This is a genomic window from Chryseobacterium sp. TQ-BC-N36 (genome assembly GCF_058382295.1).
In genome coordinates this window covers 2,306,861-2,364,531 of sequence record NZ_CM178175.1, presented here as the reverse complement: position 1 = coordinate 2,364,531, position 57,671 = coordinate 2,306,861, and the positions used below count along the sequence as shown (strand labels likewise).

Sequence of the window (57,671 nt, the reverse complement as noted above, 5' to 3'; positions counted from 1 at the left end):
GGGACATACGCAAGGGCTGTCACATTGTCCTGAAAAAATGTGTTTTATGAGGGATGCGAAAGGCAAAAATCCTACGGATGAAGAAACGGATTTCTGCAAAAAATGCAAAACTTTTTTAATCAATAAAAATTGGAAATTTAATTCAATATGAAGACAGTATATATAGATTTTACAGACATCGGTGACTATGAAGATTTTTACACCCAGCTGAAAGAGAAGATCCAGCTTCCTGAACACTTTGGAGATAATCTTGATGCACTTTTTGATACCATCACCGGTGATCTTGAAATGCCACTCCATTTAGAATTCGTAAACATGACAGTAGATCAGCTTGAGATTTTTGAAGATCTGCTGACAACGCTGGAGGATGCCGAAGAAGAAGTGGAAGATTTTAGTTTCAGCTATTATCTGGAGCAATACGAAGACGATGATCTGGAATCCGAAGGATAATAAAAAAAAGCTGTTTCAAAGTATGAAACAGCTTTTTTTTATTATCCTTGTCAAGGTTTTAAACCTTGACAAGGATAAAGTCTTTTCTTACAAAAATGTTGAATCAAAATAAAAAGGAAGCAGGTCCTTCACCGCATGTACTTTTACAACTTCTTCATTCATACTTGAAAAATAAAGATCAATATTCTCGTTCTGCTTGGTTTCATACTCAATCAGACTCTGACGGCATGCTCCGCAAGGCGGAATCGGAGGATTCTTTTCATGGAACTCTTTAGGGCCGCCTACTACGAAGATCTTTTTTATTTTCATATTCGGGAAGTTGGCAGCTACCCAGAAAAGAGTCGTTCTTTCAGCACAGAGTCCTGATGGATAGGCTGCATTTTCCTGATTATTCCCGGAGTAGATTTCTCCGTTTTCCAATAATACAGAACATCCTACCAGAAACTGAGAGTAAGGCGCATACGCATTCTCACGGGCTTCTTTGGCTCTTTCAAATAATTTATTTTCTATATCGCTCAGTTCACCGCTATTTTTAAAATATTCGTAACTGATCTGTATGTCTTTTTTCATATATTTATTGTCAACTAAAAAAGGGGGGTAAAATTAGTTCTTTTTAATGAAGTGGGCAATATTTTATTCTTCCCCTGAAAAGTTCAATTTTTTTAAGATTAAAAATGCTATACACACCAATAAAATTCAGAAATGTAGAGTTGAAAAACAGATGGGTAATGTCACCTATGTGTATGTATTCATGCGAAAACGGAGAAGCTAACGACTTCCATTTTGTACATTATGGAAGCAGGTCACAAGGCGGTACAGGCCTGCTGATCGTAGAAGCTACCGGAGTAGAGCCCAGAGGAAGAATCACCAATCACTGTATGGGAATCTGGAATGATGAACAGGCGGAGAAGCTGCAGAGAATTGTAGAATTTGTTCATAAAAACTCCGAAAGTAAAATAGGAATTCAGCTGGCCCATGCCGGAAGAAAAGGATCTACATGGAATAACATACAGATTTCTGTGGAAGAAGGCTGGGAAACTGTAGCACCAAGCCCTATTCCTTACCATCCGACGGAAAGAATTCCGCATGCACTGACTACAGATGAGGTGAAGGAACAGATTCAGAACTTTAAAAAAGCTGCAAAAAGAGCTGTAGAAGCCGGTTTTGATATTATTGAACTTCATGGAGCACACGGATATCTGATCCACCAGTTTTTATCACCACTTTCCAATATCAGGACAGATGAATATGGAGGGAGCTTTGAAAACAGAATCAGGTTTCTGATCGAAATTGTAGATGCCGTTAACGAAGAACTGAACGAAAATACGGCCCTTTTTGTAAGAATTTCAGGAACAGAATATGCTGAAAACGGCTGGGATATCCAAAGCAGTGTGGAACTGGCAAAAATTTTAAAAGAACACGCAGTAGACCTTGTTGATGTATCCAGCGGCGGAAATATCCATGGGGCAAAAATTCCTGTTTTTGACGGCTATCAGGTTCCTTTTTCATCACAGGTGAGAAATGAAGCAGGAGTGAACACCGGAGCAGTAGGTTTAATTACCAGAATAGAACAGGCTGAAGAAATCCTTCAGAAAGGAGATGCTGATCTGATTTTTGTGGCAAGAGAAATTTTGAGGAATCCTTATATTGCTGTTCAGGGATCTTTTGAAATGAAGGAAGACTGTTTCTTTCCTCATCAGTACACCAGAGCCAAAATCTCTTCTTAGTTCCCGGATAACTTTCAAAGCAACAGAAATGGATATCAACGACTTCATGCTTACCTGTCCCAGTAAAAAATTCCTGGGAGTAGAATGCCTGGGATGTGGTGCACAGAGAGCAGTCGTATTGGTATTTGAAGGAAAATTTGCTGAAGCTTTTCAAATGTATCCTGCGGTATATACCTTATTGTTGTTTTTTCTTACGCTGGGTTTGAGCTTTATCGATAAAAAAAGAAAATACAGTAATATTTTAATGATTTTGGTGGGAGTTAATCTTATTATTATGATCATTGGCTACCTATATAAACATTATTAATTAAAGATAAGAATAGTGTAAGTGTTTGATTTTAAACAGAAAATATAGAATGTATCTTATTTTGTATTTTGATTTAAAGAGAATTATTTAGAAAAATTTCAATAAAAAATAAAATTTGTTAGATTAAAATTCTTGCTTTGTTTTGTTGTGCTGAATTTTGGAAATGTCGTAGAACTACTACAATTTATGAAACAGTGCCACAAAAACTTTTTAAATTAGAACATGAAGTCTATCTTTGTTATAAAGATTTAAATTTAAGAATATGGCAGGAAATTCAAGAGGAATCTTAAAATTCAATGGAGGTGAAGGTCAGAAGCTATTAAAGCTTAACTACAGTGTATCAAGAGCTACAGATGTTTCCGGACGTGTAGCATCTGATCCGTCAAATGCATTGATCAAAGTAACAATTGAAGCAACAGAAAAATCTGATATTTTAGAAAGCTTATTGAACAGCAAATATAAACCTACAAGCGGGGAGATCAATTTCAACAAATCTCACGAAGAGGGTACCCTGATTTCTCTGAAATGGGAAAACGGATATGTTATCCAGCATGAAGTGGACTTTGATGCAATTGACAGTAATAATATGCTGATTAGCTTCGTAGTGAGCGCTGAAAGTATCATATATGGAAATTCATTTTATGACGGACTTTGGCCGATGAGCTAAGTCTTTCATGAATAAAAAATAAAAGACTGTCCTTATAAGACGGTCTTTTTTACCTTAGACTATATTCTGCGGGATCTTTTGTTTATGTTTTTAAACTCCCGTTCTGTTGAATAACCGTTTAGAAAATTAATCAAATCACTAAAAAATATGTCAAATACACCTGGAAAATTACAAGCGGCGTCTTTTCGTCCAACGCAGAATGCAGATGGTATTTCCGAAAACCATCATACAGGTATTAACCGTTTGGTAAAGCTTTCCCTTGTTATAGAAGGTAAAATTATCAAATATTACAAACATTTCAGGCTTAAGCAAAGTACAAGACGACATCATGAATTCACACTGACACTGGCACATGATACCCTGGGAGACCGACAAACCCACTCACTGGAAGAAGCCAATAAGTTTCTTGGAAAAAGGCTTACAGCAGTGATTTCCTATAAAGATATAGACAACAGCCCTGAAAGAACATTTGTAGGAGTGATTACCGGAGTAGGGTTCAGTCAGGAGCAAATGAGCCTGGGAAATATTGTGCTTACAGGATACAGCCCTACCATTCTTCTTGACGGGGCACCTCATATTCAGAGTTTTGGAGGCTCCCAGCCTGTTAACATCGGAATTATTGCTGAAGAAGTCATCAAACAGGGGATTGATAAAAGCCGTTTTGATATCAGGATAGATGCCAATAACTATTCTCAGATCATCTACAGCAGCCAGTACGATGAAACCCATTATAATTATCTGGCCAGAATGGCTGAAGCATATGGTGAACAGTTCTTTTATGACGGAGAAGTTTTACATTTCGGAAAACTTCCGGCTCAGAATAAACCCATTACCCTTACTTACGGAAGCAGTGCCAATGATATTAAAGTTGAGCTGAAAGCTGTACACACCAAGCCGCAGTTCTACGGTTATAACAGCAATAAAAATGAAAAGCTGACTTCAGGGTCAACGCCGATCAAACATGTAAGTGACCTTGCAAAAACAGCATACAGCCATAATGAAACTATTTATAAAACACCTGCTTTGCAAATAGCTCCTATTAAAGCAACCACACACCTTGATGTTGAGTACTCTCAGAAAAGTGCTTCGGGAAGTGAAGCAGTAAATGTTTTTTCCGTTTCAGGAAATACAACGGTTCCGTTTCTGCATCCAGGCTGTGTAGCAGATGTACAGATGCGTAAACAGGATTCCAATGAAACCTCTTATTTCACCAGAATCATGATTACGGAATCAGAGCATGAAATCGACACCAGAGGGCATTACAGTGGAAGCTTCGTAGGTATCGCAGCGGATACTGGATTTCTTCCAAAGCCGGAATTTACCATTCCCAAAGCTGAGCCACAGACAGCAACTGTTATTTCCAATACGGACCCGGAAGGACAGGGAAGAATACAGGTAAGATTTGACTGGCAGACGAATGACACCACTCACTTTATCCGTATGATGAGCCCTGATGCAGGAGGAACAGACCAGATTACCCAAAACCGTGGCTATGTGGCTATTCCCGAGGTGGGAGATCAGGTGATGGTCAATTTTGTGCACAGTCATCCGGACAGACCTTTTGTAATGGGAGGAATGTTCCATGGAGGAATAGCCTTGGGAGGAGGTGTCAACAATCACCTGAAGTCTATTCAAACCAGAAGCGGGATCAGAATTCTAATGAATGATGAAGAGGGAAGCGTGACGATTCTTGATCCGAGCGGCAACACTTATTTCATGGACGGACAGGGAAATATCAGCATGAAAGCTCCTAAAAATTTCACCTTGAATGCAGGTGACAATATCAATATCACAGCAGGAAAAGAAATTTCTATAGGGGCAGGAGCAAGCATTACCAGTACCGCAAACGATAATATTGTTTCCATTGCAGGAAAAGATATGAAACTTACGGCTTCGGGAGACATTACAGAAACTTCCGATACCAGAACAGAAATGATTGAAAAAGAATTCAAGAGACAGTCTGAAACTTCCAATGAAATTGCAGGGGAAATTTCCATGTTCAGCGAGCTGGAAAATATGACCATGCAGAGTGGAAAGATCGTAGAATTCAACAGTGCTGAAAAATCAAAACTTTTCTGATATGGCAATTATAAAGACAGCAACCAATCTGCGCATCACAGTGAAAGATACTTATCATCTGAGCGTTGGAAAAAAGGTTGAAAAAATAGCAAAGAAAATCAATGTGGAAGCACATAAGGAAAATCTGGTTTTAGCAAGTAACAAGAAGATTATGTCCCATGGCCATAAGTAAATATAACATACTGATTCTTTTTATTATATGCTGTTTCTCATTAACGAATTGTCAGAATAAAAAAATGGAAGAAAAATACACATGGCTGGGAACCGTTTCTGCTCCGCAGGAATATCCCATGGAAGTATATGAAGGAGCTATTATTGCCAATGATTTCACTTATGCCTTTGATGCCATCTGGGGAACACAGAATACCGGATGGGGTAAAGAAGGAGGTACCATGAACGTAACCACCGAAAGAATGAATGCTCCTCATAAGCTGGAATTCACATGGTATTCCTTAGTGGAGAAAAAATTTTACACCGGAAAATGGGAACTGGATAAAGAAAAGATCAAAAAACTTTTGGATGAGGGATTCGTAGACCAGGACACAAAAAAGAAAGCTACTTACCATTCTTTTGTGGTAGGATTGGCTCCGAAGGGAAGAGTAGTGCTGTGGATGAAAGGTGCTGGAAATCAGAAGGAAGTGGGCGCTTTCCAGGCACATGATACTGTCATTACCAAAGAAAAAGCATATGACAATGCCCAATACATGCTGAAAGAAGGCTTTGCAGACAGAATGCTGAAAGATCCGTCCTACAAAACATTCAAGCCGGAAGTTCGTGAGAAAATTGAAAAAGAAGGATATCCTGATGCAGACATTTATAATGTATACAGAGAAAGATACAACTGGAAACCTTCCGTAATTCTCCCGGAAGGAGCCACCTGGATCGATTTCGGGTTTACCAGCTATAACGGAGAACAGGAAAATCTTTTTGATCAGAGTTTAAAAGATAATACATACAAAAGCAGAGCTATACCAAAATTCTGCGGTTTTTACTGGAAAGATAAAAACAACAACAGGTATGCGGTATGGATAGACGCTTTTGATGACAAAGAAATATTTGATTTGTTTCAGAAAACAGGAAAAGACAAAAATATTGATCTGACCATTAAAGTCAATGAAGACAATACAAAGGTTTTGATATCCATTGACTCTGAAAAAGACAAACTTCCGGTAACCAAAGCAAAAATAAGAGTATCTCAAAAGATAGAAGAATAGGTTTCATTCAGTCAATTTAAAAACAAGAACTATGCACAATAATCAATTTGGAAGCTATACACCAACTGTATCCAAAGAGGAGGTACTGGATATTACCATTGGGATTTTTTTTGACGGAACCCTGAACAATAAAACCAATACAGACGAAAGAAAAAATAACACGGATGCCCATAAAAAACATGGTGGAAAATCATCAGACAATACAAGCTACAACAATGACTGGAGCAATGTAGCCCGTATGTGGGACAATTATGATAAAAACTTCGGTATTTATATAGAAGGTATCGGTACACAGGATAAAGAAGGAGATGCTACGCTGGGATACGCTTTCGGAACCGGAGAAACCGGGATCAGATCAAAAGTGAGAAAAGGCTGCGAGGAAATCGTAAAAAAGGTGAAAACCATTAAAGCAGAAAAAAAAGCTGATAAAATCGCAGTTCTTACCTTTGATGTGTTCGGATTCAGCCGCGGAGCTGCCGCTGCCCGTAATTTTGTATATGAAATAGGAAAAGCAAAATATAAAGCTACCGCACGTACCATTTCCAATGAAGCTGCTACAGTGACCACTTATTCAGATGGTGACGGTAAAAGTGTAGAAGGGGAAGAGCTTCCAAAATGGGGACATCTTGGCCTTAAGCTCGAAGAAGCAGGATTAAAGGTAGATGTCTTAAAAGTAAGATTTCTTGGAATTTATGATACCGTTTCTTCTTATTCAAAATACCTGTCACCAATGCCCAATTTCAGCAATGACGTAGAAGAATTGAGCCTGAATGACATCGGAAAAGCCCAGACTGTCGTTCACTTCATTGCAGAAAATGAACACAGAGAAAACTTTGATCTCACAAGAGTACATATCGGAACTGAAAAAACATTCCCCGGTGTTCACTGCGATGTAGGAGGTGCCTATGAAAACGGACAGGAAACATGGGAAGAAGTTGAAACATCGTGGACAACCAGTACGAAATTGCAGGCATTAAAGACAGAACTTGAAAACGAAGGATGGTACCAAAAAGGTGAACTCACCATTACTCCGGGATTTTACCTGTCATTGAAAGGCTCACGCTATCTGCTGAAAACATTCAGTTACATTCCTTTACATTTTATGGCAGAATATGGTATAGGTAAGAATCTTCCCATAACCATGAAGAAGCTGACAGATGAAAAATATTCCATTTCGGATGATCAATTTTTAATAGGAATAAAGGAACGTCTCAGATCTTACGTCATGGGAGACGGAAAGCCATACTCTTTCAGACATTATAAAGAACTGCGTGACGCCTATGGAGGAAACCAAATCCCGGAAAACCGCCAGGAGGCTTATCAGAAAGAAGTAAAAGAACAGGATGATTTAAGAACGCTTCGCCATAAATATCTTCATTGGTCAGCCAGAAGAGAAGGAATTGGTATGGATCCGAGACCAAACAGAACAAGAGTTATCCATTAGAATTAAATTTTAAAAAGATACCATACAAAGAAAGAAATTGAAGCAGGAACATTTTTATGCAGGAATATAACATACATACCGTTCAGAAAGATGAAACTTTAAAAAGTATAGCCTCGCTGTACGGATTGGATAAAGACGCATTAAAACTCTTCCACAACAACCATTGCGCTGTTAAGGATATGATCCTGATCAACCTGAACGGGCAGAAAGAGCTTTTTATTCCGAGAACTGCAGTTGCAGATAAAAACCTTTTGGTGAAATTCGGAAAAGGAAACAGCCTTGTCCTTCAGCCGGAAGCTTCAGTGCGAAGATACAGTGTCGTCATTACCATTGAAAAAGGAGAAGATAAAAGCGAATTAAAATATGAAACATCTGTTCGCTGGCTGAAAACAGAAAAAGGAAATCATTTTTTTGAGATAGACAGAACATCAAACCTTTATCTCAATGAAGAAGAAGTAAATGAAATTGCCGATTTGCTGGCTTACAGAACATCTAAGGTTTTATACCCGTTACAGATCAGCACCAATGAACATGGGAAATTTGAAGCCATAGAAAATGCTGAGGTGTTTTTGAAAAGATGGTCCGCTGTAAAGGAAGAACTGTATAAAGAATTTGATGGCGAAACCGTAGACGAATACTGCGGAAAGATTGAAAAAGTAATCAGCCGGCCTGAAGCCATCGATCTTTACCTGAAAAATGATTATTTCATCCGTACTTTGTTTTTTGGAATATACCAAAGCTATGGTCCAGAATATAAAACTGAGATGATAACAACCTTTCCTGTAGTAGATAATGCTATTGAACCTGGATATAAAATCACGCTGGAAACAGATCCGCTGAAAGGAGAAACCGGCCTGATTACGGTAGAAGGATCAGGAAAGTTATATGAAGAAAGAGACATTGATGACTTTATAAGAAGATCGCCCTTTTCATTGATTATAAATGATGCACCTGTAATGAATGAAGACGGAACCTTCAGAATAATAAACTATATGAAAGAAGAAACTTCACTTCCGAAATCTCTTTATCTGGAATGCAGCATTATGCTGCAGGAAGAAAAAAAGATTTCAGTATCCGTTTCAGGAATTGATGAAAACTAAATTACCATTTCACTAAAGATAAAATTAATATGGCAGAAAAACATATTGTAGTACAGGGAGCTCTATGCAAATGCCAGTTCGGACAGGTTCCGGACAAGCTGAAAGTACTTACACACCAAAAAGAATATGCCAATGATAAAAGCGCTTCCAAAAAACTGATCGTTACCACGAAAGAAATAGGAGGAGCCACATTTGAAAAAAATACATTCGGAAACTGTACCAAAATGGGTAGCCCGCCGCCGCCATGCAAAATTATGGTCACAGAATGGCAGAACTTTTATGATAAAGTACAGCTCAGCAATGGCGGATATATCATTGTGGAAGACAGCAAGGCAGTATGTGCTGTTGCCGGTACTCCATGCATTGAGATTATAGACCATGGACAGCGCGCTGAAGCCAGCCAGCAAAATTTTAAAAATGCCGACAAAGATGTTCAGCAGCAGATTAATCCGCTGGTAGATTCCGAAGAAATGTATAATGAGCAGCCTTCAGGAGGAGGGCAGGATGGTGCAATCTAAATGATCATACAATGGCAAAAGGCATAAAAAAAATAAAGGTTACAAGTGGATTGTATTATCCCAAAATGTCTGTATTAGGACAAAGGATTACCATAAAACCGGACCAGTGGGTGTACTTTGGCGTTGAAGAGTGGCTGCCGGGCACTACAGATGCAGATAAAAAGAAACCTCTGACCTGGATGAGACAGGACAGCAACAGGCAAAATATTGTCAATCAGGTAACCTCTGCTACCGGGTATAAGTTTTTAATAGACAAACAGTATTGCGGAAGCTATCACTTTTATATTGAAGCCAGCCTTTCAGGCGTCAGAGATAAAAAAAATAATACAGGAATATTTGTAAGAGGCTGGTGTGAGCCTAAAATTGTGAGCAGCAAATGGTCTACACAGAAAAACAGCAAAAGCATTAAAAACAATAAAAAAGTTGATTATATTTCCTATGGACATATTGTTCATCTGAACCTCATGACGGAAGGCCTGAATGGAAATACAGTCATTATTGAATTGTGGAATCAGCAGTATGCCAAAAAAGATAAGCTGGTACATGTATACAACAATGTAAAGGTCATAGATGGTGAGGTAAATCTGAAAATAGAAAATACCTTTGCCTGGATGGCATATGTGGACAACATCCAGAATGTAGAGGAATTCTATGTTAAAGTGAAAGATGTAGCATCCAAACAATACATTAAAGATAAGCTTGGCGATGATCTTCATGCCATCTATCTGAATGTAAAAAATAAAATTGCCACTACCAATACCAACGGAGCCCAGAACCAGACACCGACTAAAGTTTATAAGCCGGATGTCAACTCTGTAAGACTCGAACCCTGTAAATTTGAAGTGATCAAGATTACTGAAAATGAAACAAAGGACGGCAAAGCCAGCAACACAACCGTTAAAGTCTTTGATAACGGGAATGGGGTCAAACTGATAAAATCCGCCGCTTTACAGGAACATATTCAGAGAACCATCTATTATAAGTTTGACTCTACAGTTATTGATAAAGACGGGGAAGCCGTCCTGAATAATGTGCTCAAATTTCTTCTTGAACACAAAGATTCCACAATGAATCTCAGTGGCTATGCCTGCGTTATAGGAAAAGAAAATTATAACAAAGGGCTTTCGCAAAGAAGAGCTGATGTTGTCAAAAAATTCTTTGCAGACGGAGGGTTAGATCCAAGAAGAATTATCTCAGTAGGAAAAGGGGAAGCAGATCCCACCGATGATAAAATGGGAAGAGATAATATCAAATACAAAAACGAGAAAGACTACGAAAATAACCGTAGAGTAGATATTTCATTTATATTCAATGCCCATGATGCACAGACTATCAATTATGAAGTAACCGCACCAAGTGTTTCTACAAAGAAAAATCTGACTATTGACGTTACTGGCTTTGAAACAAAGGAATGTTTCAGAGACAGTAAAGGAAAGCACAAAAAACAGATACAGATTGTAGATGTAGGGCAGGCAATAGATAAAGGAGACACGGTAAAGACATTTACTACGCCATCATTTAATTATGGAGTATACTCAGATTTATCACAATTTGATGCTTTTCCTATACAATATATCTGGCCGATGTGGGCCACTCCCAACCAGTTCCATCTTCACGCACATACCTGCAGGTATTTTAGCAATGAAAAGAGAACAACCGTATTAATCAAAGCCTACCCGGACATTAAATGGACACTCACTTTCTTCGTTAATCTTACCAATGAACTGAGTGTGAAATGGCAGAATCAGCCAGCGGCAAAACATAAAGACCTACAGGCTAAAGCCGGTAAAATAGGTGCTGAAAGAAGATGGAAACAAAAGGATGCTTCCTTCGGATTCAGTCTGAAAAGTGAATGGGAAAAGAACAGAAGCGGTAGTTTTCAGAAAAGTAAAGAAGTTAAAGGAGAATACGAGACAAAATTCAAAAAGCTTTATGATCTTTTCGGCTCAATGGGAGCAATGTCTGACGGTATTACGAACAAAACTAAAGGACAGGTTAGAAATATAGGTTTTAAAGGTCTTCCGGTAACTTTTGCCATTAAACCACCTAATATCAATCTTAAAGGTGAATGGTGTTTAGAAAGAGCCAAACAGAAAAATACAGAAATTGAAAGATTAGGAACAAAGGTTGATATATCTTTTAATGCAGAACCCCTGATAGGATTAGAAGTTACAATAGACCTCCTTTGTACAGCTGTAGGACTGGTGGCAGGAGCTGTGAGTGGTGGAACCGCAGCACCAGGTGCTGTAAGGTTGTATGGAGTGATCAAAGACCGGATGAATACAGGAGTAGAGTTTGGAAATGATGATTTCGGAGCTAAACTGAGTTCAGATGTTTACATTGATCTTGTTATTTCAAGTGAAATCAAAACATCAATTGGTTTTTCATTCAACACTGTAAGCGAAAAAAATGATAAGCAAGGAAAAATAGAAGCCAAAAATACCCTTAAAATTGAATTAAAAGCAGGGGTTTGGGCAAAAGCAGAAGCCAATCTTGTTATTGTGAAAGTAGAAGGATATTTTGAAATGAGCGGAAAGGGATCAGCTTCCATTACATTCGGGCATGGTGTGAAATTTGATGATAAAGGATTAAATTACCGCCCGGAATTAGGATTTGATGGACTCAACGCTGAATATGTGATCAAAGGAAAAGTAGGAATGTCTGCAAAAAAGAAAATACCTAGAGGGGGCAATAAAAAACCGGCAGAACTTAAAGGAAGTTCAGAAGACGAAGGTATTATCGCAGAAGGGAAATTTAACGAAATTGTACCTAAATTTGATGTCATCAAAAGTCTTGAAGAACTTTTCGGGTTCAGTGCCGATATTCCGTTAATAAGAAATTAGATCATATGAAAAAGATAGTTTTAATAATTTTGTGTTTTATCATGTTTGTATCATGCCAGTCACAACAAAAGACAGATCTGGAAAAAGTAGATTTTTCCAAAGGATATAAAGAAGTTCTGAAAGATACCAAATATCAGACAGAAGCGAGGGAAATTGTAACTACATTGCCTGTAGCTTATACCAAAGATGTTTCCGGATATAAATTCGGAAATATATCGTTTCCGGAACACAAAGAAAATAATGTAAAAAGCTCCACCGTAGGATTACTCATTAACAATACTACAGAAAGGCTTACCAAAGGAGTGAAAATAGAACTGGAAGATACTGCCGCAGGTAACGATCTTCTAGCCTATCTCAAATCACAATACAAAAATCCTAAAGTTCTTGCAGGAGTTCCGGCAAAGAACAGTGAAGGTAAAATATTGGGAAATGCAGCCTATGCCTGGGATCTGAAAGGTAGAACAATGGTATTGGTACAATATTATGAATATACCAATAATAAACCCAATACTTCCTCTGTTCTCTATATTGTAGACAATCAGGTGAAGACAGCAGACGGGCAGGAAACAGCAGCAGCACACCTTCTGAAAACGTATACTTCATAGCAGATTATTATTGATGGATAATTATGATTATTATGCAGAAAAAGTAATTACGTATTTACCGTTAGTTATACTTTCTGTCATTGCAGTTATTTTACTACTTCCTAATTCTAGAAAAAGATTTTTAAGAATTCAGGCATCATTACCCACATCCAAAATAAAATCTGTGGCCATGGGGCTGGTAGAAATTCAGGGAAAACTTATTATGAAAGAACCTTTGATTTCACCCGTTGCGAGAGAAGAATGCATAGGATATTATTATACAATTGAAGATGTAACCAGAGATAAAGAAGGGAAAAATTCTTATACAACAATTCATAGAGAAACCCAGTGCAATCTCTTTCTGATGCAGGATGATTCAGGAACCATTGAAATACATCCCGAAGGCATAGAATTGATATTAATCGAAGAAACCAATGTAAGTTATAACGGACAGAAAAGATATAAGGAAACATTGCTTAAATCCGGCCAGGAAATGCTTCTTGTGGGAGCTGCCGACTCAAGAAACGGAGAAGCTTTCATCAGAAAAGATACAGGGCATAAGCTTTTAGGAATTACCACTGTTGCAGGAATTTCAGTCTGGAATAAATACCAGCCCCTGTTGAGGTCATTTATTGTCACCTGTATCGTTATACTTATCGTAATGATTTTAATCTTATCACAATAATGAATCAAATTGTAGCAATTGTTATCGCCGTATTTCTTATCGTGGCCATCGTGGCTTTTTTCATTAGTTTGTACAACAAGCTTGTCATGCTGAAATTCAATGTAGAAAAAGCGTATGGGAATATAGATGTTATTTTGAAGCAAAGAGCAGACGAAATTCCTAACCTTGTCAATGTTGCCAAACAGTTTATGGCACATGAAAAAGATCTGCTTACCAAACTGACAGAACTTAGAACTTCCTATAACAGCACCAATGATTCCGACAGAAAAACAGAGCTTGCCAATGAGACATCAAAAGCACTTTCATCATTTTTTGCTGTTTCAGAAAACTATCCCAGCCTGCTATCAAACAATAACTTTCTGGAACTGCAGAAAAGAGTTTCCGGACTGGAAGATAAAATAGCAGACAGAAGAGAATTTTTCAATGACAGTGTAAACCTTTACAATATAGGAATTCATGAATTTCCCAATGTTATATTGGCAAAAATACTTGGGTATAAGGACAAAACCCTATTAGACATTTCAAATCAGGAAAAACATTATGAAGGCGTTCAGTTTTAATACATTTTTCGGATATGAAAATATACTGATGGAAAAACCCGAAATTGTTTTGTTCGGGGCGATGCTTCTTCCTATAGGACTGATTATGGTGGTGAGTATCATAGGATGGATGTTCAGGAAACTGAAATTCAATATGTATATCATTCAGGCAATACTCTATACCTTGCTTTTCACCTTCTTTTTTGGAACGGTTACCATGCTCATTCTTTTTTTCATAACAGATAAAAACGGAGTTAAACTTGCGTGGTGCTGGAGCTCTATTTTCCTTGGAATGTTCTGTTTTAGCATCATCAATACCAATACCATCAGTAAAATGTTTACAGACTGGTCTAAAATCATTAAAAACTAAAATTATGATACAACAACCCTATTATATGATCGATTTCAGTGCATCAGCCTGTTTGTTTGAAATAAGGATTAATGATTATCCTGTGATTCATATGAATGTTGAGGGACAGGTTGCCACCAATATTCCGATCAATTTTGCCATATTGAAAAGTGGTGTTCAGACGATATCAGCAAACATTTTACCTAATGTTGGCGATGTACAGCTGCATCCTAAATCAGAACTGAAATTTAATGTCAAACTTTTTGATGTGGCTAATGATTTTGTTTTTGATAAACAGTTTGGAGACTATCATTCAGAGGCTATTGAAGACAAAAAGAAACAGGTTATCAAACATGTTGGCTCCTTTAAAGCAGAAGTTCCTTATCAGCTTTCGGCATGGCAGAACGGGAGAAACCTGCAGGACATTAAAGACGGCAGAAAAAAACTGGAGAAGGCTTATGATCATATATCAAGATTAATAAGGGAAAATAAATTTGAAGATTATAAGAAATCAATTTCCAGAAGGGAAGAAAATATGGCTGCTTCTATGTATCTGTCAAAAGCAGAATCGGAAGAACGCTTTACTGATCTTGTAAAAGATTTCAAGTCCGGATTTAAAATACAGCCTGTTTCTAAAGATGCCGTTATGTTTGTATGTGCAGAAAATAAAGTCGCTTTTTTAAAAAAGGCAAACGGAGAATCTGCTTTATATCTGGAAAATCCTGAAACAGAAGAAGAACTGATGCTTGATATTTCATTTTATATACCTGAAGGAAAGGAAGAATTTGAAATAATATAAGCGTTTTATATTCATACAAACAAATAGGAATTTGAGGTTAAAAATGAATAAAAAAACGTTTTCCGGATACTTGAATCCTGTTTTTTCTGTTTATTATTGATAACCGGACACTAACACTAACATTATGAAAAAACTGAAATATGTATTAATACCAGTAATCTGCCTGAGTCTTGCATCATGCGGCCAGCAGAAAAATAAAGAAAGTGAGTCTTTGGTTGAAACAGCGGGAAGTACCCAGACTGAACCATTCAATCTTGCCAAGCTGAAAGCAGGACAAAATATTAATGAAATTTTAAAATCTGCCGGAGCAACAGAAAAAGAAGCTGTACGTACCAATGAAGTTACCCTGATCGGAAATGAAAAACTGGCTTTTTCATCAAAAGAATTATTACACTTTAATGGGATAGATCTGGAAGGAAAGAATCATAAAAATACGAATAAAGTCATTTTACATTTCGGAAAAGTAGATCAGGAAATAGGTCCGCTTGCCAATGAGAAAGAAGACGAATTAGGAATGTATCAGCTTGATATCTATACTGAACAGGAAAAGACAGCACTCTTTGCCAACTTAAACAAAACACTTCAGAAACCCACTTTTGATACTATTCATGAAGGTTTTGAATCAGAGGTGAAAGATGATGTGATCATCCAGACTCATAATAAGCTCATCCAGGAAGTGGCGATCTGGAGAAATAAAGATATGCTTTACTACTACTGTGAAACCAAAATAGATAACAGACCTGATGAGTACCGCTGTAACCTCTTTGTGTTCAAAAATAAAGAATGGAAAGACCTTCTGAAAGGATCAGGATATCCATATCTTGATAAAATTCATTGAATTAATTTAAAACAAAAAATAACACATCCGTTTAGTCAAATCAGCCTCCTGATTCCGCTTCGCCTTCTAAAATAAAACATTAAAAAAAACTTCTGTTCAATCAGGAAAATCTGTGGGAGTTTAAAATAGAAATGCCGGTCTTCTTTAGACCGGCATTATTTATAGAAATTAATATTTGAATTATTTTACGAGAAACTGCATTGTAACCTGATCCAGTTTCAGAATATAAATTCCCTGGCCGAGATTTCTGGTTTTAATAGAATTTCCATTTTTGAAAGGCTGATCGATCGTCTGAAGAACTTTCCCCTGAAGATTATAAATTTCAGCTTTCTTTACTTTCTGAAGATCTCCTTTTACAAAAATTTCCTGATTGGTAATTGGATTTGGAGAGATTTTAAAACTGCCGGAAGTCGTTTCTGTAGCCGTATTTTGAACCATCCTCGCACTTGATCCGGAATAGCATGTCCATGAAAGGTCATCAATAGCCACTCTGTTACTTGTTGAATTGTTAACCAGACTCACTGTTACGTTTCCGGAAATGTTGATATTACTGATGGTTGTAGTGGCAACGGAAGCACTGTAAGGAATAGTTCCCACGGTTGTTCCGTTTACTTTTACATCAAAAGTGCCGTTAGTTCCTGTAAATTTAAGCTGTGTAGTGACTGTTAAAGAGCCAATACCATTGGCAGAACTGCCGGAAGTTAAAGAGCCGTTTCTTACTGTAATAGCCTTATTATTAAGAGTCTGATCCGTTCTTGCATCTGTTGCTGTCCAGGAGATACCTCCATTGCTCCATGACCTGGTCGAATAAGTGGCACTTGCTGCAGGAATTGTCTCAAAGCTTTCATTGGCACAGCTGGTCGGAGTAGTGCTTCCTGCATTGGTTGTACCAGAAACCGTTGAACTGTTTGATGATGAATTGCCAGCCGCATCTTTTGCTACAACATAAAAACTGTAAGTTGTAGAAGGTGCAAGCCCTGAAATTGTTGTTGAAGTGGAGTTTACTGTGGTTTGCAGGTTTCCGTTCATATACACATTATAGGCAGTTACCCCTACGTTATCTGTAGAAGCACTCCATGCCAGAGAAATGCTGGTGGAAGTCTTTCCTGAAATATTTACACCTGTTACTGTAGTGGGCGCCTGTGTGTCACCTGAAGGCTGTTGGGATCCCCAGATAAGATTTACATAATTAGGATTATCAATAAATGGATTTCTGTTTCCCTGGTAAGTATAAGAAGCGTTGTTTCTTTTGATCTCAGCCTGTGAAACAGGATCCTGATTGTGCCACGCTAAGAGAACATTAAGTTCCCAGGTCTGCAGTCCGGGGAATGCAGAACTGCCCAGCATGTCTCCTGACGAAAAACCGGAAAGCTTGCTTTGATAACGGGTTACAAAATAGAAAATCATACGTGCGACATCGCCTTTAAACTCATCAATCGGCTCAAAAACCGTCCCTGAATATCCCGACGAAGCGGATGTTCCAAGCTTTGATCCGTTCATTGAGGTAAAAGAAGCACTCCCAACTTTTCCATAAGGATAATTGCTTCTCATGCCATTTACTTTTCCATCTGTAGCTCTGATGAAATGAATGTCCGCAACCATTGGAGATGCCTGGTTAAAAAGACTTTGAGGAATTACATGCTCTCTGTTGTAACAGTTACCTTCTGTAGAATAAGTACCGCATTGGTCAGTTCCCGGAGTATATTTATAAGGATCAGTTCCTGAAGGTTTTTCAGAATAGATATCAAGAATGGACCCATCGTTTTCGTAGTCCTTGTCAATATCAGTGGTTTTATAGGCTGTCCATAAACCGTTATAGCCTTTGTCCTGGTGTCCGTTAGTGATAATACTGCTTAATGCAGTTTTTAAGGCAGCCCCACTCAGTCCGTTGGCAGAATTGTAGTATCCGGCAGGGGCCTGAGCCTGTGCAAGTCCCGCAAATACAGAAAATAAGATGATTTTTTTCATATCAATATAAGTTTCAGCAAGAATACCACATTTTTGTGAATAAAAAATTACAGAATCGTTAATTTTAAATGTATTGCATGTAATGTCGTGAGAGTTCCTGGATCCGGAATTTTGAGATCGGAGACTCGGATTTTAGAGTTAGATTGTATATTTCAATATCTTACAAATTCAACAGACCCGGACTTTAGCCTGATTTATAATAAAGCTTGTTTCACTGGCCTTAGCCAAAATTTAATATTTCACTCATAAAAAATCAAAAAACATCCGTTCAAATCAGCATGATCTATGATGAAAGGATCATCAAATGCATTATTTAAATAAGTATAATTTTATAAGACATAAAAAAACCGGCACAAAATGTACCGGCAGATATAATGGATGACTTATTTTATTTTCTTTGCGGCGGATAATTTTTCATAATCTCAGCCATGATTTCAGGAATCTGTCTCTGTTTTGCTTTTGGAGAATCTACAGAAATTCCGCTTCCGATACCCTGCCAAACCAATTTGTTGGTTTTTGCATCAATTAAATCGACAATCAGTGCCCCTTCGTTATAGTTTGTTGTCCACGTTCTGTTCATGCCAACACCCCATCCGAATGGTCCGCCCCATCCCCACATTCCGTAAGGTGAAGAAGAATTGATATCAGTAATCTTTTTATGATTTGCCTTTACGTTGATAATAAGATCAGGGTTTTCTCCGGACTGGAGCCCTCTGCTCTGAAGCTGTCTCGATAGCTCATTCAGCACTCTGTCTTTATCAATATCATTCAGTTTTAGATCATCAATTCTTATCTTATAGGTTTTGTAAGAATTGAAATTGGCTGTTTCAGCATAGTCTGAGCGTACCTGAAAAGGGCTACAAGAAGTCAAGCCTAAAGTAGCAGATGCCAACAAAATAAAAATATATTTTTTCATTTTATTTATTTTTTTTATCACTTTTAATGAATGTATCAGTCTTTTTATCGTACCCGTAAGGACAGTGTCTGCAGCCGCTTTTACAGCAATAACCTCTTTTCAGATGGAATTTTTCTGTAAAAACCTTGTACCCCTGTTCATTATAGTAGAAGTCTTCACCCTCTTTGATGTCATAATGGGCCATAAGTTAAATGCTAGTCAAAAAACTTTTTATATTTGTTACTATGATAATTGTATGCCAAAAGCCTTTAAAAAGATTAAAAATTAATGGCATTGCTCTCTTTCCCTTTATCTTTATTAGGAAACCCGAAGATAAGGAAAATAATGTATTGATCAATCACGAAAAAATCCATTTGCGGCAACAATTGGAAATGCTCATCATTTTCTTTTACATCTTTTATGTTATCGAATACTATTATTGGTTCTTCAAACTCAAAGATGGTTACCTGGCTTACAGAAGAATCTCTTTTGAAAGAGAAGCTTACGCGAATGAAAACAACCTGAATTATCTCAGAAAAAGAAAATTCTGGAACTTCAGGAAATACCTTTGAAATTATAAATTATAAATGATGAGTTGTGTGTTTTCGGGATTCAAGGTTTGGATCAAGGTTTGGGAATCTGGGCTGGGATTTCGGTTAACGATCACAATATTCAATAGGAGCTGGCTTTAGCCCGTTTATCAAAACAATCTAAATTCATCCGGCTTTAGCCAAAACTTAAATTAAATAATCCCTATCTTAATTATACAAAATTCGTACATATTTAACACGATCATCTGTGTCAATCTGCGTTATCTGTAGGAAAAAAAGAAAACTCACACAACAATAAATCTTTTCCTACTTTTGTAAAGAATAAACCTTGAGTTGTAAAACTGAAATGCTATTAAAACTTCCCATAGAGCCTGTTCCCATTCAGGAGATTCCCATTGAGAAAAATATCAAACTTTTTATTAAAAGGGAAGATCAGATTCATCCGCTGATTTCAGGTAACAAATACTGGAAGCTGTTTTACAATGTTAATAACTATCTCGAAAAAAATCACGGAAACCCTTATATTATTACTTTTGGAGGAGCTTTTTCCAATCATATCGCTGCGGTTTCAGCAGTAGGAAGCCTGGCAGGTATTCCAACATTGGGGATTATCAGGGGAGAAGAACTGCAGCATAAATGGCGTGATAATCCAACCTTGCTTTTTGCAAAAAGAAATGGGATGAACCTGAAATTTGTCACCCGTGAAGAATACCGTCACAAAGAAAAACTGACAGAATTCCTTCAGCAGGAGTTCCCTGAAGCTTTGATAGTTCCTGAAGGAGGAACCAATAAAGAGGCTGTAGAAGGAGTGAAAATGATGCTCAACGAACAAACAAAAGATTTTGACTATCTTTGCACCGCAGTCGGAACCGGAGGAACCATTGCAGGAATTTCAAAATTTTGTGAAGATAATCAGAAAGTTATAGGATTTAAAGCAGTTGACGATGCTTCACTGGAGAATAAAATTTTTGAATTAACTTTAAAGCATAATTTTGATCTAATAGATTCATGTTTTGGAGGTTATGGTAAAATAAATGACGGAAACGTCCGTTTTATCAATGATTTCAAAGAAAGGTACGGTATTCCTTTGGAACCGGTTTATACAGGAAAGATGATGGAGAAGATTTTTGATTTGATCGAAGAAGGGTATTTTCCTGAAAACAGTAAAATCTTGTGCTTTCACACTGGCGGATTGCAGGGAATTGAGGGTGCTAATTTACTGTTGGAAAAACAGAATAGAAATTTAATTATATAAGTAAAATTGAAAAACGTGAAACACTTAGTGTTCCATCTTTCATTTTAAAACAATAAAAAATATAAGATGAAAAGACTTTTCCTATCCATAAGCCTTTTAGTTTTATCAAAATTTTCAGCCCAGACTTGGGCAACCGAAGATCAGTATATTCAGAAGTTTGCTAAATATGCCGTAGAAGAAATGGAAAAATATAAAATTCCGGCTTCTATTACCCTTGCCCAGGGATTACTGGAAACAGGGGGCGGGCAGAGCAGGCTGGCACTGGAAGGTAAAAATCACTTCGGTATAAAATGTAAAGAAGACTGGACCGGTAAAACGATGAAACATACCGATGATGCCCCCAACGAATGCTTCCGTGTGTATGAAGATCCAAGACAGTCTTATGAGGACCATTCCATATTTTTATCCACCAGAAAATATTATGCTAATCTTTTCAAACTGGATATGAAAGATTACAGAGCATGGGCTTACGGTTTGAAAAAAGCAGGTTATGCTACCAATCCCCGCTATGCTTCCATTCTTATCACAAAAATTGAAAAGTATAAATTATACGAATACGACAATACCAATTCCAATGAAGTATTGTACGCTGTGTTGAAAATGTATCCTGATCTTAAAGATGACAGAACATTCATGGCTCAGCTGGAGCCCTCAAAAGCAACCAGAAAAGTTAAAGATCCGGTTACTGTAGAAGTTCCTTATAAACAGACTTCTTATGCACAACAGCAGAAAAGAGTGGAAAGAATCAAAACAAAAGCGGAAATTCTGAATTCCATTCTGATCAAAAGTCATCCCAATGACGGCCTGAAATATATCATTATTCCTGAAGATACCGATGTGAAATTCATTGCTAACAAATTCAAGGTCAGCGAAAGCAGACTGATGAAATGGAATGAACTGGAAAGTGAAACCTTGAAGAAAAATGACATCATTTTCCTTGAATCTAAAAATTCTACAGGAAATACAGCTACTTATAAAGCCGAATACGGAGAAGATATGCATGATATCGCCCAGAAATTCGGAATCAAATTAAATAAATTGTATGCTAAAAACAGAATGGATGAAGGACAGCAGCCATCCGCAGGACAGCTTATTTATTTAATAGATAAAAAACCACGAAACTAATAATAACCCCAAAACAATGAGAATCTTAAATATCAAAACTAAATATTTGTTGATATTTCTGATATTTATGTCGTGTACAATGTTTTCTCAGGAGCAAAATTATATTCCTTACAGAAAAGGAAAATTATGGGGACTTTGCGATATTAATAAATTTATAGTTATACAACCACAATATAGCAGCATAAGCAGTTATGACGAATCTATAGGAGGGTTTCATGCGGAACAAAATGGACGATTTGGAATCGTGGATCGAAATGCTGTTATGATCATGCCATTTATTTCCAATATACCTATATCTGTAGAAGGAGGTAAATATCTGGTGTTTGATGGATTGGATTATTATTACTATTCCATTAAAACAAAAATGCGTCTTGACAGATATATTAAGCAAGAAAGTTATCCTGTAAGAGACAGTGGCTGGGAAAATTATAATCCGCTTGACAGAAATAATGCAAAATTGACATTAAGCAGGGATGATCTTGATGATGACGATCTGAATGTATTGGGTCCGTATGATCATGACGGGTATCAGCTGAATTACAAGAGCGATTTTATTGAAATAACAGAAGGGGATACTTATATTGGGATTTATATTCCTAAACTTAAAAAGATATTTATCAATACACGCGAAATAGCATATGTTGGATGGCAGTTTTATAAGGGAAAACCTTATATTCTTACTACCAACCATTCAGAATTGTTTGGATTGGTAGACGAATACTTTCGTGAGATTTATCCAATACGATATACAACGATCAATCTGATTGATGACAGCCATTTAGTTGTTCTTTCAGAACCAGATCCGAATAATAAAAATAATGTGATTTTTAAAACGCTTCTTCCCAATAATAAGGTTTTGTATGGAAAATTTGAACCGGCCGTTACACTCTGGAAGAATGGCGGTCCTTTTCAGATATATTACACAGTGATTGATGGGCAGAAGAACTATGCAGGAGAAGATGGAACCCTTTATTTTGAGGGTTAAATAAAAAAATAAAAGAAAATGAAGTATCAAAGAAGTTCGGCTTTGTTTGATGAAGCCTACAAATACATTCCGGGAGGAGTCAACTCTCCGGTAAGAGCATTCAAATCCGTAGGAGGAGTGCCAGTTTTTATGAAATCAGCAAAGGGAGCTTACCTTACTGATGCAGATGACAATACATATATTGATTATATCAACTCATGGGGGCCGGCTATTTTAGGACATACCCATCCTGAAGTACTGGAAGAACTGAAGATACAGGCAGAGAAAGGATTTTCTTTTGGTGCGCCTACCGAACTGGAAACAGAAATTGCAAAATTCATCATTGAAAATGTCCCGAATATCGATCAGATCAGAATGGTTTCTTCAGGAACAGAAGCATGTATGAGTGCCATCAGACTGGCAAGAGGATATACGGGAAGGGATAAGATTGTAAAATTTGAAGGCTGTTATCACGGACATTCAGACTCATTCCTGATCAAAGCAGGAAGTGGAGCCGCTACATTTGGAAATCCGAATTCTCCTGGAGTAACAGCAGGAACCGCTAAAGATACATTACTGGCCCGTTATAATGATTTTGAACAGGTTGAGGATTTATTCCGTCACAATCAGGGAGAAATTGCAGCGGTAATTATAGAACCAGTTGCAGGAAATATGGGCTGCGTATTGCCAGAAAATGATTTCTTACAAAAGTTGAGAAAGATCTGTGATGAAAACGGAGCTTTATTAATCTTTGACGAAGTAATGACCGGTTTCAGATTAGCATTCGGAGGAGCTCAGGAGCTTTTCAATGTAAAAGCAGACCTGGTAACGTATGGAAAGGTAATCGGTGGGGGACTTCCGGTAGGTGCTTTTGCAGGAAGAAACGAAATTATGGATCACCTGGCACCCAAAGGTGGTGTTTACCAGGCTGGGACATTAAGTGGAAACCCTTTGGCCATGAGAGCCGGATTAAAAACGCTGCAGCTCATTAAAAATGATCCTGAATTTTTCAACAGATTAGAAAAGACAACCGAAACACTGGATTTCGAGATCGGAAAAATTCTGAATGAAAAAGGGATTGCTCACAGAATCAACAGAAAAGGTTCTATGATGTCTGTTTTCTTCCATATTAAAAGTGTTTCCAACTTTGATGAGGCTCAGGAAGCCAATCATTCATTGTTCAATAACTTCTTTCACCAAATGCTTCAGAATGGAGTATATCTTCCGCCAAGCGGCTATGAAACATACTTCATCAGTGATGCCATCAAGGATAAAGAAATTGATATGACCCTTGAAGCTGTAAGAAAATTTGAATATTCCAATAAGTAAATATACATGAAACCGGATTTTACATCCGGTTTTTTTATGCAGAATGATTTGAATTGGAAAGTCTGCAGTATAATCTGGATTCCTACGGAATGACAAGGGTGCTGGTAATATTTCCGTTTATCATAAGTAATAGTATTACATCTAAAAAATACCCACATAGTTTGTCACTCCGCAGGAGTCTCAGCAGCGTAAAGCAGTATAACCTGGATTCCTACGGAATGATAAGGTGCCGGTAATACTTTCCGTTCATCATAAGTGATAGTATTACATCTAAAAATACACAGATAGTTTGTTCACTCCGCAGGAGTCTCATCAACGTAAACAGTATAACCTGGATTCTTACGGAATGACAAGCGTTGCGGGATACACTTTGTTGTAGTGCAGAAAGATAAACTTAACATTTAGCAAGTAATCATCACAAAGCATAAATCATACAGATTTTGTAATAAACCATACACTTTGTTAAGAGTTCTTCTTTTTAATTTTGTCATAAACAGATTGGAAATGAAGACCTCGGACCATACGATCTCCCGTAAAGATTTTATTCGGAATTCAGCATTGGCTGCAGCGGGATTGACTTTAATGCCTAATATCATGGCTGCATCACCTTTTTTTGATGAAAATAGTATTTCAGCAAAAGGAAAAATGAGCATTAAAAATGTCCGTCTGGAAACAGGTTTTGAGTACCAGGATGAGGAAGTGGTTTCTACCAGGACAGATCTGTTTTATATAGAAGTTGACAACGGGAAAATTATAAAGATCTCCCCGAATCAGCCTCATGCTAAAGCTATAGATGCAAAAGGATTGTTAATGCTTCCTGCATTTAAGGATATGCATATTCACCTTGATAAAACTTTTTACGGAGATCAGTGGCAGGCCGTTAGAAAAAGGAATGGTGGAGTGAAAGGAATGATCGAACTGGAGCAGAAAATGCTTCCGGAGATGCTTAAAAATTCCACTTTCAAGGCTGAAAAACTAATTGAATTGTTGCAGTCGAAAGGAACTTCCTTCGCAAGAAGCCATGTAAATATTGAGCCTACTTCCAAACTTCAGTCATTAAAAAATCTGCAGAAAGCTTTAGACAATAAAAAGAAAAGTTTTGGAGCAGAGCTGGTAGCATTTCCACAGCATGGTGTTTTCTATACAGATTCAGCGCCTTATCTGACAGAAGCAGCAAAAATGGATATCGATTTTATCGGTGGGGTAGATCCGTTCAACATTGATGGAGATATTGAAAAAGTCGTTGATTTTACCGTTCAGCTTGCTACAGATCATAAAAAAGGAATTGATATTCACCTGCATGAAACCGGAGATTCCGGATTGAAAACGGTAGAATATCTGATTAAAAAAGTAAATGAAAATCCTTCTCTGAAAGGGAAAACCTATTTAAGCCATTGTTTTGTTCTTGGGAAATTAGAAACCGTAAAACAGGAAGAAATTGCTGAAAAATTAGCCGATGCCCAAATCGGAATTGTCTCTACAATTCCCTTCGGAAGACTGATCATGCCAATACCAACACTTTACAAACATAATGTCACTGTTCTTACAGGGAATGACAGCATTGTGGATCACTGGAATACTTTCGGAACAGGAAGTGTCCTTCAGAAAGCCAACTTAATGGCCCAATTGTATGGATATTCAACAGAATTCTTATTATCAAGAAGTTTAAAGCTGGCAACAGGAAATATCCTTCCGCTGGATGATAAAGGAAACCAACAGTGGCCTAAAGCCGGAGATAAAGCAGATTTTGTACTGATCAATGCCAGCTGTTCAGCAGAAGCGGTATCAAGAATTTCAGAGGTGGAATCATTGGTACATGATGGAAATGTTGTTTTTTAATTCAAATAAGAATTGATTAAATAAAGATATAAATATAATCTAGTTGTGTTTTTTTTGACCACAAAAGGTATAGAAGTGAATGCGGACTGAAACTAATGTAAGAGTGAAGGTAATGCTTTTATCCTTTTGTGGTTATTTTTAGTTTTCTCTCACAATTTTTAGTAATTTTAGGAGAAAATCAGGCAGAGTGGGTTACCATACAGATCATTTTCCGGTTTTAGGAATTCAGGAATTCAGCGAGAATCAGCTGAAGGGCTGTAATCTGTTATTTAATGAACTTTATGGGGCGCGTTCTATTGATGAACCCCACAAGCATGACTTTTTTATTATTAACCTTTTTGAGCACGGAGTAGGCTCACATACCATAGATTTTGCGGAATATCAAATTGAAAATCACCAGATCCATCTTGTTTTTCCTGACCAGGTGCATCAGTGGGTGATTGAAAAAGAAACCATAGGATATCAGTTAATGATCAGCAGAGATTGGTTTGAAAGCTTTCTGCCATCGTTACGGTTTTCAGCATCTTATTATCAGAATCACCCGGTAATCAATCTTTCCAAAGAAGTTTTTACTACATTTTTGTATGAGTTTCAGGAAATCCAGAAAGAGTTGGGCGGGGAGAAAATTTTTTGGGAACTCATTCAAAAAAGAAGCGAAATTATCGGTTTGCTGGTCAGTAAATCTGTGGAAGGAGCCTTTAAAGATTTTGAAGTTTATCATTCCAATCCTATTATTTCAAAGTTTCTGCATCTTATTGACAAACATTTCAAAACAGAAAGATCCGTTTCCTTTTATGCAGACAAGCTGAATATTTCTGCCAACTATCTGAATATTGTCTGTAAAAAAAGCCTTAATGTTTCGGCCTCATCTCTTATCCAGGACCGTATTTTACTGGAAGCAAAAAGACTTTTAAAAGTTTCCGAAATGTCAGTAAAAGACATTGTATATGATCTGGGATTTTATGATCACGCCAGTTTTTCTAAATTCTTTAAAGCTCAGACGGGAATGACTCCCTCCAAGTTTAAGGAATAATCTGTACAAAACAAGACATAATTGATACACCGGTTTTACCCTCAGACCGGGTTAACTTTGTATTGTTAAAATTTTAAATCATGCAATTTCCCTATCAATTAACTGCGAAAGGAAAATATACCCTGAAAAATGTCCGCCTGGAAACAGGTTTTGAATATGAAAATGAAGAGGTAATTGGAACAAAAACCGATCTTTTCAGTATTGAAATTGAGGCTGGAAAAATAAAAACGGTAAAAGCCAATGATCCGCGTTCTGAAGGGATCGATGCTAAAGGATATCTGATGCTTCCTGCTTTCAGGGATATGCACATCCATTTGGATAAAACATTATATGGGCTTCCATGGCAGGCTCTTTCTCCAAAAAGAAAAACGGTAAAAGATATGATTGCCTATGAGCAGGAAATTATTCCCGAACTGTTGAAAACTTCGGTAAGCAGGGCAGAACAGCTGATCAGCCTCTTGCAGCATTACGGGACTCATTTTGTGAGAACTCATTTCAATATTGATCCTACTTCAGGATTAAAATCCCTTGAACATCTTGAGCAGGCTCTTGAAAATAAAAAAGATTCCTTCAAAGCTGAACTGGTTGCCTTCCCGCAGCATGGTGTTTATTATACTGAATCTGCGCCTTTGATGAAAGAAGCAGCACAACTTAAGAGTATAGAATTTATTGGAGGACTGGATCCATTAAGTATTGACGGCAGCATTGAAAAAGTGATGGATTTTACTGTTCAACTGGCTTTGGATTACCATAAAGGAATTGATATCCATTTGCACGAAACAGAAGAGTCCGGAATGAAAACGATCAATTACCTTATTGATAAAGCGATAGAAAATCCTGAGCTTCAAGGGAAAACATTTATAAGTCATGCATTTGCTTTAGCTCATCTTTCGCCTAAAGAAACGGAGCAGATAGCAGAAAGACTGGCTGAAGGAAAGGTGGGAATTGCTTCTTCTGTACCTTTTAAAGGAAAAGTAATGCCCATTCCAATCTTGAAAAAATATGGGGTCAATGTACTGATCGGAAATGACAATGTACAGGATTACTGGAGTACGTTTGGATCCGGAAGTATGCTGCAGAAAGCCAATCTGATTGCTGAACTGTATGGTTATGCTACAGAATATGCCTTGTCAAGAACTTTACAGTTTGCTGTTCAAAATATTATTCCTCTAGATGAAAAAGGAAATCAGCAGTGGCCAAAAGCGGGGGATGAAGCGGCCATTATACTGACAGATACTTCATGTTCTGCAGAGGCTGTTTCCAGAATGTCTGAAATAAAGGCTCTCATGAATGATGGGAATCTGTTTTGGAGAAATTAACTGAAGTATATATATTTTTTATACACTTGTTTTTTGTGAATGCCGCCGGGAGTCTTTCTGGTGGCGTTTTTTTAATTATGAGTTATGAGTTTCGGGATCCGGGTTTTGGGGTTCTTCTTTATCAATAGGAACGGGCTTTAGCCCGTTTATTAAATAGAAGAATACATACGTCCGGCTTTAGCCAAAACCTAGCAATAAAACCCCATGATCAATTTAAAAAATTACTGTTCATATTCCCTTTTTCTGTTTTTACAATATGAACATCTCTTAATATTGATTTCAGAAGATCGTCAACATGTTGGATAATTATCATAAAAAAAGCCCTCGGAAATTTTCCGAAGACTTTCTTATTTGAAATTAAATCTAGGTACTTATATCTACATGTTATAAGTTGAAGTTAGTCCATCCTGCATACCATGTATCGCTGGCATCCTTCACAGCACCTCTGTAAGTTACCTGTGTAAACCAGTTTGCCAATTTAGGGTTGGTAAATGATCCGCCCGTTAATAATGGAGACCCGGCAGTAGGAGTAAAGTTTGGAGTAGTTCCTGCAGGAGCCCAGGCTCCGGCAAGTTTTACATCAGCTGTAGAAGCAAGAATTGTGTTTCCTTTAGCATTAAACCATGTTGTAAGATCTGCTAATGTATACGTTGTTGGGGTAGATGTAGATGGTCCGAATTTTAAAGGAGTTGTATTTCCTGCCAATACGTTGTTTTCGAAGAATAATTTGTTACCTACAATATTGTTATCTGTTGGAGCACCTTTTGTAGCATCAATGAATAATCCAACAGGGAATCCTGTAAATACAGAGTTGAATACTGAGATCGAAGAGTTTCTTCTGATCTGTAGGGCATTCTGGAATAAAGCGTTGATTGATCCGGAAGTTGTAGAGTTGATTGGCCCGATAATCGTCATGTTAGAGAATGTAGCCGAAGTCTGAGGCGTTAATGTAGAACCGTTGGCATCATTATCAGATTCAAATGCGTTAGAACCGGAAACGTCTGCTACCTGAGAATCTCTTACTGCAATACCAAACTGTACATTTCCTGAGAAACCGTTATCCGTATCGAAATCATCATCAAGACCTTTGTAAGAAATAAGGTGAGAACAGTTTACCGTTCCTCCAAACCACTCAAAACTGTCATCATTGGCATAAGCAACTTCTACATAGTCTACTGTAGTTCCGTTACCTACACCACCGAATGTAAGACCGTTGATCTCTTTGTCCGGTAAGAATGCATATCCTGCGTACTCGATTCTTACATATTTTAATACGCCACTGTTGTCAGCAGCATTGTTTCCACCGTAAAGTCCAAGACCTTCAGAGTTGTTGATTCCTCCTTCAATTTCTCCAACTCCGTTTGCACCACCGAAAGAAGCATTGGTAGGAGCATTTCCTAAAATAACTACTCCAGCCCAGTCTCCTCTTTTCGGACTAGGTTTTTCAGAAGTAAAGATAATAGGGTTGGCAGCAGTACCTTCTGCCATGATTTTACTTCCTCTTGTAATGATCAAAGCTCCGTTTTTATCTGCTTCACCTACAATCTTTGTACCTGGTTCGATTGTTAAAGTAGCTCCGTTAGTTACATATACTAGTCCTCTCAGCTTATAGATTTTATTGGCTTTAAGCGTAGTATTGGAAGTGATTTTTCCTGAAAGAATAAGGTTTTCAGTGTCTCCGTTTCCGTTACCTCCATTTTGAATAATGGTAGGTCCATCTTCTTCTATATTTCTACAAGCGGTAGTGGATACTAGAGCGCCAAGCATTAAAGAATATAAAACGAACTTTTTCATGTTATAAAGAATTAAATTATTTTTATTAGATATTTGTTGAGTGTATTAAAAATTGTATCCCAGTGTTAAACTGATATTGGTTCCTGTAAGCCTTTCAATAGCAAGAGCATCTTTACTGTCATACTTACCGTTGTCGTTCAGGTCATGGTAGAATTTGGCACGGCGGTTCAGGATATCTGAAACATTCAGCTTGATCTCTCCTTTGTTGCTCCACAGTTTTTTAGCAAGCTGGAAATCAAGAAGAGGTCTTGGTGCTTCCCAGATTGGCGGAACCTGATCGTTTCCTACATAAAGGATTCTTCTTCCGATCATGTTGAATAATACAGTAGAAGACCATCCTGATTTCTCAGTATCGTACTGAAGGCTTACGTTTACCGTATATGGAGACTGTCCCTGCATTGGTCTGTCAATCTTAGTGGTCTCATCTGTTACCCTGTTCCAGATTCTGGCAACATTTCCACCTACTGTAAAGTTTCTAAGCGCAGAAACGAAATCAAGTTTTTTTCTGAATTCCGCTTCAACTCCGTAAGCGTCAGCTTTATCTACGTTCAGGTAATTGAAAGTGTTACTTGTTCCTACCCCGGATTGGTTGAAATATAATTCGATAGGTTTTTTGAAATTTTTATAGAAACCTGCCACAGAGAAGATCTCTCCGTTTCTTGGGTAGTATTCCCAGCGAAGATCAACATTGGTTATTTTGGTTCTTTCAATAGATTTGTTACCTATTACTGTAGCTCCTAAATCAAAATCATAATAGGCTAAAGGAGAAACCTCTCTGAACTCCGGTCTTACAACGGTTTGTGAACCTGCAAGACGGATATTCATTTTAGGATTTACCTTGAATGTTAAGTTAACAGCAGGCAAAAAGTCGGTAACTTTTGTATTTACAAAACGGTCGTCACTTCTTTTTGTACTCCCTACCAACTGGTCAAAGTTTTCAACTCTTAATCCCCAAACTGCTCTTAACCATGGTGTGAAATTGTTGTCAAACTGTAAATACCCTGCGTTAAGGATTGTATTGGCAATATATCTGTACTGATTTCCAGCAATCTCATCAAACGTGAATCCACCGTTAGTTCCGAAATTACCCGGATTGAAGATGGTTTCGAAAGGCTGGGAAAGTAATCCCTGGTTGAAGTTTTCAAGTCTTACGGAGAACGGTCGTGAGTTATATATTCTGTCTTTTACCTGAAATAAATACCCTCCTTTGATCGTTTGTTTCTGTCCAAACATTGTAAATGACTTGGAAACATCACCTCCTGCATTATAGAGATAGTCGCTCAGAGTAGAGTAGAATACACTTCCTGATTTTTGGGAAAGACCATTAGAAATCAATGCTAAATAAGGGCTTCCCGGCATGTTGGTATATTGATTATACTGTAAACGCTGCAGCAAAGGAATATATTGATCAAGGATCCCGAAGCTTCCGTACCAGTTTATGGCCAATCCTCCAAGAGCATCAATTTTGTGGTTACCGCTAAGGGTTGAGTTGTAAAAAGTAGTTTCTTTAAAACCGATCTCCCTTGCCATGATGTTTGTTCCGTTGATCGGATCAAATTCAAAGTCCTTTCCTGTTCTGAAGGACATGTGGTTTACCGTATTGTTGGTAATGATATTCTTCAGGGAGATTTTATTGTTGTTGTTCAGCTTTAAAGCAAGGTTCAACATTCCTCCTAAAATAATATCATTGCTGTATTTTTCTGTAAAATAATCGAAATTGGTATCAGCAAGCTGGTCGTTGATGGTAAAGAAACGGTTGGTAGATTCGGTTCTTCTTTTATTGTTGCTGTAGTTTAAAACCGCGATTACCCCTAAATCTTTTCCGAAAACTTTTGTGTTGAAACCTCCGTCAAGCTGTAAGCTCAAATTTTCCGGGTAACCAATGCTGTTATACCCTAAGTTCTTTGTATATCCTTTACCGATCTCCGTTTTTTGTGCCTCAGTAAGAATGCTGAACGCATTTTTTGCAGGCATATTAGCCGGAAGTTTTCTGTAACCGTCATCAATTCCCAGGAAGTCCCATTTTCCGCCTTTCTGCATATGGAATTCCTGTCCCATAGTAGCTGTGTTTCCTCCTACACCTACCTGTACATTGAAGAAGTTTTTATTAGGAATATCTTTCGTATTAACCTGAATCAGAGCACCTCCCCATTCTCCTGTATATTCTGGAATGAAAGTTTTGTTGATGACAAGTGTTTCGATAACATTAGCTGGGAAAAGGTCAAAAGAGAAAGTCTTTCTGTCCGGTTCTGTACTGGATAGCTGAATGCCATTCAGCATCGCCTGATTATAACGGTCAGACAAACCTCTTACTACAATATATTTTCCTTCAAATAAACTCACCCCTGAAACTCTTTTCAGAACTTCACCAGTGTTTCTGTCCGGACTTCTTTTGATCGCTTCAACACCGATAACCTGAGAAACTACACCGGCATTTTTTTGTAAACCGATGGTAGAGGCTATAGTCTCCTTTCTTGCGTTTGATTTTATGACAACTCCCTCGATTTCCTTTTCTTTGGTAGATGGCTTTTCCAGAACGATATCAAGGTGAGTGTTGCCTTCATTTTTGATAACGACCTCACTGATCTCTTTTCCGTTGTACCCATTGGAGCTTACCGTTACAATGTAATTGGTACCAGGGGAAAGGTTGATAGAGTAGTATCCGGAAATGTCAGTTGTTACTTCCTGCCCATTTACTTTTACTTTTACCCCTTGTATAGGGGTGTTGTCTTTCTCGTCCAATACCCTACCTTCCAAAATCTGACTTTGTGCAAAAGCATAGCCAGCAGAAAACAAGGCAAGTAGCATTATGCTCTTGTGGAGTTGTTTTTTCATTTTACTTCTTTTACTTCTTTTTCAAGGGCAAAATAAAGGCTAAGTTTTTAGGAAAACTTTAGGATAATCTTAATTAATTATGAAGTTTGCATTAACGGATAAGCTGAATTTACATTTGTCAAAGTTTCATTTATATAATTATAATATTTATTTTAATTTTAAAAAATATTGCCTATATTTGATTTGTGTGTATTTATTTATTTGTTTTTTTATTGATTTTATAATTTAAGTGTAAAATGTAATTTTTTAATAATTAGTTAACATTTGCCGAATAGATGGAATCAATGGAAATAATTAATTTTGTGGGAATTCTTAAACTAGAAGATGAGCAAAAAAATTCTTTTAATAGACGATGAACTGGACATTTTAGAGATTCTGTCTTACAATTTGGAAAAAGAAGGGTATGATATCTATACTGCTACCAATGGTAATGAAGGTATAGAAAAAGCAAAGGAAATTGTTCCGGACCTTATCTTATTAGATGTCATGATGCCTGAGAAAGATGGTATAGAAACCTGTCAGGAACTTCGTAAAGTGAAAGAACTTCAAAAAACACTTATTGTGTTCCTTTCTGCAAGAAGCGAAGAATTTTCCCAGTTAGCAGGTTTTCAGGCGGGTGCCAATGATTACATTGTAAAACTGATCAAACCGAAAATCCTTATCTCTAAAGTAAATGCATTATTGCAGTTAACCTCTCAGGTTTCTGACAATGCTAAACTCATCGAAATCGGAGATCTTGTCATTGATAAAGATAACTTCAGAGTTTCCAAAAGCGGACAGCAATTTCTTCTTCCTAAAAAAGAATTTGATTTGCTTTACCTTTTGGCTTCCAATACTGAAAAGGTTTTCAAAAGAGAGGAGATTCTGGAAAAAGTTTGGGGAAATGATGTGATTGTAGGAGAGAGAACAATCGATGTTCATATCAGAAGGCTGAGAGAAAAGTTAGGAATCAATACGATTCAGACATTAAAAGGGATTGGATATAAACTGATCGTTTAATGATTTAAAAATCTTAACTTTACGTTCAATCATTAAAACGTTGTAAAATTGAAATTTTACAGACTTACCCTCGTTGCCTCCTGTCTGCTGACATTGGTAATGTTCCTTTTGGTAATCATATTTGATTCACTGAAAGATATCTATTATGAGACCCCTTTATTCAAAACGGGTCTTTTTATCTGTATTGTTCTGATCTTCCTGATCAACTGTGTAGTGCTTGAACTTCTTTTCAATTATTATGGGAGAAAACAGGTAAAAGGTCTTTCCGGGTTTCTCCCGCAGGAAATAGTACAGAATCATGACGAAAATATCACCATCAAAGAATTAGGGGAAAGGTTCTCGGATCTTAACCAACAGCAGGTATCAGAAATTGATATGATGAAAGAGATGGAGAGCTACCGTAAAGAATATATCGGAAATGTTTCCCATGAACTCAAGACTCCCTTGTTTTCTATCCAGGGATATGTAGAAACTTTAAGAGACGGTGGCGTAGACAACCTTACCATCAGAGACAAGTATCTGGAAAGAATTGATAAATCGGTAGAAAGACTGATTGCCATTGTAACAGATCTGGATATGATCAACAGGCTGGAAGCGGGTGAAATCAACCTTACCGTTTCTAAGTTTGATGTCAATCTTCTGATTAAGGAAATTTTCGACCTTCTTGATCTTGAAGCCGAAAAGCGGAATACAACCCTGCAGATCCAGACCCTTCACCCGCAGATTTTTGTAGAAGCTGACAAACAGAAAATTTCCCAGGTTTTTATTAATCTGATCTCCAATGCCATCCATTATGCCAACAGACAGGAAGCAAAAGTGATTGTAAAAACCAGCATCCTGAAAAATAAGGTATTGATAGAAGTGATTGATAACGGAATGGGAATCAAATCTGAAATTCTTCCCAGAATCTTTGAAAGATTTTACCGTGTAGAAACCAGCAGAAGCAGGAGAGAAGGCGGTTCAGGGCTTGGTCTTGCTATTGTAAAGCATATTCTTGAAGCGCACAACGAAAATATTACCGTAGAAAGCGTTTACCTTGAAGGTACAAAATTCAGTTTTATGTTGGAAAAAAGTAAATAATTCCGGCAAAATGTAAGAAAAAAAAATATTTTAAAAAATCCTGAAATATTTTTTTGTCACATGTCATTTATTATATATTTGCAACAGAGATTTATCATAATTATAAAGGCAAAAAGTAATTTAAGAAACTGATATGGTTTACAAAATCCGCGTAATATTAGATGCGAAAGAGGATATTTTCCGTGATGTCGAAGTTAAGGGAAAACAAACGTTATGGAACTTACATTTAGGAATTAAAAGTGCATTCAGTCTGCAGGGAGATGAGCTTTCTACTTTTAATCTGTTGGAAGATGACGGAACGATCGTAAAAAGTGTCCCATTGGAAGATATGAGTGATGATGGTGATGGTGAAATCATGTCAGATGTTTACATTGATGAAGCTTTTGAAAATGTAGGTGACAAAGCGCAATTCCAGTATGGACTTCTTGATCTTTGGGAATTTTTCTGCGAGCTTGTGGAAGTGATTGAGGAAACAAAAGGAGTCAACTACCCGATCACAGTGTACAGATTTGGAAATGTTCCATTGAAAGCTCCTAGCAAAAACGGAAATTCAGGAGGCAAAAAGAAATCAGCAATGCCATTGGTAGATGATGAATTCGGTTTTGATGAGGATTTCGGAGCCGGGGGTAATTTTGCAGATGAAGATGACAGCTTCGATGATGAGGAAGAAGAAGACTACAATGACGATGTCTTTGATGATGAGGATGATAATGATGACGAAAGATAGTCATACAATATACTTACTGGCCCTGGATTTCGATCCGGGGCTTTTTTATGCTGGGTCAACAAATTGCCATTCTGCTTTTAACGATTTTGCCTTTTTGCCCTTTTACCCCAAAAACAATCCTTAATTTTGTTAAAAATAGTTTAATGAAAAAATTAATTTTGTTAGCTGTAATTGGTCTGGGAATTGTTTCCTGTACCACTCAAAAAAATACCAGAAGGATGACAGAACTGCCAAAAGATTGGAAACATAACACAAATATCTACGAAGTAAATGTAAGACAATATACTCAGGAAGGAACTTTCAGAGCATTTGCAAAAGAAATGCCCCGCCTGAAATCTATGGGGGTAAAAACACTTTGGTTTATGCCCATTACCCCCATTGCCCAACAGAATAAAAAAGGGAGCCTGGGAAGCCCTTATGCAGCGGCAGATTATACCTCTGTCAATCCGGAATTCGGGACATTACAGGATTTTAAAGATATGGTGAACGAAGCACACAGGTTAGGATTTAAGGTAATTCTTGACTGGGTAGCCAATCACACAGGGTGGGATCATGTATGGACAAAAACTCACCCTGAATTTTATCTGAAAGATGCGGATGGTAAATTTCATATTGCTTCCGGAATGGATGATATCATTGAGCTGGATTATAAAAATCAGGCGATGCGTAAGGCAATGATTGATGCTATGAAATTCTGGGTGCAGGAGACCAATATTGACGGTTTCCGATGTGACCTTGCATCGTGGGTTGAAGTGGACTTCTGGGAACAGGCCCGTCCGGAAGTGGAAAAAATAAAACCTCTTTTCTGGCTGGGAGAATTCGATGAATTGGAAAGTCCGGAATACGGAAAATTTTTCGATGCCAGCTATTCCTGGAAATGGATGCACAAATCTGCTGACTATTATAAAAACAATGAACCTCTTCAGGAATTAAAGGACCTGTTGAGACGATATTCCAATATTGGAGACGCTTCAATGAGAGCATGGTTTACCACCAATCATGATGAAAATTCATGGAATGGTACCGAATATGAAAAATATGGAGTAATCACAAAACCTATGGCCGTATTTTCAGCAACATGGAATGGTGTTCCGTTATTATATTCCGGTCAGGAACTTCCGAATATGAAAAGACTGGAATTCTTCGAAAAAGATGCCATCAAATGGACAAACACTTATCAGGTTGCTGATTTCTATAAAACATTATTAGATTTAAAAGCATCAAATCCGGCGTTAAGGGGAGGAGATACCAATGTGACAACCTATCTTCTTAATACGACAGCAAATGATAAAATTCTGGCCTATGTAAGGAAAAATGGTCAAGATGAAGTTCTGGTCGTTCTGAACCTGTCAAAAGAACCTGTTAATTTTTCCATTGAAGATGAACATGTATCAGGAACATTCAGAAATGTTTTTGATAAAACAAAAAGAGATTTCAATCATGGAAAAGATTTCAGCTTCAAAGTTTCTGATTATGCCGTATTTGAAAAATAAATTTTCCAACCTTAAAGTCCCGTCTGAAAATGTAAATCTTAACAACCAGTCTTCCAGTGCACTCAATTCCCATCCTCTGGAGGGGTGTCAAAATCACAGATTTTGACGGGGTGGTTTATCTGCCGCCTGTCCGCAATAAAAAAGATCATCTAATGAACAAACAGGAAATACTTAATATCATTAAAGCGAAAGCTGCGGAGAAAATCCGGTATTTTGAAAACCTTATTACAGAAACACGCGCGTCCAATAATGACACAAAAAGTTCTATGGGCGACAAATATGAAACCGGAAGAGAAATGCTTCAGCAGGAAATCAATAATCTTCAGCGGCAGCTAAATGAAGTTTTGAACCAGCAGGTTGTATTGCAAAAGATAACTTCAGAGCCCTCTGAGAAAGTTCAGAATGGTGCTTTGGTGAAAACCAATAAAGGCTTATTCTATATTTCTGCTTCCATGGGAGAAATTTTTTCTGAAAATCAGAAGATCATGACGGTTTCTGCAGAATCTCCCTTAGTAAAAGCCATGTTTGGCAAGAAAATGGGAGATCGTTTTACCATCAACAGTATCAATCAGGATATTGAACATATTTGGTAAATCAATATTTAATGATATGAAAATTAAAAATTTACTTCTCTTTGTCTTTTTATTGGGCAGTCTGACCATCAATGCACAGGTTCGTGCTACAGTTTCTGCAAAAACATATGATTTGGAAACGGTAAAACTGACAGTAGATGGTTTTGTAATTACACTGAATGCTGACGGATCAATTTCTGATTTTAATGCTCCTGATCTGAATGGGAAATTTGAGTATTATGATAATCAGGTTTTTGATAAAGCCAAATATGGTAAGCTGAAAAGTATTGGGGATGTCAAAATAGACTACTGGGATGATTCCGCATTTACAGGTGAAAAAGCAGGGAAGCTGAAAAGTATAGGAAATATTTCTATAGACTATTGGGAAGAATCTGCATTTACCACAGAAAAAGCAGGTAAGGTAAAGAAAATAGGTGGTCTCAATATAGATTACTGGCCAAATGATGTGATAGATAACAGCAGGCTGGGTAAACTGAAGACAATAGGAAATATCTCTATTGACTATGGAACAAAAGATATTATTGATGAAAGTAAATTTCAGAAGCTTATAAAATTTGGCCCGGTTAGACTGGATTATTCAAATGATAAATTTATTGATAAAAACAGATATGGCCAGTTAAAATCAATCAATGGAAACAATGAAGAAATCAGCGTTTCTGTATTATAATATTTCAGCTGTTTTAATCGCTTGAAAATATAATGTTTATACTCATTTAATAGAAAAGAGATATGCACCTTATAAAAAGCATCCATAGGTTGGGTGCTTTTTTTTTACTAAATTTGGAACTTAAAATCTCATTCAAAAATGCAAAACTACCTGGACCTTTTACAGCATATTTTAGACAACGGAACTGATAAAACCGATAGAACCGGCACCGGTACAAGGAGCGTGTTCGGGTATCAGTTAAGATATGATCTGTCAAAAGGATTTCCCTTGGTAACTACTAAAAAAGTGCATTTAAAATCTATTATCTATGAATTGCTCTGGTTTCTGAAAGGGGATACCAATATCAAATACCTTAAAGACAATGGAGTAAGTATCTGGGATGAATGGGCGGATGAAAACGGAGATTTGGGGCCGGTTTACGGAGCACAATGGAGAAGCTGGAGCGGAGCGGACGGAAAAGTAGTAGACCAGATCACAGAAGTAATCGATCAGATCAAAAAGAATCCGGATTCCAGAAGACTTATTGTATCAGCATGGAACGTCGCAGAAATTCCCAATATGGCACTGGCGCCTTGTCATGCCTTATTTCAGTTTTATGTAGCGGATGGTAAATTATCCTTACAGCTGTATCAGAGAAGTGCTGATGTTTTTCTTGGGGTACCGTTCAATATCGCGAGTTATGCGTTGCTTTTGATGATGGTAGCACAGGTTTGTGATCTTGAAGTGGGAGATTATGTTCACAGTTTTGGAGACGTTCATATCTATAATAATCATTTTGAGCAGGTAAACAGACAGCTTGCCAGAGAACCAAGAGCACTTCCGACCATGAAACTGAATCCTGATGTTAAAAACATTTTTGATTTCGATTTCGAGGACTTTACCTTAGAAAATTATGATCCACATCCAGGGATTAAAGCTCCTGTAGCCATTTGATATTCTGTAATATCAGTCCAGCTCCTTTAATTTAATTCTATTATTTTTTGATATTAATAGACGATATAATCTGAATATGAAGGTAAAAAACGGCAATAATTATCTTGTATTATTAAATATCCTGATTATTGTTTACAATCTTTATATCAGCCTGACAATTTTTTCAGAAAAAATAATACTGACAGATGATCTGGCAAGAGTATATGAATTAAGGGCTATCTCAGAATCTTATTTCAGTTATATTCATTCCTTTCTGGATTCAGCAACGATGGCTGCAAGACCTGTATCCGGTTGGGTGACGGGAACGTTGTTTTATTTCTCAAAAAATAATGAATCTTTTTATCTTTTAGGGACTCTTTTTTTTCCGCTTTCATTAGTTGTGATATATTGGGTTACTAAAAAAATATTTACAAAAGAGCTGGCCAGTCTGATAACATTATTGTATTCAAGCTCAGTAATGGGAACAAGTATTCAGTTTTCCTCTCTTATGCTTAATTCGAATCTGGCAACAATTTTCTTCGCTTTAAGTATTTATTATGCATACGTGCAGAACAAAATTATACCCAGTGCATTGTGCTTCATAGCCTCTTTACTAAGCTATGAAATTTTTATTCCTTTATTTCTTCTCCATCTTTTTATCATTAAAGAGAATAAGAAGAGGGTTTTGTTTGTTCTGCTTACTATGGGGGTGATAGTACTGTTCAGGAAATTTATTCAGCCCAACTTATTTTTGCATTCTTATCAAAGGGATATACTCAGTAAAATTTTTGATTTAAAACATATTTCATTTTCATTAGTCTGTGCTATAAAGCTATTTTTCAAAGATCTTTTTACAGGCCTCTGTAAAGGATTACTTAACATTGGAAAATTGAATGTAGTGGAAATGGTATTTTCATTGATAATTCCTGTGACTGTTTATAAAGTATTCAGCAAATATGATTTTAAAAGCAGAGTGGGGGAGTTTAAGAAGCTCAGTATCATTTCGGTTATTTCAATATTACTGGCATTAAGTATTTTCTTTTTTTCATCCTATATTCCAACTCTGTTCGGATTTGATAACAGGAATCTTGGAGCAATACGACTTTTCTATACGCTATTTATTATTTCAGGATTAATATATGTATCCGTTAAACTAAAATTACAGAACAGAACAATCTGTGTTTTGTTTACAGGAATTACTTTTATCCTTGTCACAACTAATATAAGTGTGAAAAACTCTTGGATTTATGCCAATCAGTTCAATAAAAAATTATTCAGCAAATTGAATACAGCTCTTCAGCAAAATAATATTAAGAGTGGAAACGTCTGTGTGGAATATGATATGTTTAATGAGCTTAAATCCAATCCCAATCTTACACTAAGGGAACCTCTTTTTTATAATGACTGGGAAGCACCTTTGCTGAGTGAAATGAATGGCATTGATCCACAGAAAATTCATATTTACAACAATGACAAAAAAGTAAATTGTGAAGTGATATTTTATTATCAAAAAGGAAAAATAATCCGTACAAAATAATCCGTACCACAAATTATGCTTATATAAAATATGAATAGGCGTTCTTTCAGTAATTGTTTCTTAAATTTGAAAGAATAACTCCTACATTGAATCTTATGAAAAGATCATGTAGATTACAAATTTCAAATATTCAAAAATAAATCATGAAGTATTTAAAAATCAATATAGAAGAGAATGCTGATATTGAAGCGCTGAAAAATGCTGTACAACAGTTAAAAGGAGTTGCTTCAACAGAAATAGTGGACGAAGAAAACCCTGAAAGCGAGCTCAAAAAAGCCTTTGCTAAAACAAAGGAACAGCTTAAAAAGGGAGATTATGAAACTTTAGTCAATGATATTTTTGATATAATCATTAAAAAATAATTCTAAAAAATAAAGTAGACCGATGAGAAAGGCCATTTTATCAATTGCTATACTTGGAATTTTATTTTCCACTAACGTATCAGCACAAACTGAAACTTCAGGAAGGGAAAAAGTATACAGAGCTACCCATACCAAAGTAACAGAACTCAAGCATACCAAGCTGAAAGTAAATTTCGATTATCAGAAAGAACAGATGAACGGGGAAGAATGGCTTACTGCCTCACCCTATTTTTATCCAGGAAATGAACTTACTCTTGATGCAAAAGGAATGCTGATTCATGAAGTCGCGCTTGACCATAACGGCAAAAAGTCTCCTTTACAATATGAATATAAAAACGATATTTTAAAAATCACTCTGGATAAAACATATCAGAGAAATCAGGATTATACAGTCTATATCAAATATACCGCCCGGCCGAATGAAGTAAAACAGCAGGGAAGTATGGCAATCAATGACGCAAAAGGACTTTATTTTATCAATGCTCAGGGAACAGATCCGGATAAGCCTACACAGATATGGACGCAGGGAGAAACAGAATCTTCATCCGCATGGTTCCCCACGATTGATAAACCCAATCAAAAGACAACACAGGAAATCTATATGACGGTTCCTGATAAATATATTACTCTTTCCAATGGCCTTCTGAAAGAATCCAAAAAAGAATCCAATGGCCTCAGAACCGATCACTGGGTAATGGACAAGAGACATTCTACCTATCTTTTCTTCATGGGAGTAGGAGAATACGCTGTGGTAAAAGATAAATGGAAGAACATTCCGGTTGATTATTATATAGAAAAAGAATATGAGCCGTATGCCAAACAGATTTACGGGAATACCCCGGAAATGATCGATTTTTTCTCCAAAAAACTGAATTATGACTATCCCTGGGCGAAATATGCTCAGATTTCCGGAAGAGATTATGTAAGTGGAGCAATGGAAAATACCACTGCAACACTTCATGGAAGTGATATTCTTCAAAAGCCGGGACAGCTTATTGATGAAAATACATGGGAAGATACCATTGCCCATGAATTGTTTCATCACTGGTTTGGAGATCTGGTGACAGCAGAAAGCTGGAGCAACCTCACCGTTAACGAGTCTTTTGCCAATTATTCCGAATACCTTTGGAATGAATACAAATATGGAAAAGACCAGGCTGATTATCACCTGATGACTGATGTGAATAACTACCTTCATAATCCGTCTGATTTTAATAAAAATCTGGTAAGGTTCAATTATGAATCCCGTGAAGATGTTTTCGATCTGGTAACCTATCAGAAAGGAGGAGGAATTTTAAATATGCTGAGAAACTATCTTGGAGATGATGCTTTTTTTGCAGGAATGAATGACTATCTCAGAACTAACGAATATCAAAACGCAGAGGCCCATCAGCTGAGGCTGTCTTTTGAAAAAGTATCTGGTAAAGATTTAAACTGGTTCTTTAACCAATGGTATTTTGGAAACGGAAATCCGAAAATCAATTACTCATCTACATTTGAGCCTGTGAAAAAACAGGTTGCTGTAACCATTAATCAAACCCAGGAAAAACTGTTTGAATTTCCTCTGGCTATAGACGTTTATGACAATGGAAAATCTAAAAGATACAATGTCTGGGTAAATGCAGAAGCCAAAAATACTTTTAATTTTGATGTCTCCAAGACTCCGGATCTTGTCAATATCAATGCAGATGGCGTTTTACTTGCAGACATTACAGATACCAAAACTCCGGAACAGAATCTGATACAGTTTACAAACTCTAAAGAATTTAAAAGCCGATATCTGGCGTTAAGCGGGATCAAGGATCAAACAGGAAAGAGCTCTGCAGCTGTAAAATTATTAGCCGCTGCACTGAAAGATCCTTTTTTCAGGGTAAGAATAAAAGCTTTGAATTTAATAGACCTTACCAATCCTGAACAAATGAAGGCATTGGGTGCTGAAGTTGAAAAACTGGCTTCCAATGATCCGAAGACATTAACTCAGGCTGCAGCTATTACGGCTTTAGGAAAGACAAAAGACAAGAAGTATCTTCCGTTATTTGAAAAAGGAATGAATGCTGTTTCAAATGCCGTGAGAGGAAGTTCAATGAGCGCAATTCTTACCATCGATCCGTCGAGAGCAAATAGCCTGGCTGATAAAATTGATATGAAAGGAGCTTCAGATGAATTGCAGGCACAACTGCTTCCGATTATTGTGAAGAACAGAATTGTATCCCAGATAGAGAATATTGCTCCTCTTGCCACTTTCTATCCGTTTATTAAATTCCAGAACCCGGAATTGGGAAAAGCAGCAGAAGACGGTTTCAACTGGATTATGACTTCTGATAATCTCAAAGCGACAGAAAGTATCACAAAAATAGCCGGATATGCCAAAAATCAAATGGCAGATAACCCACAGGCTAAAATGATGATGGTTCAAATGCTGAAAGATGGCTTGAGCAAAAAAATGGAATTACTGAAACAGAATCCACAGAACGCAGCAAGCATCAACAAGCAGATTGATGTGATTAATAAAGCCATTGAAAATTATAAATAAAAGAAGGGAGCCGGTAAATTTACCGGCTCCCTTCTTTTTATTGCCGAATACTAAACTGCCAGATTATCATTCAAAATACATTGATTTTTAATGATGTTGTAAAAATCACTACTTTTTAGCACTGTTTTTTGCGTTATCTTTCATAAATTCGTTTAAAATTTAGACAATTATGAGTTTTGGAATTGAAGCAGCGGGCTATTATGTGCCTGGTTTATATTTGGAGATTAAGGATTTAGCGGAAAAAAGGGGAATAGAACCGGCCAAATTGGAAAAAGGCTTGGGTCTTCATAAGATGGGACTTTCTGATGTTCATGAGGACGCTGCTACCTTTGCAGCAGAAGCATTACTGAAGCTTATACAAGATTATCATATTAATCCTAAGGAAATAGCAAGAGTATATCTGGGAACAGAAAGTGCAGTGGATGCTGCAAAACCTACGGCCTCTTATGCTGTACAGATGGTAGAGAAAGTATTGGAAGAAGAGTTTGGGGCAAGATGTTTCAGAAACTGTGATGTACTGGATATGACTTTTGCGTGTGTGGGGGGAGTAGATGCGTTGCACAATGCTCTGGATTTTGTAAGAGTGAATCCTGATAAAAAAGCTGTAGTGATTGCCAGTGATTATGCCAAATACGAGCTGGCTTCTTCAGGCGAATATACACAGGGAGGCGGTGCGGTGGCCCTTTTAATCTCATCAAAACCTGACCTTCTTGAAATCGAAAATAACTGGGGGGTTGCTTCAGAAAGTGTTTTTGATTTTTTCAAACCGAGAAGATCTTATAAGAAAGAGAATCTGAATGGAGCTCCGGAAACGTACCCTGAAAAAATTGAAATCTTTACGGATGAACCTGTTTTTGACGGACAATATTCCAATCAATGCTATCAGGATAGAATAAGAGAAGCTTACAATCATTATAAAGAGATAACAGGAAAGGAAAAACCCTATGAAAACTGGGAGTATATTATTTTCCATCTTCCCTATGCCTTCCATGGGAAAAGAGTCTTTACTGAAATCTACAGTCTGGAGAATAATCTTTCTTATGAAACTGTGGATGAACAGAAATCTGTGGCCAAATCTGAAAGCTACCTTAAATTAATCAATGATAAGATAGAAAAAACGCAGAGAGCGTCATCAGAAATAGGAAATATGTATACAGCTTCTATTTTTATGGCGTTTCTTTCGGCATTACAAACATCTTTTAATGAACATGATGAGCTTTCGGGAAAAGAGATTGGTTTTATAGGCTATGGAAGTGGCTCGAAATCGAAGGTTTTTGCCGGTAAGGTTTCTGCTAACTGGAGAAGCGTAGTAGAAAAATGGAATTTATTTGAAAGCCTGAATAAAAGAACAGCTGTTGATTTTGAAACTTATGAAAAACTTCACAGAAAACAGCTGAATGAATCTGTAAAAAATTATAAGGGTTTTGGGCTTGTATCTGTTGAAGACGAAAATCCTGTATTAATCGGAGCCAGATATTACAGCTACCAGCACTAATTTTATTAAACAATTAATATCGAAAGCATCTCTTATTTGAGGTGCTTTACTTTTTTATAAATATGAAGTTACTGTAAAAATTTATAATGTTTTTATAGTCGAATTATTTTTGACTTTAATGATAAAATGGTTAAAAAAATACAGTAAACATAGATGGAAATCCGATAGGTTTTAACCCAATTTGGAATTAGATATATTAATGATTTTTTAATTTTAATCCCGGCCAGACCATCATAAAACAGGGATTAGTTGTTTGTAATAGCTTTTTTTTATATAAAAATTAAGAAAAAAAACGCTTTTTTTTAGTTTTTTGCTTGAAATTGAGAATTGGTTTTGTTTATATTTTACGTTGGTGTTTTATTTTTAAATTAATTTTTTTAACCTTTTATTTCAAATGTGTGTAAATTGATTTTAATTTTAAAATTTATTAAAATTCCGTTAATGTATAAATTGACTTATTTTTTGTTAATTTTTTTAATACAATTAAAATGATTTCCCATCATTTCTTAAGTATCAATGTGAATATCTCCGTTCTGGAAGCCGGTTTTCAGCGTTTAATGAATTGATGTTACAGATATTTATCGACATATTTGTCGCTTGAATATATTAAAATCTGTTAATATGAATGTGAAATTAAGCGTTTTGACAGTCGGAGTTTTGTTTTTTACAGGACAGACTGTACTAGCTCAGGAAAAGGACTCTAAGAACAGTAAGGACAAGGAGACGAAACTTGAGGAAGTTGTCGTTTTAGGGTATAGCAAAACTGCTACTAAAGCTAAAACTACTACATCTTCAGTAACCGTTGGTTCTGAAACTTTAGAAAACAGACCTAATATCTCGGTACTAAACTCGATTCAGGGTACCGCTCCCGGGATTGTAGTGAATTCGGCATCTGGATCTCCAGGTTCCGGAAAATTCAATATTTTGATCAGAGGTGCCAGCTCCCTTAATGGTTCTACGGATCCTCTTTACGTTGTGGATGGGGTAATTACTTCAGGGTCTCAGTTCAGAAACCTAAACTCTTATGACATTGATACGTTCAGTATCCTGAAAGATGCTCAAGCGACTGCGATCTATGGAAACAGGGCAGCGAATGGAGTTGTTGTAATTACAACAAAAGGGGGAAAATTCAACTCCGGACTGAAAGTTTCTTATGATGCATTAACTTCGTTCAGTAAATTACCTACTTCTGATTATAACATGTCAGATGGTAGACAACTTTTACAGATTCAAAAGAATTTACAAACTGGTAAAGGTGGTAGTTTATCACAACAAGAGATTGATAACTGGGCTACTAACACAGACTGGAATAAGCAATTTACCCGTATTGGAATCTCCCAGCAACACAACCTGTCAATCACAGGTGGTGGAGAAAATATCAATAATTTCTTATCTTTAGGATATCTTGATAGCGAAGGTACTGTAAAATCTACAGACTTCAAGAGATTTACAATGAGAAACAATCTTAATGGTAAGTCAAAGGACGGAAAATTATCTTTTGGGGCTATTATGGGGTTAGGATATTCCAGAAGAAACCAGCTTGATGATGAAACAAATACAGGTATTGCAAACAATACTCTTCAGAATCCATTATTCGGAGGTGTTCTTTCAAGACCGTATATCGGGCCTTCTCCATATGCAAACGGACAGGAGTTATATAATGCTATCGGAGCAGATGCATCAAATAACAGACAATGGATCCTTCAGGATAACATCAATGGAGGAATTAGAAACAGATTTACAGAACTAAGTATCTCTGCCAATGCTAATGTAAATTATAAGATTACAGATTATTTGAGCGTAGGAAACAGAACAGGTATCGAGTACAAACAATACGAAAGAAACTTTGCAAGATCACCACTGGGATATCTTTCAATCAGTGTAGCAAAAGGAGATGGTTCAAAATATGGAGGATTTGAAGACTTCTCAACAACGAGAGATCTGACTTTCAACAGTATTACGAATATTACATTCAATAAATCTTTTGGAGATCATACGATTAGTGCCGGTGCATACTTAGATTATATCAAAGCTCATGTGAGCTCAACAACTCAAAGACAGAATGGTCTGAACCCATTACAATGGGAATTCGGTGCAGGAACCGGTTATATTCCATTTAACCCGGATACTCCAAACATCTACAGACCTTCCAACAGTGCATCAAAAGTAACTGCGGGTACTTTAGCTTATTTTGCAACAGCTGACTATGATTACAAAGATAAATATGGAGTAAGTGGAGTTGTGAGAAGAGATGGTTCTTACCGTTTCCTTCCTACCAACAGATGGGAGACTTTCTGGTCAGTAGCGGCAAGATGGAATATCGATAAAGAAGAATTTATGGCTAATTCCGGATTCAGATTGCTTAAATTAAGAGCTTCAATTGGTACTACAGGTAACCAGAACTTAGGAATTGCAACTGATAATGCTAACCCGTTAGCTCTTCTTCCAAATAACTTCCTTGATCTTTATAATGGTTTCTCAGGATATCAGAACTTATTAGGATATAACTTTGTTAATTTATCAAACCCTTACCTAGAATGGGAGCAGGTAAAACAAAGTAACATTGGATTAGACTTCAACTTTAAAGGACTGATCGAAGGTAGTGTTGATTACTACCAGAAAAGAACATCAAGAATGTTCAATGACCTTCAAAGATCATCTGTTACCGGTTACTACTCAATCAGAGGTAATGACGGTGTTCTAGATAATAAAGGTATTGAAGGGATGATCAGATATAATGTGATCAGAAACGAAAATACAAGATTATCTGTTTTCGCGAATGCAGCATACAACTCTAACAAGATTGTTTCTATGAACAGCGAAAATCTTGCAGGGGACGTAGTAAATGCTATCGGTGGGCCTGCAGGTCAGTATCAGCTATATTCATATGTAGGAGTAAACCGCGATAACGGAAACTTACAGTTCCTTGACAAAAACGGAAACATCACTGAAGCTCCAACATCTGCAGACAGAGTATTGACTGGAAAGTCGCGATATGCTAAGTTTACAGGAGGTTTCGGATTTAATCTACAGCACAAAGGCTGGTTCCTTGATACTTTGTTCTCTTTCCAACAAGGAGGCTGGATTTATGATAATCTACAATCATGGATTATGGACCCAAGTGCTGCGGCAACCAGAAATCTTTCAGCTGATTTACTAAACGCCTGGACTCCTGATAACAGAGATACTGACGTACCTGGATTGAAAGCAAGTAACCTAAGCTTGGGTTCTTCAGACAGATTCTTACACCGATCAGATTTTATCAGACTTAAGAACATTTCTGTAGGATATAACTTCAGCAAAAGTCAGCTAGGTAAATTGCCAGTAAAAGGAATCAAAGTATTTGTTCAGGCGGAGAATCTTTATACATGGACAGATTGGAAAGGGTTTGATCCGGAGCCAATTACTTCGTATTCACTAAATGTTTATCCTAACCCAAAAACCGTATCTGTAGGTTTGAATGTTGATTTTTAATAGAGAAGAATTATGAAAAGATTTATAAATACAATATTAGTTGTAGCAACCTTATCATCTGCGGCATTTACGCTGAACAGCTGTCAGGATGCACTAGATATAAAGCAGCCGGGAGAATTACAGGAACAGGATCTGTATACAAGTGTTGCTAATTTAGGTGAAGTTTTAAATGGATCCGTTTATGCTCAGTTAGATCCGATTGATGAGGTTTACTTCACAGCTGTTTTTACAGATGAAGTAAAGCCTGGATCTGGTAGTGGAGGACAGGAATATTCTCTACACAGATTTTTTCTTGATCCATCCAGTGCTGTTGTAACAGGAGGAACTGTAAGTACAGCTTCAAGTGACGGAATCTGGATGAATAATTATAAAGTAATTAACAGAGTTAACAGACTTCTTGAAGGAGCAAAAAATATTACGCCTTCTAATGCAAAAGAACAAGCGCAATACAATGCGATTCTTGCCCAGGCAAGAGCAATCAGAGCGTATTGCTATGTACAGTTAGAAGCTTATTTTTCTTCTGATATGAAGGATCCTAATGCATTAGGAGTGATTCTTCTAAAAGATGTTCCTGCTACAGATGCTCAGTTACCAAGAGCTAAGAATCAGGAGGTGTATGATTTCATCAATGCTGATTTGGATTACGCAAGAAGTATTTTATTATATCCAGGTCAAACAGGATATCCTTCCGAAGGAAGATATTTGACAGATAAAATTTTTGTAAACGCTGTTTCTGCACGTTTTAATTTGTATAGAGGAAATACTGCTTTAGCGAAACAATACGCACAGGAAGTAATAACAAATTCAACTCTATCATTAACTCAGGCAACTCCATCTACTGTTAATGATTTTACTGTTGGGTCTGATGATTGGAATGCCGCATTTTATGGTGTAGCAGGTTCTTTCAATCCATATAGAAACCTTTGGAATGATTCTTCAAGAGGAGAAATTATCTTCTCTCTAAACAGACTTCCTCTAGGTGCCGGAGGGGCAATTGGCTCAAGATGGAATACAAACCAGTCAAACATCACAGGTTCTCCAATGTGGTTCTGGGGAAGAAACTTATATAATTTATTCAAGAGTACTCCAGGAGATATCAGAAGGTATGCTTATGTAGATCCTACATCTAAAGAAAATCCTAACTATGCGAGTGCTACGGCAGGAAATACCAGAAATGATGCATTAGTTATTGACAAATACCCAGGTAAAACAAGTACAGCTACAAGAAACGACGTAAAAGTCTTCAGGTTATCGGAAATGTACTTCATCTTGGCAGAAGCCGAGGTAGCAGCAGGAAATCTTACAGTAGCTCATGATTTGATTCAGCAGGTAAGAGCAGCAAGAAATTATCTTGGAACAGCAACAACACCTGCTTATACATCTGCACAGTTTGCTTATGCTGATATTCTGAAAGAGCGCAGAATTGAATTGGCACTTGAAGGCCACCGTTTCATCGACTTGAAGAGACTTGCTGTATTAGCTAATGTAAGCATGGACAGAAACCCTACGGATGATATTATCGATGTGAAAAATCTTCCAAATGGTGATTACAGATATACATTACCTATTCCAATCAGAGAAATCTCTGCAAACCCGAACGTTAAGCAGAATGACAAGTATTAAGATTTAATTTTAATATATTTTTTAAGAAGAGTCCCAGAAATGGGGCTCTTTTTTATTTCATTACTGAACTATCTTACCACCATCCTATCCTGGTAGCTTTTCGGAGTTACTCCCTCCAGTTGCTTAAATACTCTGGTGAAATAATTCGTATCTGAAAACCCTGTCTGAAAAGCGGTTTCCTTGATGCTGGTCTGGCTGGCTAATAATTCTTTCGCCCGGTTAATTCTTTCCTGTAAAATAAAATCATTTGGAGAGGTTCCCAACTCATCTTTGAACATTTTAAAGAAGTTCGACTTGCTTACGTAGGCAAGCTTGGCAATACTGTCAATCGACAATTTCTGATGCAGATTACGTTTAATATAATCTACCACAAATCCTATCCTGGATTTATTCTTGGCAATATTCTTTTCTACCATACTTCTTGCCTGGGTCTGCATGAGTCTGATCAGAAGTTCCTTCAGGGCAAAGTCTGCCATGATATCCTTTTGAGAGTTATCATCCATCGCAATTCTCATAATATTGTTAGTAGCAGAAGCGAGGGCTTTATTATTAAAAAGAAAATACTCATCCAGCTGAATATTCCATTGTGAGGCTTCGTCCACTTTGGGAAGATGATAATTCAGATAGTTGAGAGAATCCTCAATAAAATCAGGATTAAGACTTAAAGAAATACACTGTGTAGGAGTTTCATCCGCCTCCGGAAAGTCAATCACCATGGTTTCCCCCGGTGCTACCAGAATGCTTTCCCCTGGATAATAATCAAAATAATTGGTTTTATTATCAAGTTTCATGTGCTTCTTCCCTCTCAGCATCGCTGTAAATGCAATATTTTCGAAATGCAGTTTTACATCATAAGCAGCCTTATGGGTTTCGTAAATATTAAATTCACAATTGTTTAGATTGAACTTCGTCTGGTTTTCAACAAGACTCAATAGTTGGTTTTCCTTACGTAATTCAGGAGTATTTAATAAAATCTTACTATTGTTATTCATTTCTAAATTTTTTTCAAAAGGAGGTAACTCAAATATAGAAAATTTGACTGTATGTTGCTGTTAATAAAATACTAAAATTCAACTCACTGCACTATTTTACACTTTTTTTGTACGATTGTGCTATACTCTTTTTGGCTTCTCAGTGTAATTTGGCATTAACGAAAAAATAAAAACAAACTAATATGAGCACTATTACAGAACCAAGATCAACGACTCTATTACAGCGTCCTCAGTTTAAAAACAGATATGATAACTATATCGACGGAAAATTCACCCCACCTGTTAAAGGCCAGTATTTTGATGTAGTCTCTCCGGTAGATGGGAAAAATTTCACTCAGGTGGCCCACTCTTCCAAAGAAGATTTGGAATTGGCGGTAGATGCTGCTGAAAAAGCATTTCAGACATGGAAAAATACTTCCTCTACAGAAAGAAGCATTATTCTGAACAAAATTGCAGACAGGATAGAACAGAACCTTGAATACCTCGCAACGGTCGAAACTATTGATAACGGTAAAGCTGTAAGAGAAACTCTGGCAGCAGACTTACCTCTGGCTATTGATCATTTCAGATATTTTGCATCCGTTATCCGCGCCGAAGAAGGATCTCATAACGAACTGGATAAAGATACTGTGTCGCTGATCGTTCATGAACCCCTTGGAGTAATCGCGCAGATTATCCCGTGGAACTTCCCGATACTTATGGCGGTCTGGAAGCTTGCTCCGGCATTGGCGGCTGGTAACTGTGTTGTTTTAAAACCGGCAGAAAGTACCCCTGTCTCCATTATGGTTTTAATGGAACTTATCGGAGATCTTTTACCGGCAGGCGTTGTTAATATTGTCAACGGATTTGGAGCAGAACTCGGAAGAGCCCTGGTGACCAATCCGAAAGTTGCCAAAGCAGCATTTACAGGATCTACCGCAACAGGACGTCTGGTGATGCAGTATGCAACAGAAAACATCATTCCGGTTACCCTGGAATTGGGAGGAAAGTCACCCAATGTTTTCTTCAACTCAGTAATGGATGCAGATGATGAATTTTTAGATAAAGCGATAGAAGGAGCTGTTCTTTTTGCCCTTAATCAGGGAGAAATCTGTACATGCCCTTCACGGTTACTGGTTCAGGAAGGTATTGCTGATGCCTTTATTGAAAGAGTGATTGAAAGAGTAAAAGCGATCAAAGTAGGAAATCCATTGGACAAAACCGTGATGATGGGTGCTCAGGCTTCACAGATTCAGAAAGATAAAATCCTTTCCTATATCCAGCTGGGAAAAGAAGAAGGAGCAGAAGTGCTGGTGGGAGGTGATGTCAATCATCTGGGAGAAGATCTGGAAGACGGATACTACATTCAGCCTACCATCTTCAAAGGAAATAACAGAATGAGAATCTTCCAGGAAGAAATTTTTGGTCCCGTCCTGGCATTTACTACTTTTAAAGACGAGGAAGAAGCTGTGAAAATTGCCAATGATACCATCTACGGACTGGGAGCAGGAGTATGGACAAGAGATGCGCATCAGCTGTACAATATTCCGCGTCAGATTGAAGCAGGAAGAGTATGGGTGAACCAGTATCATTCTTACCCTGCAGGAGCACCTTTCGGAGGCTACAAACAGTCAGGAATCGGAAGAGAAAATCATAAAATGATGCTCGACCATTACCGTCAAACTAAAAACATGCTGATTTCTTATAACAAGAATAAGTTAGGCTTTTTTTAATATTATTTAGGACGTGCCCGATTGCCTTGGCTTTTCCCAGGGCAAAACGGTCGGGCTATGCAGGGCTGCACTTCGTTTCGGTGCTCCATTTCATTCCGCACCGGCTCGTTCCTCGCCGCCCTTACTATCCCTCACGCAGGAAATATCAGTATTTTGATATGATATTAACTCTCAAAAGAAATTCACTGAAGCAGTTCAGCTGTAGAGATAAAAACTAATACAAAAAAATAAACTCAATCCAAAAAATAAAATATGATCCCAAAAACAATGAAAGCGGCGGTAGTACAAGGCTACGGTCAGCCTCTGAAAATAGAAGAAGTACCTGTAAGAGAACCCGGAAGATATGAAGTCCTTGTCAAAGTAATTGCCTGTGGTGTCTGCCATACAGACCTGCATGCTGTAGATGGCGACTGGCCGGCAAAGCCGAAAATGCCTCTTATCCCCGGACATGAAGGTGTAGGTATTGTGGTGGCCTGTGGACCTGAAGCTTTTGTAAAAGAAGGAGATGCGGTAGGAGTTCCTTGGCTGTATAGTGCATGCGGATGCTGTGATTACTGTATTACCGGATGGGAAACCCTTTGTGAAGCACAGAAAAACGGAGGGTATAGCGTAGATGGCGGATTTGCAGAGTATGTTATTGCAGATTCGAGATATGTGGGACACCTGAAACCGGATGTTAACTTTCTGGAGATTGCCCCTATTTTATGCGCCGGAGTAACGGTTTATAAAGGATTAAAAGAAACAGAAACAAAACCTGGGGAATGGGTTGCCATTTCGGGAATCGGAGGGCTGGGACACGTGGCTGTTCAATATGCAAAAGCAATGGGAATGCATGTTGCTGCCATTGATGTAGCAGATGATAAACTTGAGCTGGCAAAAAAATTGGGAGCCGATCTTGTAGTCAATGCAAAAAACACAGATCCTGGAGAATATTTGCATAAAGAAGTCGGCGGAATGCACGGCGCATTGATTACAGCAGTTTCGCCTATTGCTTTCAAACAGGGAATAGATGTACTGAGAAGAAAGGGAACCATTGCTTTGAATGGCCTTCCTCCCGGATCTTTCGAGCTGCCCATTTTTGAAACGGTTTTAAAGAGGATTACAGTAAGAGGTTCTATAGTAGGAACCAGAAAAGATTTACAGGAAGCATTGGATTTTGCCAATGAAGGATTGGTAAAAGCGACGGTTACTCCTGCAAAGCTTGAAGACATCAATGATGTCTTCGATAAAATGAAAAAAGGTCAGATTGACGGCAGAATCGTTTTGGATATTGCCGGCTCAAATTAAATGAAGATGTGTTGTGGATCCCGGTTAATTATTTTACCGGGATTTTTTATACTTCAGGTAATATCAGGTTAAATATTAAGAATGGAAACAAAAATATCAAGACTTTCAGCAACAGAACAGGCGCTTGAAGTAATCCGTAAACTGGAAGATCAATATGGACCTCTGATGTTTTATCAGGCAGGAGGATGCTGTGAAGGAACACAGCCGCAGTGTTTTGAAAAAGGAGGATTTTTTCCCCGAATGAATGATGCCATGATCGGTACCGTCAACGGACATGAGTTCTGGATAGACCGGGATCTTTTTGAGTACTGGAAATATTCACACTTTAAACTCGATGTGACAGATGGTTTCGGACCCGGAGGATTCTCCCTGGAAACCCCTTTAGGAAAAACCTTTAAAGTTCATTACAGGCTTTTCACTCCTGAAGAATATGAAAATCTGGAGCCGGTAAAACGTAGCGAATAAAAGTCATTAGTCAAACAGTTTTGTAAAGAAGTGTTTACAGCCACGGTATTCATCAGTCAGACCTTTACAAACCGGCTGACAAACATGGCGGCAACGATGTCTCCTACAGCATTCAGTACTGTTGCTAAAGGATCTACCAAAGTTCCGATGATCATCACAGCAGGAATAGCCTCCTGAGGTAATTTATAAACAGAGATCATCAGCATTTCCCCAATATATCCTCCATTAGGAATACCTCCAGCCACAATACTCACAAAGACTGTAATTCCCAAAGCTAAAAGAAGGTTGGCAGGATCAAAGAAATCTCTTCCGATAATCAGGAAAGCTACATAGATCTTGATGATAGATGACATGGAAGACCCGTTTTTATGCAGCGTAGTACCAATGGGAATCACCAGGTTGGCAATAGAATTCGGTATCCCGATTTTTGATGCAGCCTGTAAATTGGCGGGCATTGTTGCAAAGCTGCTGCATGTACTTATAGCAGTTAATGTAGGATATATAGCATTGGTCCAGAAACTTTTCACCCCCTTCTGTCCATTCGCCATAAAAGCATAAATAGAGAAGAACACAAGGAAGTAAATAACTCCTGCAACATAATATAATCCTAAGGGTTTGGCATAAAACCCAAAAAGCTGTGGCCCTAAAGTGGCAACCTGATAAGCAAAATAAGCTCCAAGACCAATCGGAGCAAGTTTCATAACCAGCAAAAGAAGTTCTTTCATTACTTCATATCCTGAAGCGATAAAAACTCTGAAAGGCTGACCTTTTTCTCCTGTTTTTCTTGCTGCAAATCCTGTCAGAAATGCAAATACCAGAAGAGCCAGCATATTTCTTCTCGAGAAAAGCTCTGTAAATTCCCCTACCGTAAAAAAGCTTACAATTCTGTTGCCCCATGTATCTTCATGAGCTGCTTCGGAAATAATCTCAGAACTTCCGGAGATTCCAGATACCGGAAACAGGTATACTGCGCAAATGGTAAAAATAGCAGCCGTGAGAATGAAAAATAAAAAGGTAAGTGCCATAACCAGGATGATCCTTCCAAATTTAGACTGCTGCTCGAGTGATGCGATAGAATTGGATACCGCAAAAAATACCAAAGGAACTACACTCACAAAAAGCAGATTAAGAAAAATATCTCCTAAAGGTTTTATGTATTCCACAAAACCGGGCGCAACAATTCCAATGATGCTTCCAACAATGATCCCTAAAAGTAAAAACAGGATTCCGGAGTAGTTTTTCAATACATCTTTCATGTATAGCATTTTATCAAAGATAGGTTTATTTTTAACATTCTGTTATACAATTTTCAAACCTAAATTTCATAAATTTGAGTAAACCTCATTTCTATGGCTTATATAGATTATTATAAAATTTTAGGCGTAGATAAAAACGCAACACAGGATGATATCAAAAAGGCCTACCGGAAACTGGCCAGAAAACATCATCCTGATTTAAATCCCGGCGATAAAGAAGCAGAGAAGAAATTCAAAGAGCTGAATGAAGCCAATGAAGTCCTCAGTAATCCTGAAAACCGTGCCAAATATGATAAGTACGGAGAACACTGGAAGCATGGCGAAGAATACGAAAAAGCCCAACAGCAACAACAAAGACAGTATCAGCAGCAAAGCTACAACGGAGGATTTTCCGGTACGGATTTTGGCGAAGGAGAAGATTTTTCAGATTTCTTCCAGAGCATGTTTGGTGGAGCCGGCGGAGGATTTGGCAAGAGTTCAAGAGGAAGGGCTTCCGGAAAATTTAAAGGACAGGATATACAGGCTGAACTGAATTTAAGCTTAAGAGATGCCGCAACCACTCATCAGCAGACTTTTGATATCAACGGCAAAAAAGTTAGGATCACCATTCCGGCAGGGGTATATGACGGACAGCAGATCAAACTGAAAGGACATGGAAATTCCGGCGTAAACGGAGGACCTAACGGAGACCTGTATATTACCTTCAATATCCCGGCAGATCCGGATTTTGAAAGAATAGGGGATGATCTGAAAACAAAGGTTGTGATCGATTTGTACACCGCCGTTTTAGGTGGAGATGTAAAAGTGAATACGCTTACGGGCAATGTCAATCTTAAAGTAAAACCGGAAACCCAAAACGGAATTACCGTAAGATTGAAAGGAAAAGGTTTTCCTGTCTATAAAAAAGAAGGTGAACATGGAGATCTTTTTGTAACCTATGAAGTGAAACTGCCAACGAACCTTACTGAAAAGCAGAAAGAACTTTTTGAACAACTAAAAAATTCATAAGCTATGAGTGAAAGAATATCACGGGAAGAACTCGTAAAAATATATAATATAGAAGTCACTTTTTTTGATGAACTTGTAGATTATGGGCTGCTGAACATTCAGATTGAAAATAATATTCATTACCTGATGTATGAAGACCTTCCTGATCTGGAAAAATTTGCCAACTGGTATTATGATCTTGAAATAAATCTTCCCGGTCTTGAAGTGATTTATAATATGCTGAAAAAGCTGGATGCTCTGAACCGCAGAAACAGAGAACTGATGAATAAACTTTCTGCAATAAATGATCAATATGAAGATAATTAATGTAGTTTTGTAGCTTTTAAAGCAAATTCTACAATTATGAATGAAGAAAAGGTGATTACCCTAAAACCAGACAGAAAGATTTTTGAAGCTATTTATTTTA

General features: G+C 37.4%; 53 protein-coding genes (2 of these 53 running past the window's edge). 45 read left to right on the top strand and 8 right to left on the bottom strand.

The features are described from left to right. Both AC3FI7_RS10540 and AC3FI7_RS10535 read left to right on the top strand, forming a co-directional pair. Nucleotides 1-151 carry the end of a Zn-dependent protease gene (locus AC3FI7_RS10540; protein ID WP_228451190.1) on the top strand. The gene continues 476 nt to the left of window position 1, outside the view, so 151 of the gene's 627 nt are visible here — the last part of the coding sequence; its start codon lies beyond the left edge, outside the window; its stop codon occupies nt 149-151. Further along, nucleotides 148-450: a barstar family protein gene (locus AC3FI7_RS10535; protein WP_142723105.1), complete on the top strand. Its 303-nt coding sequence runs from the start codon at nt 148-150 to the stop codon at nt 448-450. The genes AC3FI7_RS10540 and AC3FI7_RS10535 overlap by 4 nt, the downstream gene beginning before the upstream one ends. A gap of 87 nt (nt 451-537) precedes the next feature. Here the strand turns inward: AC3FI7_RS10535 and AC3FI7_RS10530 are convergent, their stop codons facing one another. After that, nucleotides 538-1,020: a cytidine deaminase gene (locus AC3FI7_RS10530; protein WP_142723106.1), complete on the bottom strand. Its 483-nt coding sequence runs from the start codon at nt 1,018-1,020 to the stop codon at nt 538-540. A 104-nt stretch (nt 1,021-1,124) separates the two neighbouring features. Between AC3FI7_RS10530 and namA the strand changes: the two genes are divergently transcribed. The 16 genes from namA (at nt 1,125) to AC3FI7_RS10450 (ending at nt 16,143) form a co-directional block, all read left to right on the top strand. Beyond that, nucleotides 1,125-2,177 carry an NADPH dehydrogenase NamA gene (gene namA / locus AC3FI7_RS10525; RefSeq protein WP_142723107.1) on the top strand — a complete coding sequence of 351 codons (1,053 nt, stop codon included), beginning with the start codon at nt 1,125-1,127 and terminating at the stop codon, nt 2,175-2,177. A 28-nt stretch (nt 2,178-2,205) separates the two neighbouring features. Next, on the top strand, nt 2,206-2,484 hold the full coding sequence (locus AC3FI7_RS10520; RefSeq protein WP_142723108.1) for a DUF2752 domain-containing protein: 279 nt from the start codon (nt 2,206-2,208) through the stop codon (nt 2,482-2,484). A 262-nt stretch (nt 2,485-2,746) separates the two neighbouring features. Beyond that, complete coding sequence (gene tssD / locus AC3FI7_RS10515; protein WP_142723109.1) at nt 2,747-3,151, top strand: type VI secretion system tube protein TssD; 405 nt, start codon at nt 2,747-2,749, stop codon at nt 3,149-3,151. A gap of 147 nt (nt 3,152-3,298) precedes the next feature. Continuing rightward, entirely contained in the window at nt 3,299-5,230 is a 1,932-nt protein-coding gene (locus AC3FI7_RS10510) for a type VI secretion system Vgr family protein (RefSeq protein WP_142723110.1), read from the top strand. A gap of 1 nt (nt 5,231) precedes the next feature. Next, nucleotides 5,232-5,402 carry a hypothetical protein gene (locus AC3FI7_RS10505; protein WP_156121567.1) on the top strand — a complete coding sequence of 57 codons (171 nt, stop codon included), beginning with the start codon at nt 5,232-5,234 and terminating at the stop codon, nt 5,400-5,402. Between the two features lie 64 nt (nt 5,403-5,466). Continuing rightward, nucleotides 5,467-6,444, top strand: a complete 978-nt coding sequence (locus AC3FI7_RS10500) for a DUF2931 family protein (protein WP_491461995.1) — start codon at nt 5,467-5,469, stop codon at nt 6,442-6,444. 31 nt (nt 6,445-6,475) lie between these two features. Continuing rightward, nucleotides 6,476-7,888, top strand: a complete 1,413-nt coding sequence (locus tag AC3FI7_RS10495) for a T6SS phospholipase effector Tle1-like catalytic domain-containing protein (RefSeq protein WP_491461994.1) — start codon at nt 6,476-6,478, stop codon at nt 7,886-7,888. A gap of 56 nt (nt 7,889-7,944) precedes the next feature. Further along, a complete protein-coding gene (locus AC3FI7_RS10490; RefSeq protein ID WP_343659358.1) occupies nt 7,945-8,988 on the top strand; it encodes a hypothetical protein in 1,044 nt (347 codons plus the stop codon). 29 nt (nt 8,989-9,017) lie between these two features. Continuing rightward, entirely contained in the window at nt 9,018-9,506 is a 489-nt protein-coding gene (locus AC3FI7_RS10485) for a DUF4280 domain-containing protein (RefSeq protein WP_343659356.1), read from the top strand. A gap of 11 nt (nt 9,507-9,517) precedes the next feature. Continuing rightward, on the top strand, nt 9,518-12,349 hold the full coding sequence (locus tag AC3FI7_RS10480; RefSeq protein ID WP_343659354.1) for an OmpA family protein: 2,832 nt from the start codon (nt 9,518-9,520) through the stop codon (nt 12,347-12,349). A 5-nt stretch (nt 12,350-12,354) separates the two neighbouring features. Then, a complete protein-coding gene (locus tag AC3FI7_RS10475; protein ID WP_291895378.1) occupies nt 12,355-12,954 on the top strand; it encodes a hypothetical protein in 600 nt (199 codons plus the stop codon). 13 nt (nt 12,955-12,967) lie between these two features. Continuing rightward, on the top strand, nt 12,968-13,618 hold the full coding sequence (locus AC3FI7_RS10470; RefSeq protein WP_343659353.1) for a hypothetical protein: 651 nt from the start codon (nt 12,968-12,970) through the stop codon (nt 13,616-13,618). Further along, nucleotides 13,618-14,178 carry a LemA family protein gene (locus AC3FI7_RS10465; protein ID WP_232721003.1) on the top strand — a complete coding sequence of 187 codons (561 nt, stop codon included), beginning with the start codon at nt 13,618-13,620 and terminating at the stop codon, nt 14,176-14,178. The genes AC3FI7_RS10470 and AC3FI7_RS10465 overlap by 1 nt, the downstream gene beginning before the upstream one ends. Continuing rightward, nucleotides 14,159-14,527 carry a hypothetical protein gene (locus tag AC3FI7_RS10460; protein WP_233334882.1) on the top strand — a complete coding sequence of 123 codons (369 nt, stop codon included), beginning with the start codon at nt 14,159-14,161 and terminating at the stop codon, nt 14,525-14,527. Before AC3FI7_RS10465 ends, AC3FI7_RS10460 begins: the two co-directional genes overlap by 20 nt. Nucleotides 14,528-14,531: 4 nt before the next feature. After that, nucleotides 14,532-15,305 carry a hypothetical protein gene (locus AC3FI7_RS10455; protein WP_491461993.1) on the top strand — a complete coding sequence of 258 codons (774 nt, stop codon included), beginning with the start codon at nt 14,532-14,534 and terminating at the stop codon, nt 15,303-15,305. 124 nt (nt 15,306-15,429) lie between these two features. Further along, nucleotides 15,430-16,143 (top strand): hypothetical protein, encoded by a 714-nt coding sequence (locus AC3FI7_RS10450; protein ID WP_343659346.1) that lies wholly within the window; start codon nt 15,430-15,432, stop codon nt 16,141-16,143. A gap of 180 nt (nt 16,144-16,323) precedes the next feature. Here AC3FI7_RS10450 and AC3FI7_RS10445 read toward each other — a convergent pair whose 3' ends face one another. From AC3FI7_RS10445 to AC3FI7_RS10435, 3 genes are all read right to left on the bottom strand, one after another. Then, nucleotides 16,324-18,111, bottom strand: coding sequence for an endonuclease (locus tag AC3FI7_RS10445; RefSeq protein ID WP_343659345.1), 1,788 nt, complete (start codon nt 18,109-18,111; stop codon nt 16,324-16,326). 388 nt (nt 18,112-18,499) lie between these two features. Next, on the bottom strand, nt 18,500-19,027 hold the full coding sequence (locus tag AC3FI7_RS10440) for a DUF4136 domain-containing protein (protein ID WP_142723124.1): 528 nt from the start codon (nt 19,025-19,027) through the stop codon (nt 18,500-18,502). A 1-nt stretch (nt 19,028) separates the two neighbouring features. After that, nucleotides 19,029-19,211 carry a C1orf53 family protein gene (locus AC3FI7_RS10435; RefSeq protein WP_047434227.1) on the bottom strand — a complete coding sequence of 61 codons (183 nt, stop codon included), beginning with the start codon at nt 19,209-19,211 and terminating at the stop codon, nt 19,029-19,031. Nucleotides 19,212-19,251: 40 nt separating this feature from the next. Here AC3FI7_RS10435 and AC3FI7_RS10430 point away from each other — a divergent pair, with 40 nt between their 5' ends. The 8 genes from AC3FI7_RS10430 (at nt 19,252) to AC3FI7_RS10395 (ending at nt 28,421) form a co-directional block, all read left to right on the top strand. After that, nucleotides 19,252-19,578, top strand: a complete 327-nt coding sequence (locus AC3FI7_RS10430; protein ID WP_142723125.1) for a hypothetical protein — start codon at nt 19,252-19,254, stop codon at nt 19,576-19,578. Nucleotides 19,579-19,903: 325 nt separating this feature from the next. Beyond that, the gene (locus AC3FI7_RS10425) at nt 19,904-20,812 is read left to right on the top strand and encodes a 1-aminocyclopropane-1-carboxylate deaminase/D-cysteine desulfhydrase (RefSeq protein WP_343659343.1); all 909 of its coding nucleotides are present in this window, start codon (nt 19,904-19,906) and stop codon (nt 20,810-20,812) included. Between the two features lie 66 nt (nt 20,813-20,878). Next, nucleotides 20,879-21,937, top strand: a complete 1,059-nt coding sequence (locus AC3FI7_RS10420) for a glucosaminidase domain-containing protein (RefSeq protein ID WP_343659342.1) — start codon at nt 20,879-20,881, stop codon at nt 21,935-21,937. A gap of 16 nt (nt 21,938-21,953) precedes the next feature. Further along, on the top strand, nt 21,954-22,922 hold the full coding sequence (locus tag AC3FI7_RS10415; protein ID WP_343659340.1) for a hypothetical protein: 969 nt from the start codon (nt 21,954-21,956) through the stop codon (nt 22,920-22,922). Between the two features lie 18 nt (nt 22,923-22,940). Continuing rightward, complete coding sequence (hemL, locus tag AC3FI7_RS10410) at nt 22,941-24,230, top strand: glutamate-1-semialdehyde 2,1-aminomutase (RefSeq protein WP_142723128.1); 1,290 nt, start codon at nt 22,941-22,943, stop codon at nt 24,228-24,230. A 504-nt stretch (nt 24,231-24,734) separates the two neighbouring features. Further along, the gene (locus AC3FI7_RS10405) at nt 24,735-26,069 is read left to right on the top strand and encodes an amidohydrolase (RefSeq protein ID WP_491461992.1); all 1,335 of its coding nucleotides are present in this window, start codon (nt 24,735-24,737) and stop codon (nt 26,067-26,069) included. Nucleotides 26,070-26,256: 187 nt separating this feature from the next. After that, on the top strand, nt 26,257-27,102 hold the full coding sequence (locus AC3FI7_RS10400; protein WP_491461991.1) for an AraC family transcriptional regulator: 846 nt from the start codon (nt 26,257-26,259) through the stop codon (nt 27,100-27,102). A gap of 80 nt (nt 27,103-27,182) precedes the next feature. Beyond that, entirely contained in the window at nt 27,183-28,421 is a 1,239-nt protein-coding gene (locus AC3FI7_RS10395; protein ID WP_343659335.1) for an amidohydrolase, read from the top strand. 384 nt (nt 28,422-28,805) lie between these two features. On the opposite strand, the gene AC3FI7_RS10390 is transcribed toward AC3FI7_RS10395, so the two are convergent. Then, complete coding sequence (locus AC3FI7_RS10390; RefSeq protein WP_291895435.1) at nt 28,806-30,215, bottom strand: beta-helix domain-containing protein; 1,410 nt, start codon at nt 30,213-30,215, stop codon at nt 28,806-28,808. Nucleotides 30,216-30,260: 45 nt separating this feature from the next. Further along, complete coding sequence (locus tag AC3FI7_RS10385) at nt 30,261-33,050, bottom strand: outer membrane beta-barrel protein (RefSeq protein ID WP_142723133.1); 2,790 nt, start codon at nt 33,048-33,050, stop codon at nt 30,261-30,263. Between the two features lie 324 nt (nt 33,051-33,374). On the opposite strand from AC3FI7_RS10385, the gene AC3FI7_RS10380 reads away from it, so the two are divergent. From AC3FI7_RS10380 to AC3FI7_RS10320, 13 genes are all read left to right on the top strand, one after another. Next, the gene (locus AC3FI7_RS10380) at nt 33,375-34,049 is read left to right on the top strand and encodes a response regulator (protein ID WP_002977493.1); all 675 of its coding nucleotides are present in this window, start codon (nt 33,375-33,377) and stop codon (nt 34,047-34,049) included. 48 nt (nt 34,050-34,097) lie between these two features. Next, entirely contained in the window at nt 34,098-35,129 is a 1,032-nt protein-coding gene (locus AC3FI7_RS10375) for a sensor histidine kinase (protein WP_142723134.1), read from the top strand. Between the two features lie 133 nt (nt 35,130-35,262). Further along, the gene (locus AC3FI7_RS10370) at nt 35,263-35,856 is read left to right on the top strand and encodes an IS1096 element passenger TnpR family protein (protein ID WP_142723135.1); all 594 of its coding nucleotides are present in this window, start codon (nt 35,263-35,265) and stop codon (nt 35,854-35,856) included. 143 nt (nt 35,857-35,999) lie between these two features. Further along, nucleotides 36,000-37,349 carry an alpha-amylase family glycosyl hydrolase gene (locus AC3FI7_RS10365; RefSeq protein ID WP_491461990.1) on the top strand — a complete coding sequence of 450 codons (1,350 nt, stop codon included), beginning with the start codon at nt 36,000-36,002 and terminating at the stop codon, nt 37,347-37,349. A 152-nt stretch (nt 37,350-37,501) separates the two neighbouring features. After that, nucleotides 37,502-37,942 carry a hypothetical protein gene (locus AC3FI7_RS10360; protein ID WP_343659331.1) on the top strand — a complete coding sequence of 147 codons (441 nt, stop codon included), beginning with the start codon at nt 37,502-37,504 and terminating at the stop codon, nt 37,940-37,942. Between the two features lie 16 nt (nt 37,943-37,958). After that, nucleotides 37,959-38,609 (top strand): hypothetical protein, encoded by a 651-nt coding sequence (locus tag AC3FI7_RS10355; protein WP_142723138.1) that lies wholly within the window; start codon nt 37,959-37,961, stop codon nt 38,607-38,609. A gap of 138 nt (nt 38,610-38,747) precedes the next feature. Next, nucleotides 38,748-39,542, top strand: a complete 795-nt coding sequence (locus AC3FI7_RS10350; RefSeq protein ID WP_232721018.1) for a thymidylate synthase — start codon at nt 38,748-38,750, stop codon at nt 39,540-39,542. A 76-nt stretch (nt 39,543-39,618) separates the two neighbouring features. Then, nucleotides 39,619-41,058 carry a hypothetical protein gene (locus tag AC3FI7_RS10345; protein WP_343659329.1) on the top strand — a complete coding sequence of 480 codons (1,440 nt, stop codon included), beginning with the start codon at nt 39,619-39,621 and terminating at the stop codon, nt 41,056-41,058. 143 nt (nt 41,059-41,201) lie between these two features. After that, nucleotides 41,202-41,420 (top strand): hypothetical protein, encoded by a 219-nt coding sequence (locus AC3FI7_RS10340; protein WP_142723141.1) that lies wholly within the window; start codon nt 41,202-41,204, stop codon nt 41,418-41,420. 22 nt (nt 41,421-41,442) lie between these two features. Next, on the top strand, nt 41,443-43,953 hold the full coding sequence (locus AC3FI7_RS10335; RefSeq protein WP_491461989.1) for a M1 family metallopeptidase: 2,511 nt from the start codon (nt 41,443-41,445) through the stop codon (nt 43,951-43,953). 169 nt (nt 43,954-44,122) lie between these two features. Then, complete coding sequence (locus tag AC3FI7_RS10330; RefSeq protein WP_491461988.1) at nt 44,123-45,448, top strand: hydroxymethylglutaryl-CoA synthase family protein; 1,326 nt, start codon at nt 44,123-44,125, stop codon at nt 45,446-45,448. Between the two features lie 621 nt (nt 45,449-46,069). Next, nucleotides 46,070-48,922, top strand: coding sequence for a SusC/RagA family TonB-linked outer membrane protein (locus tag AC3FI7_RS10325; RefSeq protein WP_343659325.1), 2,853 nt, complete (start codon nt 46,070-46,072; stop codon nt 48,920-48,922). A gap of 12 nt (nt 48,923-48,934) precedes the next feature. After that, nucleotides 48,935-50,545, top strand: a complete 1,611-nt coding sequence (locus AC3FI7_RS10320; protein WP_343659323.1) for a RagB/SusD family nutrient uptake outer membrane protein — start codon at nt 48,935-48,937, stop codon at nt 50,543-50,545. Nucleotides 50,546-50,613: 68 nt separating this feature from the next. On the opposite strand, the gene AC3FI7_RS10315 is transcribed toward AC3FI7_RS10320, so the two are convergent. After that, the gene (locus AC3FI7_RS10315) at nt 50,614-51,537 is read right to left on the bottom strand and encodes an AraC family transcriptional regulator (protein ID WP_343659322.1); all 924 of its coding nucleotides are present in this window, start codon (nt 51,535-51,537) and stop codon (nt 50,614-50,616) included. 182 nt (nt 51,538-51,719) lie between these two features. On the opposite strand from AC3FI7_RS10315, the gene AC3FI7_RS10310 reads away from it, so the two are divergent. The 3 genes from AC3FI7_RS10310 to AC3FI7_RS10300 all read left to right on the top strand — a co-directional run bounded on the left by AC3FI7_RS10310 (nt 51,720) and on the right by AC3FI7_RS10300 (nt 55,001). Further along, on the top strand, nt 51,720-53,249 hold the full coding sequence (locus AC3FI7_RS10310) for an aldehyde dehydrogenase family protein (RefSeq protein ID WP_142723147.1): 1,530 nt from the start codon (nt 51,720-51,722) through the stop codon (nt 53,247-53,249). 252 nt (nt 53,250-53,501) lie between these two features. Next, nucleotides 53,502-54,536, top strand: a complete 1,035-nt coding sequence (adhP, locus tag AC3FI7_RS10305; RefSeq protein ID WP_142723148.1) for an alcohol dehydrogenase AdhP — start codon at nt 53,502-53,504, stop codon at nt 54,534-54,536. Nucleotides 54,537-54,617: 81 nt separating this feature from the next. Next, entirely contained in the window at nt 54,618-55,001 is a 384-nt protein-coding gene (locus tag AC3FI7_RS10300) for a DUF779 domain-containing protein (protein WP_491461987.1), read from the top strand. 56 nt (nt 55,002-55,057) lie between these two features. On the opposite strand, the gene AC3FI7_RS10295 is transcribed toward AC3FI7_RS10300, so the two are convergent. Next, complete coding sequence (locus AC3FI7_RS10295; protein ID WP_142723150.1) at nt 55,058-56,257, bottom strand: dicarboxylate/amino acid:cation symporter; 1,200 nt, start codon at nt 56,255-56,257, stop codon at nt 55,058-55,060. A 93-nt stretch (nt 56,258-56,350) separates the two neighbouring features. Here AC3FI7_RS10295 and AC3FI7_RS10290 point away from each other — a divergent pair, with 93 nt between their 5' ends. The 3 genes in view from AC3FI7_RS10290 to AC3FI7_RS10280 are tightly spaced (at most 36 nt apart) and all read left to right on the top strand, a layout consistent with a single transcriptional unit that may run on beyond the window. Next, nucleotides 56,351-57,265, top strand: coding sequence for a DnaJ C-terminal domain-containing protein (locus AC3FI7_RS10290; RefSeq protein ID WP_491461986.1), 915 nt, complete (start codon nt 56,351-56,353; stop codon nt 57,263-57,265). A gap of 3 nt (nt 57,266-57,268) precedes the next feature. Further along, nucleotides 57,269-57,571 (top strand): chaperone modulator CbpM, encoded by a 303-nt coding sequence (locus tag AC3FI7_RS10285; protein WP_142723152.1) that lies wholly within the window; start codon nt 57,269-57,271, stop codon nt 57,569-57,571. Between the two features lie 36 nt (nt 57,572-57,607). Beyond that, on the top strand, nt 57,608-57,671 hold the 5' end (the start) of the coding sequence (locus AC3FI7_RS10280) for a YcxB family protein (protein ID WP_142723153.1). 470 nt of this gene lie beyond the right edge of the window; 64 of the gene's 534 nt are visible here — the first part of the coding sequence; the start codon lies at nt 57,608-57,610; its stop codon lies beyond the right edge, outside the window.

Bases quoted from the DNA above. Each gene is read 5' to 3' on its own strand.
- AC3FI7_RS10535 (WP_142723105.1), top strand. From the start codon at position 148: ATGAAGACAGTATATATAGATTTTACAGACATCGGTGACTATGAAGAT.
- AC3FI7_RS10530 (WP_142723106.1), bottom strand. From the start codon at position 1,020: ATGAAAAAAGACATACAGATCAGTTACGAATATTTTAAAAATAGCGGT.
- namA (WP_142723107.1), top strand. From the start codon at position 1,125: ATGCTATACACACCAATAAAATTCAGAAATGTAGAGTTGAAAAACAGA.
- AC3FI7_RS10520 (WP_142723108.1), top strand. From the start codon at position 2,206: ATGGATATCAACGACTTCATGCTTACCTGTCCCAGTAAAAAATTCCTG.
- tssD (WP_142723109.1), top strand. From the start codon at position 2,747: ATGGCAGGAAATTCAAGAGGAATCTTAAAATTCAATGGAGGTGAAGGT.
- AC3FI7_RS10510 (WP_142723110.1), top strand. From the start codon at position 3,299: ATGTCAAATACACCTGGAAAATTACAAGCGGCGTCTTTTCGTCCAACG.
- AC3FI7_RS10505 (WP_156121567.1), top strand. From the start codon at position 5,232: ATGGCAATTATAAAGACAGCAACCAATCTGCGCATCACAGTGAAAGAT.
- AC3FI7_RS10500 (WP_491461995.1), top strand. From the start codon at position 5,467: ATGGAAGAAAAATACACATGGCTGGGAACCGTTTCTGCTCCGCAGGAA.
- AC3FI7_RS10495 (WP_491461994.1), top strand. From the start codon at position 6,476: ATGCACAATAATCAATTTGGAAGCTATACACCAACTGTATCCAAAGAG.
- AC3FI7_RS10490 (WP_343659358.1), top strand. From the start codon at position 7,945: ATGCAGGAATATAACATACATACCGTTCAGAAAGATGAAACTTTAAAA.
- AC3FI7_RS10485 (WP_343659356.1), top strand. From the start codon at position 9,018: ATGGCAGAAAAACATATTGTAGTACAGGGAGCTCTATGCAAATGCCAG.
- AC3FI7_RS10480 (WP_343659354.1), top strand. From the start codon at position 9,518: ATGGCAAAAGGCATAAAAAAAATAAAGGTTACAAGTGGATTGTATTAT.
- AC3FI7_RS10475 (WP_291895378.1), top strand. From the start codon at position 12,355: ATGAAAAAGATAGTTTTAATAATTTTGTGTTTTATCATGTTTGTATCA.
- AC3FI7_RS10470 (WP_343659353.1), top strand. From the start codon at position 12,968: ATGGATAATTATGATTATTATGCAGAAAAAGTAATTACGTATTTACCG.
- AC3FI7_RS10465 (WP_232721003.1), top strand. From the start codon at position 13,618: ATGAATCAAATTGTAGCAATTGTTATCGCCGTATTTCTTATCGTGGCC.
- AC3FI7_RS10460 (WP_233334882.1), top strand. From the start codon at position 14,159: ATGAAGGCGTTCAGTTTTAATACATTTTTCGGATATGAAAATATACTG.
- AC3FI7_RS10455 (WP_491461993.1), top strand. From the start codon at position 14,532: ATGATACAACAACCCTATTATATGATCGATTTCAGTGCATCAGCCTGT.
- AC3FI7_RS10450 (WP_343659346.1), top strand. From the start codon at position 15,430: ATGAAAAAACTGAAATATGTATTAATACCAGTAATCTGCCTGAGTCTT.
- AC3FI7_RS10445 (WP_343659345.1), bottom strand. From the start codon at position 18,111: ATGAAAAAAATCATCTTATTTTCTGTATTTGCGGGACTTGCACAGGCT.
- AC3FI7_RS10440 (WP_142723124.1), bottom strand. From the start codon at position 19,027: ATGAAAAAATATATTTTTATTTTGTTGGCATCTGCTACTTTAGGCTTG.
- AC3FI7_RS10435 (WP_047434227.1), bottom strand. From the start codon at position 19,211: ATGGCCCATTATGACATCAAAGAGGGTGAAGACTTCTACTATAATGAA.
- AC3FI7_RS10430 (WP_142723125.1), top strand. From the start codon at position 19,252: ATGATAATTGTATGCCAAAAGCCTTTAAAAAGATTAAAAATTAATGGC.
- AC3FI7_RS10425 (WP_343659343.1), top strand. From the start codon at position 19,904: ATGCTATTAAAACTTCCCATAGAGCCTGTTCCCATTCAGGAGATTCCC.
- AC3FI7_RS10420 (WP_343659342.1), top strand. From the start codon at position 20,879: ATGAAAAGACTTTTCCTATCCATAAGCCTTTTAGTTTTATCAAAATTT.
- AC3FI7_RS10415 (WP_343659340.1), top strand. From the start codon at position 21,954: ATGAGAATCTTAAATATCAAAACTAAATATTTGTTGATATTTCTGATA.
- hemL (WP_142723128.1), top strand. From the start codon at position 22,941: ATGAAGTATCAAAGAAGTTCGGCTTTGTTTGATGAAGCCTACAAATAC.
- AC3FI7_RS10405 (WP_491461992.1), top strand. From the start codon at position 24,735: ATGAAGACCTCGGACCATACGATCTCCCGTAAAGATTTTATTCGGAAT.
- AC3FI7_RS10395 (WP_343659335.1), top strand. From the start codon at position 27,183: ATGCAATTTCCCTATCAATTAACTGCGAAAGGAAAATATACCCTGAAA.
- AC3FI7_RS10390 (WP_291895435.1), bottom strand. From the start codon at position 30,215: ATGAAAAAGTTCGTTTTATATTCTTTAATGCTTGGCGCTCTAGTATCC.
- AC3FI7_RS10385 (WP_142723133.1), bottom strand. From the start codon at position 33,050: ATGAAAAAACAACTCCACAAGAGCATAATGCTACTTGCCTTGTTTTCT.
- AC3FI7_RS10380 (WP_002977493.1), top strand. From the start codon at position 33,375: ATGAGCAAAAAAATTCTTTTAATAGACGATGAACTGGACATTTTAGAG.
- AC3FI7_RS10370 (WP_142723135.1), top strand. From the start codon at position 35,263: ATGGTTTACAAAATCCGCGTAATATTAGATGCGAAAGAGGATATTTTC.
- AC3FI7_RS10365 (WP_491461990.1), top strand. From the start codon at position 36,000: ATGAAAAAATTAATTTTGTTAGCTGTAATTGGTCTGGGAATTGTTTCC.
- AC3FI7_RS10360 (WP_343659331.1), top strand. From the start codon at position 37,502: ATGAACAAACAGGAAATACTTAATATCATTAAAGCGAAAGCTGCGGAG.
- AC3FI7_RS10355 (WP_142723138.1), top strand. From the start codon at position 37,959: ATGAAAATTAAAAATTTACTTCTCTTTGTCTTTTTATTGGGCAGTCTG.
- AC3FI7_RS10350 (WP_232721018.1), top strand. From the start codon at position 38,748: ATGCAAAACTACCTGGACCTTTTACAGCATATTTTAGACAACGGAACT.
- AC3FI7_RS10345 (WP_343659329.1), top strand. From the start codon at position 39,619: ATGAAGGTAAAAAACGGCAATAATTATCTTGTATTATTAAATATCCTG.
- AC3FI7_RS10340 (WP_142723141.1), top strand. From the start codon at position 41,202: ATGAAGTATTTAAAAATCAATATAGAAGAGAATGCTGATATTGAAGCG.
- AC3FI7_RS10335 (WP_491461989.1), top strand. From the start codon at position 41,443: ATGAGAAAGGCCATTTTATCAATTGCTATACTTGGAATTTTATTTTCC.
- AC3FI7_RS10330 (WP_491461988.1), top strand. From the start codon at position 44,123: ATGAGTTTTGGAATTGAAGCAGCGGGCTATTATGTGCCTGGTTTATAT.
- AC3FI7_RS10325 (WP_343659325.1), top strand. From the start codon at position 46,070: ATGAATGTGAAATTAAGCGTTTTGACAGTCGGAGTTTTGTTTTTTACA.
- AC3FI7_RS10320 (WP_343659323.1), top strand. From the start codon at position 48,935: ATGAAAAGATTTATAAATACAATATTAGTTGTAGCAACCTTATCATCT.
- AC3FI7_RS10315 (WP_343659322.1), bottom strand. From the start codon at position 51,537: ATGAATAACAATAGTAAGATTTTATTAAATACTCCTGAATTACGTAAG.
- AC3FI7_RS10310 (WP_142723147.1), top strand. From the start codon at position 51,720: ATGAGCACTATTACAGAACCAAGATCAACGACTCTATTACAGCGTCCT.
- adhP (WP_142723148.1), top strand. From the start codon at position 53,502: ATGATCCCAAAAACAATGAAAGCGGCGGTAGTACAAGGCTACGGTCAG.
- AC3FI7_RS10300 (WP_491461987.1), top strand. From the start codon at position 54,618: ATGGAAACAAAAATATCAAGACTTTCAGCAACAGAACAGGCGCTTGAA.
- AC3FI7_RS10295 (WP_142723150.1), bottom strand. From the start codon at position 56,257: ATGAAAGATGTATTGAAAAACTACTCCGGAATCCTGTTTTTACTTTTA.
- AC3FI7_RS10290 (WP_491461986.1), top strand. From the start codon at position 56,351: ATGGCTTATATAGATTATTATAAAATTTTAGGCGTAGATAAAAACGCA.
- AC3FI7_RS10285 (WP_142723152.1), top strand. From the start codon at position 57,269: ATGAGTGAAAGAATATCACGGGAAGAACTCGTAAAAATATATAATATA.